The 52,066-nt window shown below is 41.4% G+C and carries 49 protein-coding genes; 22 read left to right on the top strand and 27 right to left on the bottom strand.

What is annotated here, in order from left to right; translation table 11 throughout:
• Positions 1–64: 64 nt before the first annotated feature.
• The gene (locus tag AABI99_RS05795) at positions 65–763 is read right to left on the bottom strand and encodes a transporter substrate-binding domain-containing protein (RefSeq protein ID WP_338364347.1); all 699 of its coding nucleotides are present in this window, start codon (positions 761–763) and stop codon (positions 65–67) included.
• Between the two features lie 154 nt (positions 764–917).
• Between AABI99_RS05795 and AABI99_RS05790 the strand changes: the two genes are divergently transcribed.
• The 3 genes from AABI99_RS05790 to AABI99_RS05780 are packed head-to-tail and all read left to right on the top strand — an operon-like array spanning position 918 to position 6,055.
• Complete coding sequence (locus tag AABI99_RS05790) at positions 918–1,121, top strand: DUF3283 family protein (RefSeq protein ID WP_338364345.1); 204 nt, start codon at positions 918–920, stop codon at positions 1,119–1,121.
• Between the two features lie 3 nt (positions 1,122–1,124).
• Positions 1,125–1,526, top strand: a complete 402-nt coding sequence (locus AABI99_RS05785) for a GNAT family N-acetyltransferase (RefSeq protein ID WP_338364343.1) — start codon at positions 1,125–1,127, stop codon at positions 1,524–1,526.
• 20 nt (positions 1,527–1,546) lie between these two features.
• Positions 1,547–6,055, top strand: a complete 4,509-nt coding sequence (locus AABI99_RS05780; RefSeq protein ID WP_338364341.1) for an EAL domain-containing protein — start codon at positions 1,547–1,549, stop codon at positions 6,053–6,055.
• Between the two features lie 5 nt (positions 6,056–6,060).
• Here the strand turns inward: AABI99_RS05780 and AABI99_RS05775 are convergent, their stop codons facing one another.
• Positions 6,061–6,984, bottom strand: coding sequence for an ion transporter (locus AABI99_RS05775; protein WP_338364339.1), 924 nt, complete (start codon positions 6,982–6,984; stop codon positions 6,061–6,063).
• 23 nt (positions 6,985–7,007) lie between these two features.
• Positions 7,008–9,677 carry a bifunctional acetate--CoA ligase family protein/GNAT family N-acetyltransferase gene (locus AABI99_RS05770; protein WP_338364337.1) on the bottom strand — a complete coding sequence of 890 codons (2,670 nt, stop codon included), beginning with the start codon at positions 9,675–9,677 and terminating at the stop codon, positions 7,008–7,010.
• Positions 9,678–9,791: 114 nt separating this feature from the next.
• Here AABI99_RS05770 and AABI99_RS05765 point away from each other — a divergent pair, with 114 nt between their 5' ends.
• Positions 9,792–10,508: an SIMPL domain-containing protein gene (locus AABI99_RS05765; RefSeq protein ID WP_338364335.1), complete on the top strand. Its 717-nt coding sequence runs from the start codon at positions 9,792–9,794 to the stop codon at positions 10,506–10,508.
• On the opposite strand, the gene AABI99_RS05760 is transcribed toward AABI99_RS05765, so the two are convergent.
• From AABI99_RS05760 to AABI99_RS05725, 8 genes are all read right to left on the bottom strand, one after another.
• The gene (locus AABI99_RS05760; RefSeq protein ID WP_338364333.1) at positions 10,505–11,173 is read right to left on the bottom strand and encodes a hypothetical protein; all 669 of its coding nucleotides are present in this window, start codon (positions 11,171–11,173) and stop codon (positions 10,505–10,507) included. The genes AABI99_RS05765 and AABI99_RS05760 overlap by 4 nt on opposite strands.
• Before the next feature lie 83 nt (positions 11,174–11,256).
• Positions 11,257–13,089, bottom strand: coding sequence for a DUF885 domain-containing protein (locus AABI99_RS05755; protein ID WP_338364331.1), 1,833 nt, complete (start codon positions 13,087–13,089; stop codon positions 11,257–11,259).
• An 89-nt stretch (positions 13,090–13,178) separates the two neighbouring features.
• The gene (gene hemW, locus AABI99_RS05750) at positions 13,179–14,315 is read right to left on the bottom strand and encodes a radical SAM family heme chaperone HemW (protein ID WP_338364328.1); all 1,137 of its coding nucleotides are present in this window, start codon (positions 14,313–14,315) and stop codon (positions 13,179–13,181) included.
• A complete protein-coding gene (locus AABI99_RS05745) occupies positions 14,312–14,911 on the bottom strand; it encodes an XTP/dITP diphosphatase (RefSeq protein ID WP_338364326.1) in 600 nt (199 codons plus the stop codon). Before AABI99_RS05745 ends, hemW begins: the two co-directional genes overlap by 4 nt.
• 5 nt (positions 14,912–14,916) lie before the next feature.
• Complete coding sequence (locus AABI99_RS05740) at positions 14,917–15,360, bottom strand: DUF4426 domain-containing protein (protein WP_338364325.1); 444 nt, start codon at positions 15,358–15,360, stop codon at positions 14,917–14,919.
• Positions 15,361–15,416: 56 nt separating this feature from the next.
• Entirely contained in the window at positions 15,417–15,950 is a 534-nt protein-coding gene (locus AABI99_RS05735; protein ID WP_338364323.1) for a YggT family protein, read from the bottom strand.
• 26 nt (positions 15,951–15,976) lie between these two features.
• Positions 15,977–16,798 carry a pyrroline-5-carboxylate reductase gene (gene proC, locus AABI99_RS05730; protein ID WP_338364321.1) on the bottom strand — a complete coding sequence of 274 codons (822 nt, stop codon included), beginning with the start codon at positions 16,796–16,798 and terminating at the stop codon, positions 15,977–15,979.
• Positions 16,799–16,815: 17 nt separating this feature from the next.
• The gene (locus tag AABI99_RS05725) at positions 16,816–17,529 is read right to left on the bottom strand and encodes a YggS family pyridoxal phosphate-dependent enzyme (RefSeq protein WP_338364319.1); all 714 of its coding nucleotides are present in this window, start codon (positions 17,527–17,529) and stop codon (positions 16,816–16,818) included.
• Between the two features lie 2 nt (positions 17,530–17,531).
• On the opposite strand from AABI99_RS05725, the gene AABI99_RS05720 reads away from it, so the two are divergent.
• Together AABI99_RS05720 and AABI99_RS05715 are read left to right on the top strand one after the other, a co-directional pair.
• Positions 17,532–18,572 (top strand): type IV pilus twitching motility protein PilT, encoded by a 1,041-nt coding sequence (locus AABI99_RS05720; RefSeq protein ID WP_338364317.1) that lies wholly within the window; start codon positions 17,532–17,534, stop codon positions 18,570–18,572.
• A 9-nt stretch (positions 18,573–18,581) separates the two neighbouring features.
• Positions 18,582–19,715 carry a PilT/PilU family type 4a pilus ATPase gene (locus AABI99_RS05715; RefSeq protein WP_338364315.1) on the top strand — a complete coding sequence of 378 codons (1,134 nt, stop codon included), beginning with the start codon at positions 18,582–18,584 and terminating at the stop codon, positions 19,713–19,715.
• A gap of 82 nt (positions 19,716–19,797) precedes the next feature.
• Here AABI99_RS05715 and ruvX read toward each other — a convergent pair whose 3' ends face one another.
• The 6 genes from ruvX to AABI99_RS05685 all read right to left on the bottom strand — a co-directional run bounded on the left by ruvX (position 19,798) and on the right by AABI99_RS05685 (position 24,196).
• Entirely contained in the window at positions 19,798–20,247 is a 450-nt protein-coding gene (gene ruvX, locus AABI99_RS05710; RefSeq protein ID WP_338364313.1) for a Holliday junction resolvase RuvX, read from the bottom strand.
• 9 nt (positions 20,248–20,256) lie between these two features.
• Positions 20,257–20,814, bottom strand: coding sequence for a YqgE/AlgH family protein (locus AABI99_RS05705; RefSeq protein WP_338364311.1), 558 nt, complete (start codon positions 20,812–20,814; stop codon positions 20,257–20,259).
• A gap of 124 nt (positions 20,815–20,938) precedes the next feature.
• On the bottom strand, positions 20,939–21,889 hold the full coding sequence (gshB, locus tag AABI99_RS05700) for a glutathione synthase (protein ID WP_338364309.1): 951 nt from the start codon (positions 21,887–21,889) through the stop codon (positions 20,939–20,941).
• Positions 21,890–21,943: 54 nt separating this feature from the next.
• Positions 21,944–22,678 (bottom strand): 16S rRNA (uracil(1498)-N(3))-methyltransferase, encoded by a 735-nt coding sequence (gene rsmE, locus AABI99_RS05695; RefSeq protein WP_338364307.1) that lies wholly within the window; start codon positions 22,676–22,678, stop codon positions 21,944–21,946.
• Positions 22,679–22,750: 72 nt separating this feature from the next.
• On the bottom strand, positions 22,751–23,221 hold the full coding sequence (locus tag AABI99_RS05690) for a hypothetical protein (RefSeq protein WP_338364305.1): 471 nt from the start codon (positions 23,219–23,221) through the stop codon (positions 22,751–22,753).
• Between the two features lie 81 nt (positions 23,222–23,302).
• Complete coding sequence (locus AABI99_RS05685; RefSeq protein WP_338364303.1) at positions 23,303–24,196, bottom strand: hypothetical protein; 894 nt, start codon at positions 24,194–24,196, stop codon at positions 23,303–23,305.
• Positions 24,197–24,274: 78 nt separating this feature from the next.
• Between AABI99_RS05685 and glnE the strand changes: the two genes are divergently transcribed.
• A complete protein-coding gene (glnE, locus tag AABI99_RS05680; RefSeq protein ID WP_338364301.1) occupies positions 24,275–27,073 on the top strand; it encodes a bifunctional [glutamate--ammonia ligase]-adenylyl-L-tyrosine phosphorylase/[glutamate--ammonia-ligase] adenylyltransferase in 2,799 nt (932 codons plus the stop codon).
• A gap of 81 nt (positions 27,074–27,154) precedes the next feature.
• Here the strand turns inward: glnE and AABI99_RS05675 are convergent, their stop codons facing one another.
• The 3 genes from AABI99_RS05675 to tolC all read right to left on the bottom strand — a co-directional run bounded on the left by AABI99_RS05675 (position 27,155) and on the right by tolC (position 30,148).
• Positions 27,155–27,727, bottom strand: a complete 573-nt coding sequence (locus tag AABI99_RS05675; protein WP_338364299.1) for a toxin co-regulated pilus biosynthesis Q family protein — start codon at positions 27,725–27,727, stop codon at positions 27,155–27,157.
• A 38-nt stretch (positions 27,728–27,765) separates the two neighbouring features.
• Complete coding sequence (lpxL, locus tag AABI99_RS05670) at positions 27,766–28,695, bottom strand: LpxL/LpxP family Kdo(2)-lipid IV(A) lauroyl/palmitoleoyl acyltransferase (RefSeq protein ID WP_338364297.1); 930 nt, start codon at positions 28,693–28,695, stop codon at positions 27,766–27,768.
• 97 nt (positions 28,696–28,792) lie between these two features.
• A complete protein-coding gene (gene tolC, locus AABI99_RS05665) occupies positions 28,793–30,148 on the bottom strand; it encodes an outer membrane channel protein TolC (protein ID WP_338364295.1) in 1,356 nt (451 codons plus the stop codon).
• A 150-nt stretch (positions 30,149–30,298) separates the two neighbouring features.
• Here tolC and AABI99_RS05660 point away from each other — a divergent pair, with 150 nt between their 5' ends.
• The 9 genes from AABI99_RS05660 (at position 30,299) to rraB (ending at position 39,298) form a co-directional block, all read left to right on the top strand.
• A complete protein-coding gene (locus AABI99_RS05660; protein WP_338364293.1) occupies positions 30,299–30,925 on the top strand; it encodes an NUDIX domain-containing protein in 627 nt (208 codons plus the stop codon).
• Positions 30,926–30,950: 25 nt separating this feature from the next.
• Entirely contained in the window at positions 30,951–31,409 is a 459-nt protein-coding gene (locus AABI99_RS05655) for a DUF1249 domain-containing protein (protein ID WP_338364291.1), read from the top strand.
• The gene (locus tag AABI99_RS05650) at positions 31,396–32,181 is read left to right on the top strand and encodes a metallophosphoesterase (RefSeq protein WP_338364289.1); all 786 of its coding nucleotides are present in this window, start codon (positions 31,396–31,398) and stop codon (positions 32,179–32,181) included. The genes AABI99_RS05655 and AABI99_RS05650 overlap by 14 nt, the downstream gene beginning before the upstream one ends.
• Positions 32,166–32,735, top strand: a complete 570-nt coding sequence (locus AABI99_RS05645) for a YqiA/YcfP family alpha/beta fold hydrolase (RefSeq protein ID WP_338364287.1) — start codon at positions 32,166–32,168, stop codon at positions 32,733–32,735. The genes AABI99_RS05650 and AABI99_RS05645 overlap by 16 nt, the downstream gene beginning before the upstream one ends.
• Positions 32,736–32,761: 26 nt before the next feature.
• Positions 32,762–34,651 (top strand): DNA topoisomerase IV subunit B, encoded by a 1,890-nt coding sequence (parE, locus tag AABI99_RS05640; protein WP_338364285.1) that lies wholly within the window; start codon positions 32,762–32,764, stop codon positions 34,649–34,651.
• A gap of 30 nt (positions 34,652–34,681) precedes the next feature.
• Positions 34,682–35,776 carry a PQQ-dependent sugar dehydrogenase gene (locus AABI99_RS05635; RefSeq protein ID WP_338364283.1) on the top strand — a complete coding sequence of 365 codons (1,095 nt, stop codon included), beginning with the start codon at positions 34,682–34,684 and terminating at the stop codon, positions 35,774–35,776.
• A 10-nt stretch (positions 35,777–35,786) separates the two neighbouring features.
• Complete coding sequence (gene parC / locus AABI99_RS05630; protein WP_338364281.1) at positions 35,787–38,081, top strand: DNA topoisomerase IV subunit A; 2,295 nt, start codon at positions 35,787–35,789, stop codon at positions 38,079–38,081.
• A gap of 168 nt (positions 38,082–38,249) precedes the next feature.
• Positions 38,250–38,963, top strand: coding sequence for a 1-acylglycerol-3-phosphate O-acyltransferase (locus tag AABI99_RS05625; protein WP_338364278.1), 714 nt, complete (start codon positions 38,250–38,252; stop codon positions 38,961–38,963).
• Positions 38,963–39,298 (top strand): ribonuclease E inhibitor RraB, encoded by a 336-nt coding sequence (rraB, locus tag AABI99_RS05620; protein WP_338364277.1) that lies wholly within the window; start codon positions 38,963–38,965, stop codon positions 39,296–39,298. Before AABI99_RS05625 ends, rraB begins: the two co-directional genes overlap by 1 nt.
• Positions 39,299–39,431: 133 nt before the next feature.
• Here the strand turns inward: rraB and AABI99_RS05615 are convergent, their stop codons facing one another.
• Complete coding sequence (locus tag AABI99_RS05615; protein ID WP_338364275.1) at positions 39,432–40,403, bottom strand: zinc transporter ZntB; 972 nt, start codon at positions 40,401–40,403, stop codon at positions 39,432–39,434.
• Positions 40,404–40,691: 288 nt separating this feature from the next.
• Here AABI99_RS05615 and AABI99_RS05610 point away from each other — a divergent pair, with 288 nt between their 5' ends.
• From AABI99_RS05610 to AABI99_RS05600, 3 genes are read left to right on the top strand one after another with little or no spacing between them, the layout of a single operon-like run.
• Positions 40,692–41,120, top strand: coding sequence for an ATP-dependent zinc protease (locus AABI99_RS05610; protein ID WP_338364274.1), 429 nt, complete (start codon positions 40,692–40,694; stop codon positions 41,118–41,120).
• Between the two features lie 10 nt (positions 41,121–41,130).
• Positions 41,131–42,036: a 30S ribosomal protein S6--L-glutamate ligase gene (gene rimK, locus AABI99_RS05605; protein ID WP_338364272.1), complete on the top strand. Its 906-nt coding sequence runs from the start codon at positions 41,131–41,133 to the stop codon at positions 42,034–42,036.
• Positions 42,023–43,081: a succinylglutamate desuccinylase/aspartoacylase family protein gene (locus tag AABI99_RS05600; protein ID WP_138542253.1), complete on the top strand. Its 1,059-nt coding sequence runs from the start codon at positions 42,023–42,025 to the stop codon at positions 43,079–43,081. Before rimK ends, AABI99_RS05600 begins: the two co-directional genes overlap by 14 nt.
• A gap of 75 nt (positions 43,082–43,156) precedes the next feature.
• On the opposite strand, the gene AABI99_RS05595 is transcribed toward AABI99_RS05600, so the two are convergent.
• The 4 genes from AABI99_RS05595 to recQ form a co-directional block, all read right to left on the bottom strand.
• Positions 43,157–43,729 (bottom strand): mechanosensitive ion channel family protein, encoded by a 573-nt coding sequence (locus AABI99_RS05595; RefSeq protein ID WP_338364268.1) that lies wholly within the window; start codon positions 43,727–43,729, stop codon positions 43,157–43,159.
• Positions 43,730–43,799: 70 nt separating this feature from the next.
• Positions 43,800–45,509, bottom strand: coding sequence for a POTRA domain-containing protein (locus tag AABI99_RS05590; protein WP_338364266.1), 1,710 nt, complete (start codon positions 45,507–45,509; stop codon positions 43,800–43,802).
• Between the two features lie 165 nt (positions 45,510–45,674).
• The gene (locus AABI99_RS05585) at positions 45,675–45,959 is read right to left on the bottom strand and encodes a DUF3630 family protein (RefSeq protein ID WP_338364264.1); all 285 of its coding nucleotides are present in this window, start codon (positions 45,957–45,959) and stop codon (positions 45,675–45,677) included.
• A 7-nt stretch (positions 45,960–45,966) separates the two neighbouring features.
• The gene (gene recQ / locus AABI99_RS05580; protein ID WP_338364263.1) at positions 45,967–47,790 is read right to left on the bottom strand and encodes a DNA helicase RecQ; all 1,824 of its coding nucleotides are present in this window, start codon (positions 47,788–47,790) and stop codon (positions 45,967–45,969) included.
• Positions 47,791–47,917: 127 nt separating this feature from the next.
• Here recQ and AABI99_RS05575 point away from each other — a divergent pair, with 127 nt between their 5' ends.
• A complete protein-coding gene (locus AABI99_RS05575) occupies positions 47,918–48,373 on the top strand; it encodes a thioesterase family protein (RefSeq protein ID WP_338364261.1) in 456 nt (151 codons plus the stop codon).
• Between the two features lie 111 nt (positions 48,374–48,484).
• The gene (gene rarD / locus AABI99_RS05570; RefSeq protein WP_338364260.1) at positions 48,485–49,402 is read left to right on the top strand and encodes an EamA family transporter RarD; all 918 of its coding nucleotides are present in this window, start codon (positions 48,485–48,487) and stop codon (positions 49,400–49,402) included.
• 8 nt (positions 49,403–49,410) lie between these two features.
• On the opposite strand, the gene AABI99_RS05565 is transcribed toward rarD, so the two are convergent.
• Positions 49,411–50,646, bottom strand: coding sequence for a diguanylate cyclase (locus AABI99_RS05565; protein WP_338364258.1), 1,236 nt, complete (start codon positions 50,644–50,646; stop codon positions 49,411–49,413).
• Positions 50,647–50,733: 87 nt separating this feature from the next.
• Positions 50,734–51,108 (bottom strand): DUF413 domain-containing protein, encoded by a 375-nt coding sequence (locus tag AABI99_RS05560; protein ID WP_338364255.1) that lies wholly within the window; start codon positions 51,106–51,108, stop codon positions 50,734–50,736.
• 89 nt (positions 51,109–51,197) lie between these two features.
• Between AABI99_RS05560 and AABI99_RS05555 the strand changes: the two genes are divergently transcribed.
• The coding region (locus AABI99_RS05555; protein ID WP_338364253.1) for a LysR family transcriptional regulator at positions 51,198–52,066 on the top strand (869 nt) is incomplete at its 3' end.

The following is a 52,066-nucleotide window of genomic DNA, read 5'->3' as shown; positions in this document are numbered from 1 at the left end:
TAAATGGCCCCTAGATTGAACAAATTTTAATCCTGAAAGGTCAACAGGCCCTAGATGTTACTCATTAGAGTTTAAAATTGTATATTGCGCGCAACGCGCGGGCAGTGCCGTTATCGTGTAGTTTGTGTAAAGCATTTAATAATTTACTTGCTAAAGCAGCGTGTTTTTTATGCACATAATGATAGAGCGAAAGTTTACTTAGCAACTGAGTTTGCATGCAGGTCTCTGGCTGAGAAAAGTTACCGGCGTTAAGCACAAAGTCGAGCATAATTGCTCCATCGATTTTACGTTGAGCTAGCAAGTTGAGCTGAGTGGCTATGTTTTTTACTTCAATAATATCGCCCTCAAACTTACTCTCACTTAAGAAATGATGCTGTACCGGATAACCCGATAAAACCGAAACGCTATCGAGTTTATCAAGCGTATTGGGCTGGCAACTTTTAAATAATAGAAGCTTATAGTTAAACAGCGGGTAGTTAATTCTGATCAAGTTTTTATTGTTTGCTTCTATGCTTGTATCACGACCAAGTTGCCCATCTAACACCCCGTTATTGGCTGCCAATAGCGCATTATGGCGATTAAAATCAATTATGTGTACTTCATAATTAAGTTCTTTATAGGCTAGCGTGAGTAAAGCGAGCGCATAGCTGGCTTGAACAGAGTCGCTAGGGCGGTTAAATATAACGCTATTATGATTGGCAAGTGTAATTTTACTAAAAAATAAAACCACTAATAAAAACAAAGTATTGAGCTGTAACTTCAAAGTTAATTCCGTTTAAAATGAGCGGGGGCTATGTTTGCGGAGAATACTAACAAAATAGTCGGGTTTTTGCCCATGTTTGTTGCTTTTTAAACAGTAAATGGGTTCAAACATACGTATAATAAACGCAGATAACAAACCGTACTTAGGAGGGGTTGTGAGTTTTAATTTATGTGCTTTACCTCGAGAGCAAAAATATCAGGTTCAACTAGATTACGAAGCCTCATTTTGGGCTTATCAAATTAAACGAAATAAAAAAACACGTGAGCAAGTTTACAATACAATTCATAGCCGCCCGGTGGCTGAGCAAGCGTTTTTAAAACAGAAGTTTGAGCAGTATTTGGCGTTAATGCTAAGCTAAAGTATGTACATAGTACAAAAGTTAGACACACTTAAGACTCCATTAGTAAATAAATTTTATGCACAGAACAATGTGAGAGGGCGTGCTAATAAGCAAGACCAAGTTTGGGTTGTTTATAACAAAATGCAGGTAGTGGCAGCGTGTAGAATACAAAATAAACATGATTTTTTATTTTTATCAACCGTGTTTGTTGACCCACAGCACCGTAAAAAAGGGCTGGCAAAGCAACTCTTATGCGCTGCAGTTAAACAGCAAACCATGCCGCTTTATACCTTTGCTTATACGCATCTTACAAGGTTATATATGGCACTTGGTTTTAACCAAGTATTAACATATACTCCTGGTTTAAAAGCACTTTTTGATATTTATGCTCATCGAAATATAGTTGCTCTTGAATATCTATAACAAAAACAACGGATCAAGCCATGCGTAGAGGCATTAACGGGATCATTAGTTGCTTTATAGCTTTAATCGCTATAGTTAGTTGCCAAGTTGGCGCACAAGTTAAGCGTTTATCCCCAAGTGAGGGGCTTTCGCAAAGTTATGTAAACACAATGCTGCTTGATGACAATGGTTACTTGTGGCTCTCTACTGAAGGGGGGCTAAACCGCTACGATGGATACCAAGTTGTTGCAATTAATGGCCCGAACGGCGAGCTTGAAGAAGCAATTATAGATTGTATTTATCAAGACCCTGCAGGGAATATTTGGATAGCCTCGCTCCTTGCAGGATTATTTAAGTATGATCCAAGTACAGATACCTACCAGCAATTTATCCCTCAACCTACCAGCGAAAAACAAATCTTAAGCCAGTCGGTGTTTAGTATGGTCGCGATTGACGACAAAACGCTATGGATTGGCCGTGGTCGTGACTTTGCAAAATTAGATATCAAAACAGGTGAAATAACCAGTTTGTTTGAGCTACCTAAGGAGTACGAAAACACCTTAGTGCGTGAGCTTTTTCATCATAATGGGTATATTTTTATCGGCACTAGCCATGGAGCGTTTGTATTTGATATTGCCTCAGAACAAATTAGGCCGCTGCAACATTTAAAAAGCAAAGCTGAACATATTTATCAAAACAACGTTAAATCGTTTTCGGTGATCGACAATAACCAGTTGCTGGTTGGTACTGTGAAAGGGCTGTACCAAGTAGATATTAACGATTTACCGGGTATGTTCGAGCGTCCCGACTTAGCATTTAAAAACCAAGCTGTTATTGCTGATTTAAATGTATGGCGCATTATCAACGAAGGTGAAAAGCTCGATCTGGCAACGAATAAAGGGCTCTTTAAATTTGATCTAAATACCAAAGAGTTAGTAAAAAACACACGCATTACACAAAGTAAATACAGCTTATCTGATACCAGTATGATAGACATGGTAAAAGATAAGTCGGGGGGTTATTGGTTGGCTACAAAAACTGATGGCGCATTTTATCTGTCTAATAATACTTACCACTTTAGCAATATAGATGGCACTCAACTAGGCGGTGATGGGCTTTCTCACCCTTCTGTGTGGGGGATCACTGAATACGAGAACAGCTTATGGCTGGCAACACACAATGGCTTAACTGAAATTGATTTAGCCACAAATACTAGTCAGGTTTATTTGAAAGACTACAAAGTTGACTTGCTGACTACTGAATTTAGCATTTATGAAGCTATTCCCTACAGAGATAAGTTATGGTTACATACAAACAGAGGGCTATTTGAGTTTGACCCTGTAACCCATCAAATTAACGAGCCAACCTTAAGTAATCCTAGCAATAGAGATTTTATTCAGGGTTGGGTACATGGTGTTACTTTAATGCCAAACGGTGATTTATACTATGTGCACTCAGATCATGGCATGTTTAGATACAATATCGACACCCAGAAAGTCACCCGATTAGAAGGGGCTTTTAGCAAAATAGAACCGTTTTTGGCGCATGGTTTTTCGCCAGCGCTGGCAACCAAGCCCGATATGCCACTGTTTTTTAATGCAGGTATTTTGTATCAAGTAGACCCAAGTACGTTAGCATTAAACACTATTTATAAAGTACCAAAACAGCACGATAACGTGGCAATTAACGTACTTTCTTACGTGGTAGATAATAACGATATCTTATGGATTTCGTTGTCTAATTTTGGCCTGATAGGGCTTGATGCTAGCAGCTATAAGCTCGTGCACACGATTGACTTAGAGAAAAACAAATTAGGAACTCTGCTTTACGACATGGTGCTTGATGATGATGGCATGATCTGGATGAGTAGCCATAAAGGGATATGGCGATTAAACCCAGAAACGCTACATTTTCAGCAGTTTACCACATCAGAAGGACTACTTTCAGCAGAGTTTAACAGCAGTGCTATGGCACACCTAAGCGACGGTCGAATTGCCTATGGTAGCCTAAAAGGCATTACTTATTTTCACCCCATGGAGAATCAAAATTACCACTCTTTAATTGACCATGTAAATATCACACGGGTTGATTTGATGTCGCGTGATTTATCTATCGATTTAAAACAGCCACTCAATGAACTTGTGATCAATCATGATGATATTGGCCTAGAAGTCGCATTTTCGGCGATGGCATTTAGTTACCAAGAGCGAATAATCTATGAATATCAGCTCGATAATGGCCAAAAAACCTACACTCGTAATAATAATCGAGTGCTATTTCCTAAACTAAACCCCGGTAATTACCAATTAAAAGTTTGGGCAAAAGACCCATTAACAGGTCAATACACCCCGCCCGCCGTACTTAAAATTCGTGTTAAGTACCCACTGTGGCGAGCACCTTATTTTATGGTGCTTTATGGGGTTTTATTAATTGGTGTTATTGCTATTTGGGTAATGCGTCGAAACAAAATTCAGCGCATATTACTGGCCGCTCATAAGGAGAGTAAAGACAGTGAAGCGCGATTAAAGCTAGCCTTAGAGGGCAGTGAGTCGGGCATGTGGGATTGGCAGTCTACATCGAGTAGTATTTACCAGCCGCGCTTATGTAATGAGCTGGGGTATGATCAGGAAAGCGTGAGTTTAGATGATTACCTAGCTAAAATTCACCCGCAAGATAAAGCACTTTTTAGATTAGAATGGTTAGAGTTTTTATCAACCGATAAAGGCTACTTTAATTGCACGTATCGTTTACGCCACGCCAAAGGTTATTGGCGTTGGTATAAGGACTTTGGCAAAGTAGTCGAGTGGCAAGCAAAACTCCCTAAAAAAGTTGCCGGTACGTATACTAATATGACCCGCGAAATGGTGTTTGAAGAACATGCTCGTTTATTTACCGCTGCGTTTGAGCAGACACGCGATTGGGTATTTATTCTTGATAAAAACTTTACTGTTCGCGCCTCTAATAAGTCATTACAAACGGCATTTAACTTCCCGAGCGAGCCGCGTTCCAGCCGGGCTCTTAATTTAGGCATATCACGAAGTAATCGCTTTGATTACTTGCGGATAATGCAAAAGCTGAATGTTGGTGAGCACTTTTCCTGTGAAGACTTAGTCACCCTTGCCAGTGGTGAGCAGCGTCATGTGTTAGTAAAAATAAGTGCTGTGGCCGATTCTGAACAGCGCTTAAGTAGTTACGTGATTATTTTAACCGATATTCATGCGCAAAAATTGGCTGAAAATGAGCTTCATATCTTGGCCAATTATGATTCATTAACAGGTTTACCTAACCGTATGCTGTTTAACGACAGAGTTGAGCATGCTATTGAGCAAGCGCAAAATCATCAATGCAAAGTGGCTTTGCTGCATATAAATATTAAGCGCTTTAAATACTTTAACGATTCATTTGGACGAGAAGCGGCTGATGAGATAATAAAGCAAGTAGCTAAGCGTATTAAGCGCTCTTTGCGTCCATCTGCAAGTGTTGCGCGTTTTGGGGGCGATGAATTTGTCGTGCTGGTGGAGGATGTGCAGCAAATAGAGGAAGTACTACTAATTTGCTCTAAATTAATCGATTCTGTAAGCCAAAATATGGAATTTAATACTCAAGTGGTAAACGTTAATGTAAGCATAGGGGTTGCCATCGCGCCTGATGATGAAGTGGATCATGTTGGACTACTTAAAGCGGCAAGCATTGCTCTGTACCATGCTAAAGAGTCCCTCGAAAGCAGTTATAAGTTTTATAAGCAGGAGATGAATCAACATGTACAAAAGGCCCTGCATTTAGAGTCATTGCTTACTAAGGCATATCAAGAAGAAGAGTTTTGTAATTACTACCAACCTATCGTGAGTGCACGTACTCAACAAACAGAAGGTTTTGAGGTGCTATTGCGTTGGCCAGAAAACACGTTAGTACCTACTCAAGAGCTATCTTTAGCGGCTGAGAGTATTGGGTTAATTACAAAAGTTATGTTGCAAACTTTTGCTCGCGCATTGCAAGCGCTTAAGCAGTGGCGCGAGCTTTCGCCACAGCTGTATTTGTCGATCAACCTCTCAGCACTCGATTTTGAATACGAAGAGCTTGTCACCGAAATTCATAAAGCCCTTACAAAAGCCGATGTTCCCTCCGATGCGATAGTGTTTGAAATCACCGAATCTATTTTAATGCGTGACTCTAAGCATGCGCTGCACAGTATGGAAATGCTGAAAAAATTAGGCTGTAAGCTCTACATGGATGACTTCGGAACAGGCTATGCCTCGTTAACCTATTTAAAGCGCTTCCCAATTGATGTACTAAAAATTGATAGAAGTTTTGTGCAAGATATTGGTGTAGATTCGGATGATGAAGCCATTATTCAATCAACACTTACTTTGGCCCATAGCTTAGGTAAAGAGTGTGTAGCAGAAGGTATTGAAAACAAACAACAATTGCAATTTTTAAAGCAATTAGGGTGTAAGCATTTTCAAGGGTATTTATTTAGTGAGCCAGTACCTAAAGAAAGTGTCCCCGCATTGATTAAACATGATTGGGTCGCCTTATTTAACACTCAATAATAGGACTATGGGCGCTTTCCACAATGGCGGCAAAATAAATGACTATTACGTTGGTTGAGCTGCGTTTTAATTGCTTTATTAGCTTCAAGCTTACTTAGGCCTAATTTATAGCGTAACTCCTCTAAGTGTAAGCGTTGTGAATCATCTAAGTGGCCGTCATGGATCTGTTCGTGCACAGCGTCTTCAAAAAATTGCCGGCGCTTGCGTATTTGCTCCGAAAAACTAGAAGCAAGTAGACCTGTAGGGATAGCGACCATGCCCATACTTACCAGAGTTACTACGCCACCAAATAACTTGCCCAGCGGCGTAAGTGGCACAACATCGCCATAACCCACGGTTGTAAGTGTGGCCATAGCCCACCACATAGCCGCAGGAATAGAGCCAAATTTATCGGGCTGTATGTCATGCTCTAATAAATAAATGCCGCAAGATGCGAGTATAAGTAGCACCGACATAATAAAAAATGCGGCCAAAAGCGAGCTCGCCTCATCTTTAAATGCTTGTAATAGCAACTGCATTGCGCGTGAATAACGGGTCAGTTTAAATACTCTCAGTAGCCTGAGCACTCGTAAAAAACGCAAATCCAACGGAAACACAAACATTAATAAGCTAGGCAAAATGGCAATAAGATCGATAAGTGCTAACGGTGATAAAAAATAGTGCAAGCGGCGCTTAGCGTTCGACCCCTTAATAGCAGCGTACTTACTTTTATCGACACTAGCCCAAAGCCTTGCTAAGTATTCAAGACTAAAAATAGCCACCGAAATCACTTCTAATAGTAAAAACTGTGTGTAGTAGCGCTCATTTATACTTGGCACTGATTCTAAAACAATAGCAATTACATTGATCATAATTAAGCTAATAAGCGCAATATCAAGCCTGTGACCTGCTTTTTGATAATCGCCAGTGCCTTCAAACAGGCGTGCCATTTTTTGCCTAAGCGTGATATTCATTATTTTAAATTTAACACCATGTTGATGCTGCCTTCTTCAAAATCTCGGCTAATGGTAAAGCCTAACTTACGTGCCAATTCAATCATGCCAGTGTTCTCAGGCAGTGTAATACCTTCAACAACCTCAACACCTTGGCGTTTACAATGATTTATAGCAGCACTCATCAGTAACCTGCCAAGACCTAAACCTTGGTAGTCAGAGCGAACCACTGTGGCAAATTCCGCATGTAAATTATCAGGGTCCATAATAACCCGCGCTACACCGAGTGTGCGGCTTTTACCTTCAAAGCGTTGGCAAACAATAAATGCCATTTCTCGGTCGTAATCTATTTGTGTCATTTTTGCGAGTTGATCGTGATTAAACTGAGGGAGTTCGCCAAAAAAGCGTTTGTAGCGATCTTCTTTATTAAGTGATTGATCAAATTCTTGGTGGGCTTTTTCATCCTCGGGGCGAATAGGCCTTAATGTAGCGCGAGTATTATTTTTAAGAGTCACCTCTTCAACAAGGTCTATAGGGTAAGGGCGTATACATAAACGTTTACGATCGCTGCGCGCTTGATAACGATTAACACTAATGGTGGCATCAAGCACTAAAAACTGACCATTGCTAGCAAGTATTGGATTTAATTCCATAGAGCTTATGTCGGGCTGATCAACAACGAGCTGAGATATACGCGTAAGCAGGGCGCATAAACGGTATTTATCGACTTTTTCTGGTAAAACACGTTCTTTTAACACGCCTTTATCGTGAGCTGCTGCAATAAGGTATTTAGCTAAGTTCATATTAAGCGGCGGCAAAGCAACGGCTGCTTGGGCATACTCTAACCCATTACCTGCTTCACCAAGTAATATGACAGGGCCAAAATTAGGCTCGGTTTTAATGGCTATTCTGAGCTCATTAGCACCAGCACGGGGCGCCATTTTTTGCAATGAAAACCCTTCAATAACCGCATCTGGATAGGTGTTTTTAATTCGTATCAGCATGGCAAACGCGGTTTGCTCAACCTCGTTTGCATCGTTTAAGTTAAGAACCACACCCCCTACTTCTGATTTAGAGGCAATACTTGGGCTAATCAACTTTAACGCTACCGGAAAGCCTAATTCAATTGCTTGTTCACGCGCTTCTGTGGGCGTGTAGGCCACTTCTGTTTTAATACACTCAACACCATAATGGCTAAGGATTTGGCTTGCTTGATGCGTGGGCAAGTAGCTTTGCTCTTCATCTAAAAATTCGTTAATTAGCGAAGTGGCCGCAGTTTTATTTATTTTGGCATCGTCAGTATTTGATTCCGGAGTTTGCGTTAAATGCTTTTGGTTACGACGATAGCTGACCAAATGCATAAATGCGCCAACGGCACCCTCGGGCGTGCGATAGGTTGGAATAGTATGGTTAGAGCAAACACGCCTAGCGGCATAAGCCGCATCTTCACCCATAAAGTTGGTCATTACATAAGGGCGTGCCATTTTGGGTATTTTTTGTAAGGTTTGCACTATCATATCGGCGTAATCTTCACTGGGTGCCAGTGCTGATGGGGTATGAATTATAAGTAAATTTTTAACTTCCTCGGCACGTAGTAAAATTTCCAGCGCTTGTTTATAACGCGCGGGGGCAGAATCACCAAAAATATCAACGGGGTTGGATGTGGTGTCTGATTGTGGGATCACCCTATTTAGCGCTGCTCGTGTTTGCTCGCTTAGCTGGGCAAGTTTGCCGGAATTTAAAATAAGCTCGTCGACTGCCATGACCCCAGGGCCGCCGCCGTTAGTTAAAATGGTTAACTGCTCAACTTTTAACAGTTTTGGATGAATGGCGAGTGTTTGCGTGGCCGCAAAAAGTTCGCGCAGGTCACTCACCCGAAGCATACCAGCACGTTGAAAAAGCGCATCGTACACCGCATCTGAGCTTTGTTTTCCACCGGTATGGATTTCGGCGGCTAATGCACCTGCACCAGTCTTACCGGTTTTAATAGCTATAACAGGTTTACTAAATGCAGCTGCGCGTGCTGCAGATATAAACCCGCGGATATCCTCAATATTATCTATGTAGAGTAAGATGGCTTTGGTTTTGGCATCGCGGCCTAAAAAATCCAATAGCTCGTCAAAATCAATATCTAAGCAATCACCGACTGAAACAAAATACGAAAAGCCGATTTCTTTATTTTTAGCCCAATCTAAAATGGTGGAGCACACCGCTGCTGATTGCGATATAAAAGCCAGTTTCCCTGGGGCGGCTACTGTATGTGAAAAGCTTGCATTTAAACCAATATGCGGAATAAGCAGGCCTAAACAATTAGGCCCAAGCAAAGTAACGTGGTGGGTGTCGGCGGCGTGTTTTAACGCTGTTTTTTGGCTTAATGAGAGTCCATCGGCAATCACAATCGCACTTTTACAACCAAGCTGGCCAAGCTGCTCAATTATAGTCAGCAAGGTATTTTTATTAGTACAAATAACAGCTAGGTCGGGCACTTTAGGCAGTGCAGTAATATCAGGATAGGCCAGCACACCGTGGACCGCGCTATGGGTAGGGGTGACGGGCATAATAGGCCCTTTAAATCCACCTTGTAATAAATTGCGCATAACCACAAATCCCGCGCGAGTAGGGGTATTCGAGGCACCAATAACGGCTACCGAGGCCGGATTAAAAAATTGGCTAATACGCTTTAGGCTCATGGCATATCCTTGGCTGATAATATTTTGCGTTATTTATACTCACAATGTACCCTGTTTGCTGTGTTATTTCGAGCGCGTAAATGCTTATTATTGATATCAATCAAGGAGGTTTTTGTGAATAAAACACCTAACTTTTACACTGTTGTAGCTGCTATTTTCTTAAGTATAGGCTTAATTTTATTAGGTTTTATTATTAAAAGTGCAGCCGTTGATGTAAAAAGTATGGATCGCAGCGTACAGGTAAAAGGATTAGCTGAGCGTGAGGTTAATGCCGATACGGTTATTTGGCCGCTACAATACTCTGATGCCGATAACGATTTAGAAAAATTGGTAAGCCGGGTTGAGCAAAAAAACGATGCCGTTATTGCTTTTTTAAAGTTACATGGCTTTGATGATGACGAAATAAGCACCGGCAGCCAATCGATTATTGATGAACAAGCCCGTGAATATGGTGACGATAATCAAAAATTTCGTTATTTAGCCCGTGCTAACATTATTGTTTATTCTACTGCGCCCGACAAGGTGCAAAACGCCTTAAGCAAGGTAAGCCAACTCGCTAAGCAGGGTATTGCAATAGTACAGGATAGTTACGAGACCAAGGTTGAATATTTATTTACCGGCCTTAACGATATAAAACCAGCCATGGTGCAAGAGGCTACAGAAAAAGCCCGAGAAGTTGCCAATAAATTTGCAAAAGATTCAAACTCAACGCTAGGTAAAATAAAATCTGCACGCCAAGGGCAATTTAGCATTAGCAATCGCGATTCAAACACGCCACATATCAAAAAGGTGAGAGTAGTCACCAGTGTTGAATATTATTTAAGTGACTAAATAGCTCTGATCAAGTGGGCTATTTGAGCCGTGGGGCGTTGTAAGTACGCTGCACTAAGTAAAATACTAGGTTCGTTTAAATTTGCGCCTTTTAACGTATTTGTTAATTGCTCTTTAGCCATTGGATTTTGTTTTTGCTCTATTTCCATAAGGGCCAGCAGTGCTGAAAATTCGTGCTTAACAGGTGTTGTGGGCTTTTTGGCATAGGCAATATAACAAGCCACAGGGGTGAGGCCGCGCGCATTGGTTTGTGCAAGGGCTTTTGCTAGCTCATCGTTAGACTCGAATAGCATAAGTGAGCGCACATAGTTAAACGGTAGCTTTAGAGCATGGGCGTGTTTAAATACATTATGAAGCACATTATTGCCTTGACTATCTTGTGCTAAAAAGCCTTTATTTGCTTTTAATGCCGGCGTGAAAAATGTGAGAGCATCTATGCTTGTTAGCCCACTTATAAAGGGCGCGGGTGGGAGGTTAGTTGTTAAAATGCGAGTTGCTACATTTTGCATAAAGTCATATTTAATACTCATTCGCTCAGCACTTTGAAATAAATGATTAAGCTGCAACGTTTGCTGAGCGGGGCTTAACTGTTTAAAGTCGTTATCAAGCTCATTTAGTTGATGTTTCGCTATTCGCGCATTGAGTAACTGTATGCTTAAATCCATTCTTCACTCTCCCTCTGAGCGTTTTAATTACTATAAAACAAAAAAGGCCGCATCAGCGACCTTTTTCTATTTATAACCAAGCATTAAGCTTTTTTACTGGCTATCCAGTCGTTTACAAAGCTCTCTAGTACGTTAAGTGGTACAGGGCCGTTTTTAAGAATAACGTCGTGGAATTGACGAATATCAAACTTGTCGCCTAGTTGCTTTTTAGCATCTTCACGCAGCTCTAAAATCTTCAACATACCCACTTTATAAGCCGTCGCTTGCGATGGCATTACAATGTGACGCTCAACCATTTTAACACCGTCAGATGTTGCGTTAGGCGTATTATTTACGTAGTAATCAATACCTTCTTGACGAGTCCATTTCATGGCATGGATACCCGTATCAACCACTAAGCGACACGCACGCCATAATTCCATAGAAAGGCGACCAAAGTCTGAGTAAGGGTCTGAATACAGGCCCATTTCTTTAGGAATGAACTCCGAGTATAAACCCCAACCTTCAATGTAAGCGGTGTAGCCACCAAATTTACGAAACTTAGGTACACCTTCAAGCTCTTGCGAGATAGCAATTTGCATATGGTGGCCCGGAATACCCTCATGGTAAGCTAGTGCTTCCATTTGATATGTTGGCATTGCTTCCATGTCGTAAAGGTTTGCGTAGTAAATACCAGGGCGAGAGCCATCTGGCGCAGGTTGTTGATAAAATGCTTTACCCGCTGCTTTTTCGCGGAATGCTTCAACGGCTTTAACTTTTAGATCAGCCTTTGGCTTAACAATAAATAGCTCATCTAGGCGAGTTTTCATCGTGTTAATCAGACCTGTTGCTTCATCTAAGTAGCGCTGTTTACCTTGCTCGTCATTGGCATAGTAAAATTGCTTATCCGTTTTCATAAACTGCATAAACGCTTTTAAATCGCCTTTAAAGCCTACTTTATCTTTAATTTCACGCATTTCGTCATGAATACGCTTTACTTCAGCAAGGCCAATGGCATGAATTTCTTTAGCCGTTAACTCAGTTGTTGTGGTGCGCTTAAGTGCGTTATTGTAAAACGTTTCGCCATCAGGCAGTTTCCATGCACCATCGCGATTATCTGCACGTTTTTCAAGCTGTGCTAAGTAATTAATTAGCTTAGAGTAAGAAGGCTTAACCGCTGATTTTAGTGCATCAGTTGCATCGCTAATTAAGGCGTCTTTTTCATCTTGGCTAATTTCAAGCGCGCTTACTTTACGTTTAAAGTCGGCTAATAGCGTTGAGTCTTCACCTTTTTCAAATGGTGCGCCGTGAATAATGTTTTTGCTCGAATCAATAACATGTGGGAACACAAATTTAGGCGCAATAATACCTTTATCAGCACGGGTCTCTAAATCAGTAATTAATTGATCAAATACCGTAGGTACACCATTTAAACGCGCAATGTAATCTTTTGCTTCTTTTACATTACTAATTGAATGTTGGTTAATTAAAAACGCAGGCACCATAGAGTGTGTACCAAACATTTGGTTAACTGGGTAATTATGGTAACGCCATTTAAAATCAGCAATTGAGCTTTCTAAGTCTTGCTTTTTTAAGTCGTAACTTACTTTAGTGGCATCATCGAGTAGGTCGCGATTAATGGCTTTTAGCTCAACTAGATCAGCTTTAGCTTGTGCTAAATCTTTAAGTTTGCGCTCTTCGCTGCCGTCATCCCATTTATCGTAATCTTTTTTAATACCCATGTAGGTTTGATAAACCGGGCTGCTCATTACGTCACGGTTAAAGGTATCTTCAAAAAACGCGTTGGCTTTGTCGATTTCGCTTTGCACAGGTTGCGCTTGCACTGCTGGCGCTGGGGTTGTTTGTTGTGGCGCTTGCTGGCAGCCAGCTAAAATAGCAACGCTCACGGCTGCTGCAATAAAGGTAAGTTTACGCATTGTTTTCCCTTTTGTTGTTAGAAACCCATTAGGGTGCATTATATTTATTTGCTTGTGTTTTTATTTATAACGAGCGTGGTTAAAAACCACTACACGAACAATTCTAGCAGGTCATTTAAAAAACGATGCCCTTTAAGGCTTACCTGCCAGTGGCCGTTTTCTTGTATTAATAACCCTGCGTCTATCGCTTTTGTTAAAGCCGCTTGTTGGCTTTGCAGTGGCTGGCTAGTCAGCGCGCTGTAATCATCAATAGGGCAAGGCTCGACTAAGCGAAAGCGATTCATAAAAAATTCAAAGGCTAAATCGTCTTGCTCTACTTGCCAGCTTTTATACAAGTACGGCTTAAGCATATCCATGTAACCGCGTGGATGCTTAATTTTTTCAGTACGGGTAATCATGCCGGTTTTTGCATCAGTTACTTTACCATGAGCGCCACAGCCAATACCGAGATAATCGCCAAAACGCCAATAATTCAAGTTATGTTGGCATTGAAAGCCTGGCTTTGCATAGCCCGATATTTCGTATTGACTGTAACCGGCTTGAGCAAGTAGTGCTTGGCCTTGCTCTTGAATATCCCATAGGGTTTCATCTTGTGGCAAAGTTGGCGGCTTGGATGCAAACTGTGTATTTGGCTCAATAGTAAGTTGATACCAAGATATATGTGGCGGGTTTAAATCAATTATTTTTTTTAAATCGCTCAGCGCATCGTCAAGGCTTTGCCCCGGTAAGCCATGCATTAAATCAAGGTTAAAGCTATTTAATCCGGCTTGCTTAGCTTGCTCTGCAGCGTAGTGCGCTTCATCGGCGCCATGAATACGGCCAAGCGCTTTTAACTTGTCGTTTTGCATGCTTTGCACGCCAATAGAAATTCGGTTAATACCCGCTTTTACATACTCTTTAAAGCGATTCGTTTCTACGGTGCCAGGGTTTGCCTCAAGGGTTATTTCGCAGTTGTCGCTTAGGCCAATTAGGTTATCTACTTCGTTTAATAAGCGGGTATATGCATCGCCTGTTAATAAGCTTGGCGTGCCACCACCAATAAAAATGCTGTGAATTTTGCGCCCTTGCACCAAGTGTAAATCGGCTTTTAAGTCGTCAATTAAATGCTGAACATATTCAGTTTCAGGAATGTCGCCTTTTTGTCCATGGCTATTAAAATCGCAATAGGGGCATTTTTGCACGCACCACGGTACGTGCACATATAAGCTCAGTGGTGGAAGGTTCACAGGCCGCCTTTGCTTTGTAGCTCTAGTAGTAATTTTTTAAGTGCTTGGCCACGGTGGCTCACTGCATTTTTTTGCTCTTTGGTGAGCTCGGCGCTGGTACAGTTTTGCTCTTTAACAAAAAATACCGGGTCGTATCCAAAGCCACCTTCGCCATTTTGGGTTTGTGTAATTTCTCCCTCCCAACTTGCGCTGCAAATAAGCGGGGTAGGGTCATCGGCGTGGCGCATTAATACTAATACACACCAAAAACGCGCTTTACGGTTAGGGTTGTTACCTAAATCATTAAGCAGTTTATCTATATTGTCTTGATCGCTTGCGCTTTCACCGGCAAAACGCGCTGAGTACACCCCAGGTGCACCATTTAAGCCATCTACTTCTAGACCTGAGTCATCGGCAATAGCTGGCATGCCGGTAATTTTAGCTGCATGGCGAGCTTTAATTATCGCGTTCTCTACAAAGGTAGTGCCGGTTTCGGCTACTTCACCTACGTTAAAATCGCTTTGCGGAACGACGTTTATACTTAAAGGGCTGAGCATGTTTGCCAGCTCATTTACTTTACCTGGGTTGCCTGTGGCAAGCACTAATGTTTTAGTCATGTTTTTTAATCTACGTAAAATTTTTGCTGAAATTGTAATTTTTGAAATTGATTACTTTGTTGTATTTCAATTTCAAAACGTAAAATTTCTTCGTTGGTGTAGTCTACTTGCGCAAGGTAGTAAATTGAGTCACCTTCTTTTACTTCTTTAAAAGTAAGGGCTTGTTTATTACCAAGTAGGTTTTTAGCTGTGCCGCTTAGCTTTACAGTTTGCGCGGTTTTATCGCTGTTATTTTTTAGCACTGAAATATTAACAATGCCTTTATAACCACTACGCTCAAGGCCATAGGTTTTTGCTATTTGTGGCTGAATAAAAGTAGATGGAAAAGCAATATAATGCACTTGCCAAGGGCCCAGCTCTTTGTATTGTCCACCTTGCATGTCTTCACTTTGCGCATTAAAGGCAAAGGCTAAAAAACTAATAAAGCAAAATTTAATTAAACGGTTCATTGTGGTGTCCTATATAAAAAAGAGGCCAAAGGGCCTCTTTTGCTTAAAACAAAAATTTAGGCTAAAAAGTCCATTAGCAGCATTTGTAAAAATTGAATACCAATAATTAGTACAAGCACCGATAAATCTAAGCCACCCATTGGTGGAATAATTTTACGAATAGGTTTTAACATTGGCTCAGTAAGCTGATGGAAAACCGCTTCGATAGGGTTATAGCCTTGACTTACCCAGCTTAAAATAGCGCGAATAATTAACACCCAAAATACAAGGTTTAAGCCTTCTTTCAATACAGTAATAAGTGCTTGTATAAATACAGGTTGTGCAGCCCATGCACCGTATATTACCAGCATTAGAGTACTAATCTTGGCAACGGCTACAATAAATGCCAGCAATAGAGAGGCTAAATCGAGCCCGCCTAGGCCAGGTATTATTTTACGCAAAGGGTTGACCGCAAACGAGGTTGCTTTAACCACAAATTGGCTCATTGGGTTGTAAAAGTCGGCTTTTGCCCACTGTAGCCAAAAACGCAGTAGCACCACCATTAAAAATAAATCAAACAGGGTACTGATCAAAAATTGCATGGCATTCATAGTGTAACCTTCAATAAAAAGTAATTTTAAAGTTCTTTTTCCATTTGCATTGCACGCGCTATACACGCATCCATTGCATCGCTAACTGTTTGCACTAGGCCTTCGCTTTTTAAATGCTCAACCGCAGCATGGGTGGTGCCGCCTTTAGATGTTACATTAGCGCGTAATTGCGAAATGCTTATCTCTGGTTGGCTCAATGCCATTTCGGCTGCACCTAGCGCAGTTTGCTGTACTAAGCGACGCGCATCTTCATCGTTAAAGCCAAGTGCTTTTGCTTTTTCTTCAATGGCTTCCATAAATAAGAAAAAGTAAGCGGGCGATGAGCCGGTTACTGCAATAATATCGTTAATTTGCGACTCTTGCTCAACCCACACAACAATACCTGTGCACTCAAATACTTGCTGCACAAAGGCATGCTCATCGGCTGTTTCATCTGCGCCAAATAAACCTGACACACCTCGGCCAAGTAATGATGGGGTATTTGGCATACAACGTACCATTTTAACGTTTTGGCCAAGCATTTCACGCAGGCGCTTAACGGTTAAGCCCGCAGCTACCGAAATAAATAGTTTATTGCTAAAGTCGATACCCGATTCTTGAAACGATTTACATAAATCGCCCATCATTTGTGGTTTAACAGACAATACAATGACATCAGCATCGCGTAAGGCTTCGTTATTGTCGCTGGTTGTTTTAACCTTGAAATCGTCTGCTACCTTGGCAAGCTTTTCTTGGTTGCGGTTTGTAGCAATGATGTTGTTTGCATTAAAACCGTTTTTTACCATGCCACCAATAATGGCGTAGCTCATGTTACCTGTGCCTATAAATGCGATTGTTTTATCTGACATATGTCTGTTATCACCTTTTAAGTTCGAGTTCCAAAAATATCTGTGCCGATCCTCACCATGGTTGAACCTGCGCTAATGGCGGCTTCAACATCATTGCTCATCCCCATCGACAACGTATCTATATGAGGATATTGGGCCTTTAGTTTATCAAAGCAAGTTTGTAATTGCTCAAAAGATTGACTTTGTTCACTCGGATCGTCGCTTTTAGCCGGAATGGCCATTAAACCACGCAAAGTAAGTTGCTCACATTGGTCAATAAACTCAGCAAGTTCAGGTATTTGCTCAATACTACAGCCCGACTTTGCTTCTTCGGCGCTTATATTTACCTGAATAAGTATATTTAAAGGGGCTTTATCAGCGGGGCGTTGCGTGTTTAAGCGTTTTGCTATTTTTATTCTATCTACACTTTGTACCCAGTCAAAATTAGTGGCAACAAGGGCGCTTTTATTTGATTGAATTGGGCCAATGAAATGCCAAATGATGTCGCTAAATGTGTGTAGTTGCGCTATTTTATTTACAGCCTCTTGAACATAAGACTCGCCAAATTGGCGTTGGCCTTGCTCGTAAGCAGCAATAATATCGTCGCTTGGTTTTGTTTTTGATACTGCAAGCAGCGCAATTTCATCGCTATTACGCTTAGCATTTTTGGCCGCGCTGGCAATTCTAGCGTAGGCGGATGTGAGTCGTTCTGCTATTGTAACCATATAATTATCAGTTAGTTGTGGAGTCATAAATGGATATTACCGAATTATTAGCGTTTAGTGTGCAACACAAAGCATCTGATTTACACTTATCGTCAGGTGTTTCACCTATGATACGCGTAGATGGTGATGTTCGCCGCATTAATATACCTGCCCTTGCAGATAAAGATGTAAACAGCCTAGTTTACGACATTATGAACGATAATCAGCGTAAGGACTACGAACAAAACCTAGAAGTGGATTTTTCGTTTGAAGTGCCTAACCTTGCTCGATTTCGTGTTAACGCATTTAACTCAAACCGCGGCCCTGCAGCGGTGTTTCGTACCATCCCAAGCGATGTACTGACGCTTGAGGATTTAGGCGCACCTGATATTTTTAAAACAATATCAGATAACCCGCGTGGTTTAGTATTGGTTACCGGTCCAACCGGTTCGGGTAAATCAACAACACTTGCGGCTATGGTCGATTATATAAATCAAACAAAACATCACCATATCCTCACCATTGAAGATCCTATCGAATTTGTACACGATAATAAACTCAGCCTTATTAACCAACGTGAAGTACACCGTGATACGCACAGTTTCTCAAATGCTTTGCGCAGCGCGCTGCGTGAAGACCCCGATGTAATACTCGTTGGTGAGCTACGTGATTTAGAAACTATTCGCCTTGCAATGACCGCAGCAGAAACCGGTCACTTAGTGTTTGGTACGCTACACACCACCTCAGCCCCCAAAACTATTGACCGTATTATTGATGTATTCCCAGGTGAAGAAAAAGACATGGTACGCTCAATGCTTTCTGAGTCACTACGTGCTGTTATTTCACAAACACTACTTAAAAAAATTGGCGGTGGTCGAGTGGCTGCACACGAAATTATGATTGGTATTCCTGCTATTCGTAACTTAATTCGTGAAGACAAAATAGCGCAAATGTATTCGTCTATACAAACAGGTGCATCACACGGCATGCAAACGATGGATCAATGTTTAAATAATTTAGTTAATCACGGTATTGTGACAACCGCAGCCGCAAAAGAAAAAGCCCAAGACAAAACCCAGTTTGGTGGCTAAGGACATAATATGAATTTATCTTTAAATCACTTTTTGCAAATTATGATTGAGAAAAAAGGCTCGGATTTATTTGTCTCTAGCCAATTGCCAGTCAGCGCAAAAATTAATGGTGAGCTTATCGCGCTTAGCGACGATAAGCTAACTGATGAGCAATCGCTCGCGCTTGTAGAATCAGCGATGAGCGATAAACAAAAAAGTGAGTTTCATACCACGAAAGAGTGTAATTTTGCGATAGCCACAGATGAAGGGCGATTTCGTATCTCGGCGTTTTGGCAACGCGATAGAGCGGGCATGGTTATTCGCCGCATTGTAACGCAAATACCTGAAGTAAGTGATTTAGGGCTACCCTCTACACTTACTGATGTAATAATGGCAAAACGAGGCTTGGTGCTGTTTGTGGGTGGCACGGGTACAGGTAAGTCAACCTCATTGGCTGCTTTAATTGGCTACAGAAACCGCAATCAACGCGGACATATACTCACTATTGAGGACCCAATTGAGTTTGTGCATGAGCACCGTAAAAGTATTATTACTCAGCGCGAAGTAGGGCTTGATACCGACAGCTTTGAATCGGCACTTAAAAGCTCACTACGCCAAGCTCCCGATGTTATTTTAATTGGTGAGATACGCTCACAAGAAACCATGGAATACGCACTGAGCTTTGCCGAAACTGGCCATTTATGTGTGGCTACACTGCATGCTAATAATGCCAACCAAGCTATTGACCGTATAATGCACTTAGTGCCTAAAGAGAAGCACGATAAGCTCAAGTACGACTTAGCGCTAAATTTACGCGCCATTGTTGCTCAGCAACTTATTCCTACGTCTGATGGTGAAGGGCGTGTAGCCGCCATTGAAATATTATTAAACTCACCCATGGTGGCAGAGCTAATTAAAAATGGGGATATTGGCGGCATTAAAGAGGCTATGTCTAAGTCTAAAGAAATGGGCATGCAAACCTTTGATCAAGCCTTGTTTGAGCTATATAAACAGCAACGTATTAATTACGCTGATGCGCTGCACCATGCGGACTCGCCAAATGATTTACGCTTAATGATTAAGCTGCGCAATAACGAGCAACAAGGCGCAGGCTTTTTACAAGGTGTAACCATTGATGGGCTGGATGATAAAAATAGTAATTAACCTACAGCAGTGTAGGCTGAGCACTCGTTTGAATAATTTAGTGCATAAAAAAAAGCGCCTATTGGCGCTTTTTTTAAGCCGGTTACTCACCATAACTGGCTTCAAAAAAACTTTCTAAAATAATCACTGCCGACATATTATCGACATTGCCTTTTCCTAATTTTTTATAGCCACCGTGCTCAAATAAACGGGCTTTTGCATCGGCAGTTGTCAGTCGCTCATCTTGTGTTTGCACTGGTATACCGTAGTGATTGTGCAAGCGGTTAGCAAACTTCTTAGCCTTAAAGGTTACCTCTTGCGAGGTACCATCCATATTAAGTGGCAAGCCCACCACCATTAAATCAGGTTGCCACTCTTTAACTTGAACCGCAATATGATCCCAATTAGGGATGCCATCTTGGGCTTTTACTGCTTTAAGGCTAGACGCACTGCCTGTGAGCTCTTGTCCTATGGCAATACCAATGCTCTTGGTACCAAAGTCAAAACCCATTACGGTGCGCTGGCCTTGCGGTTTAAGATTTTTTTTTGTCATTATCGTTCTTTAAGCGTGTCCAGCCTCACTGCTAAGCTGGCTAACATCAAAGCCCAGCATTGAAACTGCTTTTTCCCAGCGTTTTTCTACCGGCGTATCAAAAATGATCTTCGGATCGGCTTTGATGATCAACCAACTGTTATCTAACAGCTCTTGCTCAAGTTGTCCTTGCTCCCAGCCAGAATAACCAAGCGTGATAATAAATTGCTCAGGTGCGTGGGCGGTGGTTAGGTTGGCAAGTACATCTTTTGATGTGGTGATCATAATATCACTGCTGAGCTTTTGGCTTGCAGAGTAACCAGGCTGAGGTGAATGAAGTACAAAACCCCGGTCGGTTTTAACCGGACCACCTGCAAATACAGAGACTTGCGCAGCTTGCTGAGTTTTGTCGTTGTCTATTTCTATTTTATCTAAAAGCTCACCAACGGTTACATCAATAGGCTGGTTGATCACCAATCCCATAGCCCCATCTTCATTGTGCTCACAAATATAGGTAACGGCACGTTTAAAAAAAGGGTCTTGCATCGACGGCATAGCGATTAAAAAATGATTTTCTAATGATTGCATAGATTTCACCCTTTTAGTTTATGAATACTTATTGAACTTTGAGTATGGCATAGATATATACGTAGCGTATAAAAAGTCCATTAATTGTATGAAATACTTAAATTAATGGACTTTTAAATGGTATTTATTTAGCTAGCTTACGCTCAATGGCGTCAAACAAAATACCGGTAATTGAGATATCGTAAGCGGCTTCAATTTCACGTACACAGGTTGGTGCAGTTACGTTAATTTCGGTGAGCTTGTCGCCAATAATATCTAAGCCAACAAACACTAGCCCTTTTTCTTTAAGTGTAGGGGCAACTGCTTGCGCTATTTTAAGATCTGACTCGCTAAGTGGGCGGGCTTCACCACGACCACCCGCCGCCAAATTACCGCGAGTTTCACCATTTTGTGGAATACGCGCTAAACAATACGGAATTACTTCACCATCAACAACCAATACGCGTTTGTCGCCTTGTTTGATCTCTGGAATGTAATTTTGCACCATAGCAAAGCGGCTACCGTGCTCAGTGAGCGTTTCACAAATAACACCAATGTTTGCATCATCTTCTTTGATACGAAAAATAGACGCGCCGCCCATGCCATCAAGTGGTTTTAAAATAATGTCTTTATGCTCAGCTAAAAATGCGCGTATTTGCGCTTGGCTACGTGTTACTAATGTATCGGGCGTATGCTCGCTAAACCACGCTGTAAAAAGCTTTTCGTTAGCATCACGCAGGCTTTGTGGTTTATTAATAATTAACGTACCTTCTTGCTCGGCACGTTCCAGCATATATGTGGCGTAAATATATTCCGTATCGAACGGTGGATCTTTTCGCATTAAAATGACGTCTAGATCGGCAAGGGCTATTGTGGCTTTTTCTTCAAGCTCGTACCACTTTTCGGTGTTATTAAATACCTGCGCTTTAGACGCCGTTGCATATGGTTTACCTTGGCGAAGTGATAAATCATCCATCTCCATGTAATAAATTTCGTAACCACGATCCTGCGCTTGCATCATCATTGCAAAGCCGGTGTCTTTTTTGATGTTAAATCCACTAATAGGATCAGAGATAATTCCTAACTTAATTGCCATGCGCTGTGCCTTAGTATAAATATTAATGTTTATATGAGGGTGCTTTTAGTTATTTCAATTAGCTAAATCGCCAAATTGTAACTGTAATGCACTTAGGACCGTTAAAGCGGCGGTTTCTGTTCGTAAAACACGTGGCCCTAAGCGAATATCTACAAAGTGCTGATCTTTAGTTTGTGCCATTTCTTCATCGGTAAAGCCCCCTTCAGGGCCAACTAAAAAGCGCACACCGGCGCTTGGAACGGTTATTGTTTTAATACTGTGCTCTGCACGAGGGTGCAAAGTGAGCTTAATGGCGTCTGATTGTTGCTCAAGCCATTGTTTTAAATCAATCGGTGTGTGGACAATAGGCACAAAGTTACGCCCTGATTGCTCGGCAGCTGAAATTGCAATTTTTTGCCATTGTTGATGTTTTTTCTCTAAGCGATCTCCACTGAGCTTAACGCCACAACGTTGGCTAAAAATAGGGGTGATTTCAGTAATACCCAGCTCAACCGATTTTTGGATAGTAAAGTCCATTTTATCGCCGCGAGATACGCATTGCCCTAAATGAATGTTAAGCTCAGATTCGACATCATGCTCATCAAAACGTAGTGGCATAACAACAACTGATTTTTTTGATACCTCAATAATCTCACTGAAGTACTCACCACCTTCACCATTAAAAATAGATATATGTTCACCAACTTTCATACGTAATACTCGGCCAACATGGCCGGCTGCATCATCGTTTAAAGAAACCGGGGTGTTTAAGGCAATATTTGATGCCTGATAAATATGAGGTACTCGCATGAAGGTCGCTTATTTATAACGTAAATAATATATAGCGCTATGGTAAGTAAGCAGGGCGTTGTTCGCAATTATTTATTTAAGTGACTTGGCCGCTGCGATTAAATCTTTGGGGGTCTGGGCAATATCAGTATCGCACGATAAATGGTTTTTAAAGCACTCGTCAGTAATGCGATTAAATGTGTAGCCGCTCTCATCAATACTGACAACATAGCGTTTTTCATGTAAGGAGTTGTATATAAACCGCTGCTTGTCGTCAGCTAGAAGGTAGTCGGTGTTATTAAATAACACTCCTTGAATATCATGATGTTCGTGCAGGTAAGTAGCGAGCTCAGATACGCTAATTTCGTTTTCTAAGTCGCAATAGCAATAATCTTTGATCAGTTCGTCAAACATCATTTTAACGAGCTTACGGGTATTACTACCCGCAACGATTAAAGTGCTGGGTTTATCAGGTGGCGCATTTTTAAAATAGTGCTCGGCAAAAGTACGACTAAACTCGTTATCTACATCAATTAACAAATAATTAGTTACTTCAAACGCCATAGGACCCCGTTGCATTTAAGCAATATGTTGTGCCAGTAAACTAAATACGGGGCGCTTGGCAACTGATTTAATTGTGTGGCGTTAAAGTGAAAACATGCTAATAAGTAAATAGCCTATAGCACAAAAAACAGCAAACTCGATGCATGCTATACCTATATTGTCTTGGTGATCTACCTCTAATGCGGTATCGATATTTGGTAATGAGATAGCTTTAATTACAAAACTTAAACAATATAATAACACCCACATTACACCGCAATGCATAACCAGTGTAAATATATTTTCGACCATTTTTCCATTTTGAAACGCAGCGCTCGATAATCCAGCATACACTGCTAGGGCTAAACCTATAGATTTTCCAGCATACCTAATGCCTATAGAGGTATTTTCTAGATTAAAGTTACTTTGCAATGAGGCACCTTGATTCGCTTTGGCAAAGCGGTGTTCACGGATTTTACTATCTAACGCAAACATCCCTTGTAACGTAAAAAAGCTAACAAAAGCAATAAGTAAGTTGCTAAACCCTTGCGCATGAGTCCACGTGTATAAACCAAGTGCAATAATGCAGTTAGCTAACAACATACCAGAATCAACGAGTGCGGCGCATACATTTTGCTTTAAAATGGCTTCCTCTTCATTAAACCTGTGTAATATCCATTTTCGATGAATTAAATGTCCCGCTTTTATAAATGTAAATAATAGTACAATTAAAATGACCACTTTTAATGGATTGTGCTGCGCTGTACTTATACTTATTTCGTCAAATAAAAATGCCATGGTGGCAATAACCACTGTAATCTCTGAGGCAAAACTAATGCCCATAGCAAAATTATCATGCTGTGCTAATTCATCTTTAAGTGCTTGTTTAGCTTTTATTTGAGCAATAACTCTTAGGCTAAAAATTGTCATGCATATCACCGCAAAACTAATGGCGATCGCAATTAAACTGGTGTTAGATAATGATAAATATGACATGCTGATCCTAAGTAGAGATAACCTTTCTTGGTTTTAGTTATTCTAGTATGGTTAGTACATATATAAAAGAGAGGATTGATGAGTAATAAAATGCAACTTCCTATTCAATTACAAAAACTTGGCTCAACACGCTTTGCACAGTTGTATCCACAGCAACCTATACAAGAAGAAGTTGTAAAATTATGTGCTTTGAGTGACTTTGCTTTTCGAAGCTTAGAATCCCAGCCTCAATTAAAAGACTGGCTAATACAATCAGACGAACAATTTAGACGAGACGTTCCTGCACCATTTGAGGGTCTTGATCTGCAACAGGTTGATGAAAATCAGTGTAATAAGATTTTAAGACAGTACCGCGAAAAATATTGGTTAAAAGTTGCCTACCTTGATTTATGTTGCGATAACCCAATTAGCGACAGCATTAAATACATAAGCCTTCTAGCTGATATGCTAATTAATAGTGCCAATATGTGGGCACATGCACAAACGGCAAAAACAGCTGGTGAGCCATTAGATGATCAAGGTAACTCTTTACCATTAATGGTACTAGGTATGGGGAAATTGGGCGGCCACGAGCTTAATTATTCATCGGATATAGACTTAATTTTTGCCTATCCGCGTAATATACCTACCCAAGGCGGGCGTAAAGCTGTTGAAGCCCAAGTGTTTTACACCAAAGTTGCGCAAAAGTTGATTAATGCGCTCAACCAAGTAACTGGCGATGGACAAGTATTTAGGGTTGATATGCGCCTTCGCCCATTTGGTGAAAGCGGGCCGTTAGTAATGAGTTTTAACGCTATCGAAGATTATTATCAAGAGCAAGGGCGCGATTGGGAGCGTTACGCTATGTTAAAAGGGCGTTTAATTGGCACGCCTAATGTGTATTGGGATGAATTTATACAACTTTTAAAACCCTTTGTGTATCGCCGCTATATCGATTTTTCGGTGGTCGAGTCGCTTAGAAAAATGAAGCTAATGATAGCCCAAGAGGTACGCCGTAAACGCTTAACGAATAATATAAAACTAGGTGCTGGTGGTATCCGCGAGGTTGAATTTATTGTACAAGCTTTGCAAATGGTGCGTGGTGGGCGAGAAGCTAATTTACAAACTCAGTCGTTATTATATGCCCTAGAACAACTTACTTTAAATCAAGCAATAGATGAAAAAGAAGCAAATGAATTAAAGTGCAACTATTTACACCTACGTAAAGTTGAGCAGTATTTGCAAATCTTTGATGACCAGCAAACACAGACTCTGCCAGATGATGAGCTTAATCAAGCTCGGTTAAATTACCTGCTTGAGAGTGAAAACTTTAACCATACTATGGCCAATATTGAACAAATAATGGCTAAAATTCATGATGAGTTTTTATTAGTAATAGGAGAAGAAACCGTTCCTCTTGATACCTGCGAAGGCGCGTTTATAAGTGCTTGGGATCATGGTGATGTGAGCTTTCTGAACGAAGTTAAAGAGCATTGGCAAACACCGCTTCGCGATTTTAAACAGCGTCTAAATAAAGTAAATATAGGGAATCGTGGTCGCGATATTCTTGATAAGTTGATGCCTTTGTTACTCAAGCAACTCAGTGATTTTAATGCCAGTGGCGAAACATTTACCTTAGTGTGTCAAATTTTAAATAAAATTGTATCGCGTACTGCTTACCTTGAATTACTGTACGAAAACCAAGGAGCGCTAAAGCAGCTTGTTTTATTATGCTGCCATAGTAAATGGATAGGGGAGCACATTTCGCGTTACCCTATTTTGCTTGATGAGCTAATAGACCCTGCTGCGCTTTATAAACCTACGCCATTGACGGCCTATAAAGATGAGATACGACAGTATTTTTTACGTATAGAGCACGATGATTTAGAACTGCAAATGGAAGCGCTTAGGCAGTTTAAGCAAACACATCAATTACACATTGCGGCTGCGGATGCCACTGGTGTGATTGATGTTATGAAAGTAAGCGATCACTTAACTGCGCTTGCCGAAGCTGTGGTAGACCAAGCAGTTAATATAGCCTGGTATAACACGGTTAAACGCTTTGGTATGCCGCCAAACACAGATGATGAACACAAAGGCTTTGCGGTTATTGCGTACGGTAAAACAGGCGGTTTTGAGGTAGGGTATGATTCTGACTTAGATCTTGTATTTGTTCATAATCACGACGGTAACAGCAGTACTAACGGTGAAAAATCGATTACCTCAAGGCAGTTTTACTTAAAGCTTGCGCAGCGCTTAATGCATTTATTTAACACCCGTACCGCCTCGGGCATATTATATGAGCTGGATACCCGCCTGCGCCCAGAGGGGGCTTCTGGGCTATTGGCTATTAACTTAGAAAGCTTTAACCATTATCAGCAAACTCAAGCGTGGACTTGGGAGCATCAAGCGCTCGTGCGTGCCCGCATTATACTAGGCCAAGATGAGCTAAGAGCGCGCTTTTCGCAAATTCGTAAAGATATATTATGTACCCCACGCGATGTAGATACGCTTAAGCAAGATGTGCTTAAAATGCGCGAAAAAATGCGCACGCACTTAGCTAAAGGAAACGCCGAGCAATTTGATTTAAAACAAGATGTAGGCGCCATGACCGACATTGAATTTATAACTCAATATCTCGTGCTTAAAAATGCCCCTCAGTTTAGTCAGTTAACGGCTTTTTCTGACAATGTAAGAATATTGACAGACGCTGCCAACATTGGCTGTATTACTACAGAGCAAAAGCAGCAGTTAATTCAAGCCTATATTGATTATCGCTCACGTTACCACGTACTGAGCCTAAATCAGCAAGGTCGTTTGGTGTCGCGTAAAGAGTACCAAACAGATATTGAGAGTGTATCAGCGTGTTGGCACAGTATATTTGAACTTGAGGCGTAAATATTAAAAACCCAAGCTAAGCTTGGGTTTTTAATAAATAGACGCTGTTGCGCTTTTAGCGAATTAGTTGGCTTTATTGGTTTATGTTTTTAGCTTTAAACAATTACTGCGCACAAATTCAGAAGGTAGCTCAGTGATCACCGCAGCGCGCTGCTTATAGCAAAAAAAAGTATAAACTTTATTTTCAAAGTCATCATTAATAGCGCTTCCAACTTGATAAAGCGCTGAGGTAAAGTTGCTATCAACCCTAAAATGATCTTTTACCACATAGTCTTTACTCAAGTACCAATATAATTGAATGCCTTCGTTTTTGGCGTATTGGTCAAGCACGTCTTTTAATGTGGAACCGTTTTCAAAGCGTCGTGGTTCACTTGTTCCTGTCCAGCTTGCGGGCATAGGGTCAACGGCTCTGCCGCGCTCGGCTAAAACACGATCAAGCGTTTGCTCGGGCTTTTTAAGCTGCAGTACAAACTTATCTCGCTCTCTATCTGATTTAACTTGATTACGGATAGAAGAGTAAAAGCGAGAAAGCCCCTCGGCAGCTGCGTTTTTACTCTCTTTAATATCAAATAGCGGCCCTGTACCTACTAACACATAAATAGCCAGTAGAATTAATGCAACAGCTAGTATTAAATGCTTAATCCAAAACCACATAACTCATACTCATTTATTATCATTACGTATTTATACCACTACTTTTTATAAAAAGAAGGAGTATTTTTATCAGGACGTGTTTTAAAGCGACGGTGCAGCCACATGTATTGTTCAGGCGCTGCATTAATTGACTGCTCTACGCGCTGATTGACTCGCGTTACATCGGCTTTATCATCGCCGCTTGGGAAGTTTTCAAGCTCAGGTACAATTTCTAGGTGGTATTTACCGTGCTCATCACGACGACTTATTAGGCTCATGGTTTCGCAGTGTTTACTGGCAGCGAACAGTAATGTACCTGTGGTGGTGGCTGTATCTGGCACTGCGTAAAAAGGCACAAACTCACAGCGGTTGCGGCCGTAGTCTTGGTCAGGCAGGTAATAACACACTTTTTTATTTTTAAGTGATTTTAACAAGCCTTTCACGTCTTTTCGGCCAATCAAATATTCGTTAGAACGAAGGCGCCCATTAGTTGTAAAGTACTCCATAAGTGCATTATTATGCGGGCGGTAAAACCCAAGCCCTTGGCATTTAGTGCCCATCACTCGACTCGCCATTTCTAAATGCAAAATATGTGGCACCAATAATAACACGCCTTTGCCTTGAGCCTGCACGCGCTCAAAATGCTCTAATCCTTTAATTGAGCCATAGGCTTTATTAACGCGCCATTGTGGCCACCACCAGGCCATACCTGTTTCCACCATGGCAATGCCGGTATTTTCCATATTTTTTAGCACAAGTTGTTGTTGCTCAGCTTCGCTCATATCAGGAAAACACAGTTTTATATTAACCTCAGCAATGTGGCGACGACGTTTCATGAATTTATGCACTAATCGCCCAAGCAGCTTACCTAAACTAAGCTGAATTTTTTGAGGTAACCATGAGATCAAATACAAAAAGAAAACGCCAATCCAAGTTAACCAATAGCGAGGACCTAAAAACGAGGCTTTAAACGGAGATGAGGTGACCACAAAATACTCTCTAAAATAAAAACGCTAGTTTAACGCTTAGCGCCATAAAATACAAAAAGCCAGCAATGGCTGGCTTTAAGGCTTATTATTTAACTACTTAGGCTTTTTTTAAGCCTTGGTTAATACCCAGTAAATCGGCACTGGTTAACGTACCTGCGGCTTGTTTTAAGCGAAGTGTTGATAACACATAACGATAACGTACATCGGCTAAGTTACGCTTAGCATTGTATAAGTTTTGCGTGCTTACAAGTACATCGACAATTGTGCGTGTGCCCACTTCAAAACCGGCTTCAGTTGCTTTAAGTGCACTTTGAGCAGATACAACAGCTTGTTCAAGTGCTTTGTATGTCGCAATATCTGAAACAACTTGATTGTACGAGGTAATAACGGTGCGCGTTACGGCGCGGTAATTTGTTTCGTAATCTTGACTGGCTGACACATAAAACGCACGAGCTTGTTTAGTTGCTGCCACGGTTGCCCCACCTGTGTACAAAGGTACACTTAAATTAACGGCAACCGATGTTGAGTCGGCACGTGGTTGGTCGTTAAAGCTCAAACCATTTACACTTTGATCTGTTAATGAATCACCGTAGCTGGCATTAAGTGTCAGTTTTGGGTAGTGACCCGCTTTAGCAAGCTTAATTTGGTCTTTAGCAATATCAACCGTGACTTTTGATACCTGTAGGCTGATATTATTATTCTCAGCTATTTTTACAAAGTCAGTCGATTTTTTAACCGGTTTTACTGTTGAAAATGTTTCGGTGTTTAAAAAATCAAGTTTAGCGTGGTATTTACCAGTTATCTCACGCAGTTGCTCGCGAGCGGTTTCTACGGCATTAGTAGCAATAATTTCTTGTGCTACTGAGTTATCGTATTGTGCTTGTGCTTCGTGAACATCTGTAATCGCTGTAAGGCCAACTGCGTAGCGTTGTTTTGTTTGCTCTAATTGGCGTTCAATGGCGCGTTTTTCAGCTTGCACAAATTCAAGGTTATCAATTGCGCTTAATACGTTAAAATAGCCCTCAGCAACGCGCACAATTAAGTCTTGTTTTGCGTTATCGTATTGTGCATTGGCTTGCAGTGCTTGTTTTTCGGCTATATCAAGCGTATTCCATGCGCCTAAGTCGAATAAGGTTTGGCTTAAGCTAACGCCACGCGTGAATTGGTCTGTATCGCTGTTTATTTTAACTTGATCCGCTAAATCACCAACACTTTGAAATGAGGTTGAATCGCTTTTTTCATAGCCCATGCTAACGCCAATTTGTGGTAGCAATGCACTCATGGCTAAATCGTTTTCGTAAGATTGTGCATCTGCTTGCGCTTTTGCTTTTAAAACGGTGGGGTCGTTAGCTGTAGCAATTTCAAAAACTTGCATTAAATCTTCAGCACTTGCTGTGGTTGCGCCTAATGCGCAAGACAAACTAACGAGCGCTGCAAGGATGTTCTTTTTCATGTTAGGTTCAGTCCTTAGACAAATTTTGTACTAAAAGCATGGTAACGTGTTTTGCTCAATAACTAAAAAAGAAATTGGTAAAACAGTATGTTCAAATGTAACAGAATATATTAAAAAATTTTAATCGGTTAAATAAGCGGGAAATATAATATGGCAGATAAAAGCTTGGTGCAATTTACACATAAAGATGTGAGCTTAAAAGCGGTAAAAAGTCTGTATAATGGCTTTTTTAAAGTGGATATGTATGAGTTTGAGCACGCGTTGTTTAATGGTGGTACATCGCAGCTTATTAAGCGCGAAATACTAGAGCGGGGCGATGCAATTGCTGTTTTACCCTATGATGTAACCACGCAAAGTGTACTTTTAGTAGAGCAAATACGTATTGGCGCTATTAACAGCAAACACTCACCTTGGCTGCTAGAATGTATTGCTGGTATGACCGATGGCAGTACTGATTATGAGAGTGTAGTAAAAAAAGAGGCACATGAAGAGGCTGGGCTTGAGCTTACAGAGCTAGAGTTTATGCTCTCTTACCTTTCAAGTCCAGGTGGTACAACTGAGCGCTTACATTTATACCTAGCACGGGCAGATTTAAGCCAAGTACAAAGTGGTGTTTACGGCCTTGAGAGCGAAGGTGAAGATATTAAAACCCATATTTTAACCCTTGATGATGCGCTTGCGCGCCTCAATAACGGTGAAATAGATAACGCGGCAACGGTGATCTGTTTGCAGTGGTTAGCGTTAAATCGTGAAAAAATAAATAGTCAGTGGACTTAATTTTAACTTTTAATACGGCGGTACTTTGACAGCACTTTTAGCAACCCAACGATATATCCAAAGCCTCCCAAAGTATATGACACTTTGTGAGCACAATTACGTACGTCTTTCAAAACTATTACCTAAAGAGCGCAGTGCAAATAGCGTGCGTGAAATTAAGTTAGGTCAAAGCGAATTTGCAATTATCATAGACGATAGCGCTAAGTACACACTGGATGTTTCTATTAAGCAGCTAACAGGGATGGTTAAAGGCGTTTCTCCTTTGTATTTAACGGTCAGGCTTTATCAAGATGCAAAAGTGGCGGAGATTGTTCATCATGATTATCACCAACGTATAAAGCCATCGTATGGATACCCAAACCCTAAAATGCATCAAAAGGATGAAAAATATCAACTAAATGCGTTTTTATATGACTGGTTAGTTGCCTGTGTTGAACACGGCCAAGCAGTACTAAACTGGGATATAAAAAATGGCTTGGTTTGATGAGCAGTATCATTTTAATAGCTCATCGCTGCGTATAGCGCATATAACTGATAGCCATTTATTTGCAAACCCTAACGCAGAGTACTTTAGCGTAAACACCGCTGCGCACTTTTCCGAGGCCTTGGCGCACATGGCTACGCAGTCATTAGATGCGGTTATATTTGGTGGTGACTTAACGCAAGATCATAGTTTTGAGTCCTATTTATTATTTGCCGAACTAATTCATGAGTCAGATTTAACTTGCCCAATATTTTGGGTGCCAGGCAATCATGATGAAATAGCTATGCTTAATCGCATCAGTGGTGGGCAAATTGTTTCAGCTAAACGAGTTATTGCACAAGGGTTTGAGCTGTTACTCATAAACTCAAAAGGCCCTACACCAGCAGGGTGGGTGTCTAGCGAGCACTTAAATGAAATTACCCATTATTTAGCAAGTTCTCAATCGCCGCATGTGGTGTTTTGTCATCACAATCCGCTTGCTATTAACGGCTACCTTGATAAGCATATGCTTGAGAACGGCCCACAATTACTCAATGTACTGGTCAACAGCGAAAATGTAGCGGCGTTACTGCATGGTCATGTACATAATGATTATACGCAAATGTTTAGAGGGCTGAGCATTTATGCAACGCCCGCCAGTTCGGTGCAATTTACCAAAAATAGCCCACAATGGCTTCAGCAAAACTGCGGCCCCGCTTATCGCATGGTACATTTAACTTCGCAGGATGGTGCTTTAACAGTTAAAACGGATGTTGTATGGTTAAACGGGTAATTTATATTCACGGTTTTAATAGTTCTGAAAAATCATATAAAGCTGTGCGCTTTGGCGAGCTTATGGCAAACTATGACGTTGATTATTGTGTACCGCGTTTAAATCATGAGCCCTTACATGCTATTTTACAGCTTGAGGATTTATTAACGCCAGATACCGCGCTACTTGGGAGCTCTCTAGGTGGCTTTTATGCTACTTATTTGTCGCAGCGTTATAATTTGCGAGCAGCATTAATAAACCCAGCAGTAGCACCATTTAACTTATTAGCGCCGTTTATTGGCCACAACTATAATCCGTACCAAGATTATCATTATGAGTTAAATACCAGCCACATAGATGCATTAAAAGCATTGTATGTGCCTAAACTAACATCTCCTGAGTTGCTCTATTTATTGCAACAAACGGGTGATGAAGTGTTAAATTATCAACACGCAGTAAATTATTTTTCACAATGCAAACAGTTAGTTGAGTTTGGTGGCGATCACAGCTTTGTGGGCTTTGAACGCACCGTAGAGAGTATTGTAGAGTTTCTTAAATTACCTAAAATAAATTAGCCTAAGCGCATATAAAGATAAAAATTATGAGTCAGCAAAATTATAATGCCGAAGCCATTGAGGTTCTTAATGGCTTAGAGCCGGTAAAACGCCGTCCGGGTATGTATACCGATACGGTACGCCCAAACCATTTAGGCCAAGAGGTTATCGATAACAGTGTCGATGAAGCTATGGCCGGCCATGCTAGTAAAATTGATGTTATTTTACACGAAGACAATTCCCTTGAAGTAATTGATGATGGCCGAGGTATGCCTATAGATATTCACCCGGAGGAAGGCATTCCGGGTGTGGAGCTGATTTTTACCAAGCTACATGCTGGTGGTAAATTCTCAAACAAAAACTACCAATTTTCGGGTGGTTTACACGGTGTGGGTATTTCGGTTGTAAATGCGTTATCGACCCGTGTTGAAGTAAGCGTAAGACGTGACGCACAACAATTTAGAATGGCCTTCGAAAACGGCGACAAAGTTGAAGACTTAAATGTTATTGGCACTGTAGGTAAGCGCAATACAGGCACAACCGTTCGATTTTGGCCTGATGCCAGTTACTTTGATTCAGCTAACTTTTCAATTACTAAATTAAACCACTTACTCAAAGCTAAAGCGGTTTTATGCCCAGGCTTGCGCATTAAGTTTGTTAATAAGCAAACAAAAGAAACTCAGGAATGGTTTTACGAAACGGGTTTAAAAGATTATTTAATCGAAGCCGTTAAAGGTTTTGAAGTATTACCAAAAGATCCGTTTGTTGGTGAGTTTTCAAGCTCGATTGAAGGGGCGGATTGGGCTGTTGTATGGCAACCCGAAGGCGGGGAGTCAATTGCCGAGAGCTATGTAAACCTTATTCCTACCGCACAAGGTGGTACGCATGTAAATGGCTTACGCCAAGGCTTACTAGAAGCCATGCGTGAATTTTGTGAATTTAGAAACTTACTGCCTCGCGGTGTAAAGCTCACCCCAGATGATATTTGGGAACGCTGTAGCTATGTGTTATCGGTAAAAATGCAAGACCCTCAATTTGCCGGCCAAACCAAAGAAAAGCTTTCTTCTCGCTCATGTGCAGCGTTTGTATCGGGTGTGGTTAAAGACTCATTTAGTTTATGGTTAAACGAGCACACAGATACCGCAGAGCTGCTTGCTGAATTATGTATTTCAAATGCACAGCGCCGTTTACGAGCGGCTAAAAAAGTAGTGCGTAAACGCGTTACCTCAGGCCCTGCACTGCCTGGTAAGCTGACCGACTGTAGTGCAGCCGATAACGATCGCACAGAGCTCTTTTTAGTAGAGGGTGACTCAGCAGGGGGCTCGGCTAAACAAGCGCGCGATCGTGAATTTCAGGCAATAATGCCGCTTCGTGGTAAAATATTAAACACGTGGGAAGTTGAGTCTGGGCAAATATTGGCCTCGCAAGAGGTGCATGATATTTCGGTAGCGTTAGGTATAGACCCAGATTCAAGTGATCTATCGGGTTTGCGTTATAACAAAATTTGTATCCTTGCGGATGCTGACTCTGATGGACTCCACATTGCCACTTTGTTGTGTGCTTTATTTGTGCGTCACTTTCCTCAGCTGATTAAGGCAGGGCATGTATTTGTTGCTATGCCACCTCTATTTAGAATAGATATAGGTAAAGAAGTTTATTACGCCCTCGATGAAGAGGAAAAAACAGGTATTTTGGCCCGCATAGAAGCAGAGAAAAAACGCGGTAAAGTAAACGTACAACGATTTAAGGGGTTGGGTGAGATGAATCCGTTGCAGCTACGCGAAACCACCATGGACCCAAATACTCGCCGCTTAGTACAACTTACGCTTGACGAAGAAGAGCAAACAATAGAAATGATGGACATGCTACTTGCTAAAAAGCGCTCATCAGACAGGCGTCAGTGGCTAGAAAATCATGGTAATAAAGCACAAGTATAATGAACTTGCGTTTAACACTTGGAGAGGCAAATGAATAAAATACTAGGAAGTTTATTATTGCTGGGCTTAACATCAGCCCCAGCAATAGCAAAAGACATACTAGATAAACTTACCGTCGCACCGGGATTTGAGGTGAGCTTATTTGCTGATGATGTTGAAAATGCGCGCCAAATTGCAGTATCAAAAAAGGGGATTGTTTACGCAGGCTCGCGCAAAGCGGGCAACGTGTATGCATTAATCGACCATAACAGTGATGGCGTAGCGGATAAAAAAATGGTGATTGCTGAGGGGCTAAATATGCCTTCAGGCTTAGCCATTAAAGACGGCGATTTATACGTAGGTGAAGTACATCGTATTATTCGCTTTAAAAATATCGACACGCAATTAAAAGACCCAAAGTTTGACGTTGTTTACAACGCACTGCCATCAGATCGTCACCACGGCTGGAAGTTTTTACGCTTTGCGCCAACTGGTGAGCTTATTATTCCGGTTGGTGTACCGTGTAACATATGCGCTGAAGATGAGCGTTACGGGCGCATATTTGCACTGGATGTAGAAACCAAGCAAATAAAAACAATTGCCCAAGGCGTTCGTAACTCTGTAGGATTTGACTTTCATCCAAGCACGCAAGCATTGTGGTTTAGTGATAATGGCCGCGACATGATGGGCGATGATATTCCACCAGATGAAATTAACCGTGTAAGTAAAGAAAACGAGCATTTTGGTTTTCCTTACGTTCACGCTGGTGCCATTGTTGACCCGGAGTTTGGTAAAGGTAAAAATATTAGTGATTACAGTGCGCCAGCGCTTGCGTTAGGTGCTCACGTTGCACCTCTTGGCATTCATTTTTATAACGGTAAGCAGTTTCCAGCAAATTATAAAGAGCAACTATTTGTTGCTGAGCATGGCTCATGGAACCGCACAAAAAAGTCAGGCTACAAAGTTGCAATAGCCAATATAGAACACGGGCGCATAACTAAATACACGCCATTTATTACAGGCTTTATGCAAAACGAAACAACCTTTGGACGCCCAGTTGCATTTGCACAATTAAATGACGGCAGTCTGCTAATAAGCGACGATTACGCAAATGTGATCTACCGCGTAAGCTATAAGAAAAACTAGGTAAGCTTTAATGAGTGATACAGATACTTTGCTAATGCAAGGAATTGAACAACAAACAATGGGGCGTTTTACCGAAGACGCCTACTTAAATTACTCTATGTACGTAATTATGGACCGCGCATTACCACACGTTGGTGATGGGTTAAAACCGGTTCAACGTCGTATTATTTATGCTATGAGCGAGCTGGGTTTATCGGCCGCCGCTAAATATAAAAAATCGGCGCGTACAGTAGGTGATGTGTTAGGTAAGTACCACCCGCATGGCGATAGCGCTTGTTACGAGGCAATGGTATTAATGGCACAGCCATTTTCGTATCGCTACCCGCTGGTGGACGGCCAAGGTAACTGGGGGGCAGCAGATGACCCTAAATCGTTTGCGGCTATGCGTTATACCGAAGCGCGTTTATCAAAGTTCTCAGAGGTATTACTTAAAGAGCTAGGCCAAGGCACGGTTGATTGGACGCCAAACTTTGATGGCACCATGGACGAGCCACTCGTGCTGCCCGCGCGTTTGCCGCATATTTTACTTAACGGTGTAACGGGTATCGCGGTAGGTATGGCCACCGATATTCCGCCCCACAATGTGCGTGAAGTCGCCAGTGCGTGTTGTTTATTACTTGATAAACCCAAAACTGAAATTGATGACTTACTTGATCTTGTACACGCACCTGATTACCCAACTGACGCTGAAATAATTACCCCAAAAGCCGATATTCATAAAATATATAAAACTGGCCGAGGCTCAATAAAAATGCGTGCGGTATATACCGAGGAGCATGGCGATATTGTTATCACTGCGCTACCGCATCAATGCTCTGGTGCAAAAGTACTTGAGCAAATAGCAGCGCAAATGAATGCTAAAAAGCTGCCAATGGTTGCTGATTTACGTGATGAGTCTGATCACGAAAATCCAACGCGCATTGTGATTGTACCGCGTTCAAACCGCATTAAAGCTGAGCCATTAATGGCGCACTTATTTGCCACCACAGATCTTGAGAAAAACTACCGCGTCAACTTAAACATGCTGGGCCTTGATGGCCGCCCGCAAGTAAAAGACTTACGCAGTATTTTAACCGAATGGCTAACATTCAGACGCGAAACAGTACGTCGGCGTTTACAGCATCGCTTAGATAAAGTATTAGCCAGGTTACATATTTTAGAAGGTTTACTCGCAGCCTTTTTAAATATTGATGAAGTGATTGAAATTATTCGCACAGAAGATAAACCAAAACCTGTGTTAATGGAGCGCTTTGATTTAACCGAAATTCAAGCCGAAGCCATTTTAGAGTTAAAACTTCGCCATTTAGCAAAATTAGAAGAGTTTAAAATACGTGGCGAGCAAGATGAGCTGGCCAAAGAGCGCGACAAATTAGAGCTAACCTTAGGCTCAGATCGTCGTATGTCAACGCTTCTTAAAAAAGAAATTCAAGAAGCGGCCGATATGTATGGTGATGAGCGTCGCTCACCCGTTATTGAACGCGTAGAAGCCAAAGCACTGAGTGAAAAAGATTTAATTCCTTCAGAGTCGGTCACAGTGGTGCTTTCTGATAAAGGGTGGGCACGTGTTGGTAAAGGCCATGACATTGATGTAGAAGGGCTTAATTACCGTGCTGGCGATGAATACAAAGCATCCGCAAAAGGGAAGAGCAATCAGCCAGCAGTATTTTTAGACTCTGCGGGGCGTGCATTTGCAACGGATGCACACAGCTTGCCATCGGCACGGAGCCAAGGCGAGCCAATGACAGGGCGTTTTAACCTCACCACTGGGGCTAATTTTGAACATGTGGTAATGGGTGAAGATAATCAAATGCTGCTTATGGCATCGGATGCCGGTTATGGTTTTATAACTGACTTTAAAGACCTAGTCAGTAAGAACAAAAACGGTAAAGCTTTGGTAAGTGTACCTAAGGGAGGAATCTTACTATCACCCATAAGAGTGAACGATGTAGCGAGCGATTACTGCATGGCTATTTCGAACGAAGGACGAATGCTGTTATTTCCGCTGCGTGACTTACCAAAACTGGGTAAAGGTAAAGGCAATAAAATCATCTCTATACCTGGCGCTAAAGTGCAAGCACGTGAAGAGTTTGTAAAAGTACTTGCAGTAGTACCACAAGGCAGTAGCGTTACGCTGCATGCTGGTAAACGAAAGCTCACACTTAAACCGAGCGATTTGGAGCATTATCATGGCGAGCGTGGACGCAGAGGTAACAAATTACCAAGAGGTTTACAACGTGTTGATGAAGCGGTTGTTGAATTTACACCGGCCGATGAGCAAAGTGAAGACTCGTTAGCTGAGGAATAAGCCCGTAATATATACCTCTAACGGCCTGCTTTTGCAGGCCGTTTTTGTTTGTGGGTGAAGTTCAGCTTACAGCTGTTCGCTATTGCCTCGTGATCGTCATAAAATCGCGTTATAATAGTTTAATATGCGTGGCTTTTAGCGCATTGCACACACATTTTGGAGAGTAGTTTGTTAGCTGTTATACGTATTTTAATTATAGTGCTGTTTATCTTTTTCAGCTGCGTGTTTGGGTTGTTGTTGTCGATAGTGAGACCGTTTCATCCTAATAATGTACATGTAATAGCTGGTTGGTTTGGCTCAATGGCTAAAATGTTAGGGGTTAAACTTGTCCTTAAGCGCCACCCTAATGCAGAGGGTATTGGTCCTGCGGTTTACATATCAAACCATCAAAATAATTACGATTTATTTACTGTTTCGGCCATGGTACCTAAAAACTGCGTGAGCTTAGGCAAAAAAAGTTTAAAGTGGATCCCATTTTTTGGTCAGCTTTATTGGTTGTCTGGAAACATACTGATTGATAGAGCTAATCGTTCTAAAGCGGCGGGTACAATTTCAAAAGCGGCTGAAAAAATTAAACAAAATGGCTTATCTATTTGGGTATTTCCTGAGGGCACGCGAAGCTATGGCCGTGGTTTACTGCCTTTTAAAACTGGCGCATTTCACACCGCGCTAAGCGCAGATGTACCCATAGTACCAGTATGTATGAGCACAACCGATAAAACTATTAAGCTAAATCGCTGGGATAATGGTACAATTTACATTGAAATGTTAGCGCCTATATCACTAGATAAAAACGCAGGTGCCCGTGAACAGGCTACCCAAGTGCATAGTATTATGGCCGCTAAAATAACTGAATTAGATGCTCAAGCGAGAGATAAATAATGGAAAACTGGCGTGAAATAAGTGAAGACATCGTAAGTTCACTACTTGAAGATGGCTCTGATCCTGAAATACTTTATGAAGTTGAGCATCATTTTGTATGCGAAGATTTTAGCAAATTAGAGCAAGCGGCACTGGCTGCTTTTAAATTAGGCTACGATGTTGAAGAGCCAGCAGAACTTGAGCTAGAAGATGGCGGTAAAATTTGGAGCTTTGACATTGTTGTTGAAGCAGAGCTCGACGTTGAAGTTATAATGGAAGACGTTGATAAGCTAGCAGCGCTTGCTGTTGAGTGTGATGTTGAGTACGACGGTTGGGGCACTTACTTTCAAGAGTAAGGCGTTAGCTAGTTGATAAAAGCGAGCATTTATATGCTCGCTTTTTTGTGCATTAAACTATCGCACTGTTACTTAATCATCTGGCAAGCTTAAACGTGACTACCTGTGTTAAAAAAGCTAAGTTGTCATTTATTTACAGCCATTTCTTACTTTTAAAATACACCCCAATCCCACCAGTAAGTACCACTAAAAAAATCACAAATGCACTAAATGCATAAGGGTTTTCAGTGCCAGGTATACCGCCAACATTTACCCCTAAAAGGCCCGTTAAAAAGCCCAGCGGTAAAAAAAGTGCTGCTACTACCGACATTACATACATGCGTTGGTTTAATTGCTCAGACACTTGATTGGTAATGGTTTGCTGAATAATTTGTGCACGCTCTATTGCGCTATCTAGCTCTTCTAAATAACGAATAAGTAAGTTAGTGGTTTCGTTTAATTTTGCTTTATCTTCACTTAAAAGCCATGGAAAGTGGTTATTTACCATTAGGCTAAGTGCCTCTTTTTGTGGCTTTAAATAACGCTTTAAGGCAATAGTTTGGCGGCGCAGTTGAGATAAACCTTGGTTATCAAACTTTTTGCTTGGCTCATCTATTTCTTCTTCAAATTCGTCGAGTGTTTCATCGAGCGAATCAATAATACTTTGCATTCGTGATGTCAGCTTTTGGGTAATAGAACAAACGAGTTCAGATATAGAGCAAGGGCCATGACCAGCATTGAGCTCTGCTAATATATCTTGAATTGACAGAAGTCGGCGTTTGCGTGTTGTAATAATCACAGATTCATTAATAAATAAACGAATCGACACCATGTCCTCAGGGCTTTGCTGCGGATTTAAATTTACACCACGTAAAAACAGCATATGACCATGTGTGCTTGGCGTTAATCGCGGGCGAGTTTCATCAGCAATCAACGAGTCAAGTTCAAACTCGGTAAGGTGCTCTTGGTTTTTTAGCCATGTAACCGCTTCGCTTTGGCTATAGTCCATGTGTATCCAAAGTTTACCTTGGTTTGGCTGCCAATTATTTAAATCGCGGGTGTTTTCTATGGCGCGAGCGCCGCCTTTTTCATCAAGCACCAGTGCATGCAGTAAACCATTAATCATATTTAAAACTCATATAATAGTGTATTTTTAATACAGTTAACTATAGTGTATCTGCACAGTGCTTTACAAACTTGCCTTAACTTTTAATAAGTTAAGTTTATTTTATAAAACATACGCAGAGTATTTATGCGTAATAAAGCGGCTATAAGCTGTAATTAGCAAGGCGCGCATTGTGTGATTAGTTCCTATGAAAGATCAATTTAATTTGCTAATCGACTAGATAAATTTATTTCGTTGGTGTTTTTTGACCCGTAGCGTATAAGTCACTTTTTTATTAAGGGCACATTTATGACAGCAAAAATCACAGTTGGTTGGCGTGAGTGGTTAAGTTTACCTGAGCTAGGCATTGAGAAGATAAAAGCAAAAATTGATACTGGCGCCCGCACTTCATGTATTCATGCAATTAACATTGAAGAGTACGAAGTTAGCGGAGAAAAATGGGTAAAGTTTTTAGCCCAACCATTGCAAGATGATGAGCAAACGCAAATCACTTGCAATGCAAAGGTTAAAAAAATGAAGCACGTAACCAGCTCAAGTGGACAAAAGGAGTTACGCTACTTTATAGAAACAACATTGTATGCAGGGCAGCATAGCTGGCCAATAGAAGTTACTTTAACAAGTAGAGCAACAATGAAGTTTAGAATGTTATTAGGGCGTACTGCCATGGAAAATCGTATAGTCGTTAACCCGGCTTTATCACATTTATTAGATAGTTAAGGTTTTAACTATGAAAATTGGTATTTTATCTCGTAGCAGTAGTTTGTATTCAACCCGTCGCTTAATTGAGGCCGCTGAGGCACGTGGTCACGAGGTTAAGGTGATCGATGCGCTTCGTTGTTACATGAATATAAATTCAGAGCAGCCAGAAATTCACTACCGTGGTGAAAACCTTAAAGATTTTGACGCCATTGTTCCACGTATTGGGGCATCGGTAACGTTTTATGGCTGCTCAGTGTTGCGACAGTTTGAAATGATGGGGGTTTACCCGGTTAATGAATCAGTGGCTATTTCTCGTTCGCGCGACAAATTACGCTCACTTCAACTTTTATCACGTAAAGGTGTAGGCATGCCGGTAACAGGTTTTGCCAGCAAGCCAGATGATGTAAAAGACCTACTAGAAATGGTAGGGGGTACACCTGTAGTTATTAAGCTACTTGAAGGCACACAAGGCATTGGTGTTGTACTGGCCGAAACACGTAAAGCAGCTGAAAGTGTGATTGAAGCATTTATGGGCTTAAAAGCCAATATTATGGTTCAAGAATACATTAAAGAAGCTGGCGGTGCCGACATTAGGTGTTTTGTATTAGGGGATAAAGTAATAGCGGCCATGAAGCGCCAAGCGCAAGAAGGCGAGTTTCGCTCAAACCTTCACCGTGGTGGTAGCGCTACATTAGTACGCATTACCCCTGAAGAGCGTAAAACAGCTGTTGCTGCAGCAAAAGCAATGGGCTTAAATGTAGCGGGTGTTGATTTACTTCGCTCATCACGTGGTCCACTGGTTATGGAAGTTAACTCTTCACCAGGGCTTGAAGGGATTGAAGTGGCAACTGGTAAAGATATTGCTGGTATGGTCATCGAGTTTATCGAAAAAAACGCTGCTATTAAAGGAACCGCAACCCGTGGCAAAGGTTAAAATTAATCGCCCTTTTACTTTATTAGAGGAAAGTATTGGGGTGGGCGAGCGCAAAACTCTCGCGTTGGAGGCCGCTAAACTTTACACCCATTCACCACTTAATATTCCTATTGAGGTGGTTAATGGTGTGATGGAAGGCCCTGTTTTAATGATATGTGCAGCTATTCATGGTGATGAGCTAAATGGTGTAGAAGTTGTGCGCCAGTTGCTATCTAAAATAGATGCAAGCCAATTACGCGGAACCATAATTGCCGTGCCAATTGTTAATGTGTTTGGCTTTATTCATAAGTCGCGTTATTTACCCGATAGACGCGATATGAACCGCAGCTTTCCGGGCTCTGAGCGCGGATCGCTGGCGGGGCGTATGGCGCATATGTTTTTTAATCAGGTGGCGGTACATTGTACCCACATTATTGATTTACATACCGGGGCTATCCATCGTACTAACTTACCGCAAATACGCGCTAACTTAGATGATGAAGCAACCGCTGAGATGGCTAAAGCATTCGGCACACCAGCGGTTATTAACGCATCTCTTCGTAATGGCTCATTACGAAGTGAAGCCGCTAATTTAGGTATACCGGTTATTACTTACGAAGCGGGTGAAGCCTTACGCTTTGATCCTATAGCCATTGCCGCAGGTGTACAGGGTGTGGACTATGTGATGCGGCATTTAAAAATGATCCGTGGCAAACGTCCTAAAAAACTGCCCGATCCTATTATTGCGGGTTCTACAAGTTGGATACGCGCTGAGGTAGATGGCATTGTACGCGCGCAGGTATCGCTGGGTGAGCATGTAGAAAAAGGCCAAGTGCTGGCATATATAAGTAGCCCATTAGGTGATGCCGAGCTTGAGCTTTTAGCGCCTAAAGGCGGTATTGTAATAGGTCAGCAAACTATGCCACTGGTAAACGAGGGGGATGCGGTATTTCACCTTGCCTACTTTGCAAATGCAAATAGCCTAGTAGAGCAGCAGTTAGAGCACTTTATTGACGAAATAAATGATTTAGATGAAGAGCTTAAAACAGCTGAGCTAAATAATTAGCATTGTGTTAGCTAGTAAAAAGCCGCAGTAGGTAATTTATCTACTGCGGCTTTTTTGTGAACATGACTTTTTAAACTATGTTTTTTTAGGGCCAATTATGCGTTTTATTACCGGCGCTTTAGTAGGCTTTGGTTCCTTATTTAACACCATAACAGGGCGGGTAACAAACAGGTTATTAGGATAAACAACTCTATGCCCATCTACATGTTCAAGGAGTACGTTCATTAAACCTAATTCGACTATGCGGCCTTCTATGTGGTTTGCGCCATCAATAATACGTACCCAATTACCTACATGAAAACCATTTTGAATAAACATAAGTAAAAAAGCGGTAAGGTTACTCAATAAAGACCAAGCGGCAAATAAAGCGACCCCAAGCATAGCAAATAATGATGAGCCAAGTACTAATAAGCCACGCAGCTCAATGCCCCAAAATATCAGCACTAAACACAGTACAACAAGCGCTAAAATAATTTTTAATAAAAGCTCAGCCCTAAATTTGCGATGAATATCTACTTTGCCTTTAATGGCTTTTTCGAGCAGTTTTTTTGTGGCTTTTAATAAAAGTGGAAAAAGTAAAATAGCAATAAGGGTAACAATTAATTTATATTGCGTACCCATTAGCTCTAAAAGCTCGAAAAATTCCAAAGTGTGTTCCCGTACTATTTTTAAGTAAGTTTAAAGCGCTAGTGTAGCGCTTTCGTTTATTACCCGCTATTTAAAAAGTGTTTTTAACACTCACAAGCCATTGCACCGAATCAACATCATCGTAGCCATCTAGTGGGGCGGCAATATCAAGGTGGATCATGGTGCCAGAGTTCGCTCTGCTTGGCGCTAGGCGCAAACCCACCCCAACATTTTTTAAAACATGATCGTTCTCGCCATTGTCTTCATTGTCAAACCAAGCGCGGCCAACATCAACAAAGCCCGCTGCACCTACTTTAAATAACTGCAGTAAATCGTACTCCCAGTAATAGCGTTTTTCTAGGCTGACTAAAAAGCTTCGGTCGCCGTGCTGGTAATCCATGGGATAGCCACGAAGGCCTGTTTCGCCGCCAAGTGTTAGCTGCTTATCGGCAGTTAGGTTTTTAGCATACTGGGCGCGGGCTTTAACAAACCAGGATTGGTTTTCGCTGGTATTTAAGTAGTACTGCACTTCGCTGGTGGCCAAAAAGTTTTCAAGCTGTTTTTGCTCTTTATTCCAATAACCACCCACTTGTGCACTAAAACGCCACAGCGTTCTGTCGGTAGTAAAGTGCGCTTTTTTAGCTTTTAACGAATACACGGCTCTGCTGTCATCATTACTAAGAGACTCATCGGAGTAACCTAAAAGCGCTTTAATGTTCCAGCCTAAATTTAAATCTTCTGTGCGCGAAATACTGTCAAAATTACGTACTTTTATATAACTGTCTTCAAACCAATGACCGCTAACATAGGGGTAACTTAGCTGTCTATCTTTGGCTAAGGGAGCAAAGGTTGTTTCTATTTCTGCAAAGCTGTCTTCTTGGTTTACATAGCCAAGTGTCAATCGCTGCGTCCAGCTATCAGATAATGCTTTAGAGTGACCTAAAAAAGCGCTAAAAAAATTGGTTGTTTGATCAAACTCGCTGTATTCGTCACCCCGGCGATACAGCGCCTCTTCTCTTTGTTCAGAAAAGCTTTTAATACCATAGCTATAGGGCGTATCTATGGCATAAAACGGGTAAGTTAACTCTAATAAGTGGCGTTTACCATCGCTGTTATCGGCATATTCTAAGCGCCCGCGATACCGGCTTGATAATATATTAGGATCGTCATAAACAAATAAATAACCATTACGATCGCTGTCGGTGGTGCGAGAAAACGATAAACGCTTACCCCAACCTAGTAAGTTCGACTCGCGAAAACCTATGCTGGATTTATTTTCGCCACCGCTGCGGCTAAAGCTTATTTCGGGTAGTAAGGTCCATAAATCGCGAGTTACTACGGTTACATCTACGTTGCCGTCGCAGTTTTCAATCGCGCTTATTTGCGCATCGTATAAATAGTTTTGTTGGCGTAATAAACGCTCTGACTCAGCGAGTTTTCTGGCATTGTAATTATCGCCTTGTTTAAATAACAAAATATTACTAATTACATCTGGCTCTGTTTGGATATGCGCACGGTTAGCAAAACGAAAAAGCGCGTTATTTTCCTCTTCCAGTTCGGTATTAAACACATTGAGTTGTTTAAGGGTAATTGACGCTATTTGAGCATCGCTGCGGCTATTAACGAGCGTGGTTGTATCTTCAACTTCGCGGCGTAAATTATTGCTTTTGTTTGAGTGCGATTGCACTGTGGGGCAGCTGCTAGTTTTATTGCTTGGTTGTTGTGCAAAGGCCTTAGGCGCACTAAAGCTTACGAGAGCTAAGCTTATACAACAGTGTGCAATCCATTTTTTATTCACCATTGAACCTCTTCAATACTACTGCCAATATGAGTCGTAATATCAGCTTACATCATTGTTATTACAATGTAAGTAAAAGGTATGGATTTTGAAACTAATTAATTGTTACCGTTACGCACCTTTGTTAATTAACCTCAACGCTGCTTGTTTAGAACATAGGGATGCGTTTTAGCTTAAGTAAAAGGCTAGGGCAGCTAATAAGTGCTCGGCTTCATGGCCTTCACCATTAATCCAAATACTTTCGCTGTAGTGTTCAAAGTTTAAATTAAAGGTTTGCTGTTGATAGCTAAAACGTAATTGATGACGATCAGCCCCTTCTGCGTAATCAATAATGGTTATCTCATCAGCGTGTAAAAACAGTGTGCTCCACAGCTCAAAGTCTTCATCATGAGGTGCCTCTACGGGGCTGATAACAATGCATTTATGGGCGTGATTGTATTCAATTTTGGTCATGATTTACTTAATTATTAGCAAGGTAGTTACGAATGGCCGTTAAAAATTCGCCGCCATATTTATTGAGTTTGGTAAAGCCAACGCCCGACACCTTTAAAAACTCGCTGTCGCTGGTGGGCATTAACTGCGCCATTTCGGCGAGGGTTTTATCGTTAAATACAACGTACGGCGGCACATCATCGGCATCGGCAAGCTCTTTACGCAGAGCCCGTAAGCGGGCAAATAGTTTTTTGTCGTAATTAAACTGCGCCAGTTTATCTTGGTATACGTGCTTAGCTTGCAAGCGCGGCTCGGCAAGTTGTAAGGCATACTCACTTTTAAGTACTGCGCGTGCTGCTTCGGTTAAGCGCAGCGAGGCACCTTGGGTAATGTCTTGGCTTAATAAACCTTGGTGTATAAGCTGGCGTAAAATACTTAACCAAAATTCACTGCTTTTATCTTTACCTATACCATAGGTGCTGAGCTCGTGGTGATTATTATCGCGGATACGACTGGTATTGGCACCACGTAAAAGCTCCACAATGTAGCCTAAGCCAAAACGCTGCCCTGCTCGGTACACACACGAAAGCGCTTGTTGTGCTACGAGCGTACCATCAAAGCTTTTTGGTGGATTAATACAAATATCGCAGTTACCACATTGCTCACGCTTATATTCGCTAAAGTAGTTTAATAATATTTGGCGGCGGCATGTTTGTGCTTCGGCAAAGCTGGCCATTGAGTTAAAACGTTGCTCTTCTACCCTACGGCGCTGCTCGTCATCTATATCTTCAAAAAAGCGCCTAACTCGACCTATATCGGCAGGATCAAAATACATAATGGCTTCTGCCGCTAAACCATCACGCCCGGCTCGCCCTGTTTCTTGGTAATAAGCTTCAATACTTTTTGGAATATCGTAGTGCAATACAAAGCGCACATTTGGTTTATTTATACCCATACCAAAGGCCACGGTGGCAACCACTATTTGAATGTCATCGCGGGCAAACCCAGTTTGCACAAATTGGCGTTGTTCGTTGCTCATACCTGCATGATAAGCGGCGGCATTTAAGCCTGCATCAGCGAGCTTTTCGGCAATGTCATCAACGCGTTTACGACTTGTGCAGTAAATAATGCCACTTTGATTTTTTTGCTCTTTTAAATAGCGCAGTAGTTGCGCCATGGGCTTAAACTTTTCCTCAATGGTGTAACGAATATTAGGTCTATCGAAGCTGCCAGTATGGATATAGGGCTGTTGTAATTTTAATTGTTCAACTATATCAAAGCGTGTCGCTTTATCGGCCGTGGCGGTCAGTGCCATCATAGGTACATGCGAAAAGCGCTGTTTAAGCTCATTTAATCGATAATAATGAGGTCTAAAGTCATGCCCCCAATGCGATACACAGTGCGCTTCGTCAATCGCAAATAAGCTTATATTTAAGTGGCTGAGGCGCTCGGTAAATTCATGCTGAAGTACTTTTTCAGGAGCAACGTACAGTAATTTAATTAGCCCTTGGTGCAATTGCTGATACACCAATTGCTGCTCTTCGCGAGCCAGGCTATTGTTGATGTAAGCCGCTTTAACACCTAATGCTTGAAGCTGTGTTACTTGATCTTGCATGAGCGAGATAAGTGGAGAAATAACCACGGTAACCCCTTCAAGCACTAACGCAGGTACTTGATAACAAACAGACTTTCCGCCGCCAGTGGGGAGCAGGACTAATGAGTCTTGGCCATTTATGGCCGCGTCAATCACAGCGCTTTGGCCATCGCGAAATTCGCTGTAGCCAAACACTTGCTTTAGAACCGTATCGGGCTTTCGGACCAATGTACTAGGAGTAGGGGTTAGAGTATTCATTGGCGGCTATTTTAGTGTTTTTTTTATAGGATGTCTTTAGCTTAACGATAAATGATTTAATTAGTGCCTGGTTTGTATACTTGAGGTATGCTTAACTCATCGTACCAGTTTAACATGGAGAATAATAATGAACAAAGAGATGTTAACTCAGCAAGTTGGCGAGTTATTTGTAAATGGTATGCCATTTAACCAATTTTTAAACATTTCAGTAAATGCACTGAGCGCTGAGCAAGCTGCAATTACGTTTCCGTGGCAGGATGTGTTTATTGGTAACCCTGCGCAAAAAATCTTGCATGGCGGTATTATATCAGCGGTACTTGATAATGTAGGTGGTATGCTTGCTGCGGCGAGTGTTATAGATAAACTTACCGAGCTGGACATAAAAAGCGTACAGCAAAAGCTGGCTACTTTAGGAACCATTGACTTACGTACAGATTATTTACGCCCCGGTAAAGGGGAGGTATTTACTGCTAGTGCAACATTGATCCGTTCGGGTAACAAAGTGTGTGTTTGTAGAATGGAGTTGCACAATGAAAAAGCAATTCAAATTGCCTTTGGTACAGGGACATATTTAGTAGGATAAGGGCGCACAAATAAATGAGCTTACGTTTAGGCTTACTCGCCTCAAATTAAATCACGTAACAGCTCGAATTGGTATACACTGTCGACCTTTTAGTATGTGTAGGTAGTATATATGTCGATTGCAAACGAGCAGCGTAAAGGCGGTATTTTTGCCTGTTTAGCTTTTTTAATGTGGGGCCTTGCGCCTATTTATTTTAAACAAATACAACATGTTTCTGCCTTTGAAATTTTAACTCACCGTGTTGTATGGTCTGTGGTTTTTTTAGTGCTGGTCGTCAGTGTGCTTAAATACTGGGATAAAGTTAAGCGCATAGTCGTGCAGCCTAAAATTATTTTAATGTTAGTACTTACTTCCTCAATATTGGGCTTTAATTGGGGGTTGTTTATTTGGGCAGTAAACAACAATCATATGCTTGATGCCAGCTTAGGTTATTATATAAATCCATTACTCAATGTTTTATTAGGGATGCTTTTTTTAGGTGAGAGGCTGCGCAAGTTACAAGGGGTCGCCGTATTTTTAGCATTTGCTGGCGTATTGCTGCAATTGGTCAGTTTTGGCTCGTTTCCGGTGGTGGCTTTTTCGCTTGCCACGTCATTTGCGATTTATGGTTTACTTCGTAAAAAGTTACCTGTTGAAGCGCTGCCAGGTATTTTACTCGAAGCCCTAATATTATTGCCGGTTGCTTTAATTTACTGGTGGGTAATGGCACCAACGCCTACCTCAGACTTAGCTCTAAACGATTGGCATACCAATGCATTGTTAATTAGTGCTGGCATTATTACTACCTTGCCGCTGCTTTGCTTTACTGGAGCGGCTAAGCGTTTGCAATACACGACCTTGGGCTTTTTTCAGTACATAGGCCCAAGCTTAATGTTTATGCTCGCCGTGGTGTTTTATGGTGAAGTGTTTGATGCAGAGCGGGTGATTACGTTTGCTTGTATATGGAGTGCGCTGGCGATATTTACCTGGGACTCTTATCATCAATCGCGTAAACGTAAAAAAGCGGCAATCACAGCTGCTGAGGTGTAATCAATAACTTAACTTACCACTTTGTTACGGCCGGTTTCTTTTGCGTTATATAGCTTTAAATCGGCCTGCTTAAGTAGCTCATCTATTTGGTAAATAGGGCCACTGGCAAAGCCAATAGAGATGGTAAATTTAATTTTTTCTTGGCTAAATTCTTGGCTGTTAAGCTCTATAAATTGTCTAAACCCGTCTAAGCGTTTTAGCGCTTGCGCTGTGGTGACATTAGCAAAGTAAACGGCAAATTCTTCACCGCCTAAGCGAGCAACTAACTGCTTTTCAAAGTACTTTTTAAAACACACCGCCAACCCTTTTAAGACTTCATCGCCCGCATCGTGGCCGTATGTATCGTTAATTGATTTAAAATGGTCGACATCTAGCATAGCCAGTGCCCCATTTTGCTGCGACATTTTTAAAGCCTTGAGCGACTTGCTCGACTCTTCAAAAAAGTAGCGGCGATTAGGTAGTTTTGTTAAGTAATCAGTATTTGCTTGGCGTTTTATTGTGGCTATTTGTTCAAGCATGTCGACGTTTTGGCTCAGTCGACAGTAAAACTCTTCGCTATTAAAGGGTTTGTGTAAGTAGTCATTAGCTCCATTTTTTAAAAATAAGCTCGAAAGGGCTGATGAATCAGCACCCGAAATACCAATAATGGCTTTTTCGTCATTGCTGTAAAGGCGGCGAATTTCAGCGCATAGCTCATCGCCATTCATGTTAGGCATCTCGTTATCGGTAATGATTACAGATACGTCTTTTTGGTTTTCGAGTATCTCAAGGGCGTGTCTACCGTCTTTTGCTTCGAGTGTTTGGTATTTGTGGCGCTTTAGTAAGCTGCAAATGTATCTGCGGGTAGAGGTTGAGTCGTCAACAACAAGTACTTTTACGTTTTCGTTACGGGGTAAACGGTTAAGTTGTTTTTCTAAATATTGGTAAGCTTGTTTGTTTTCTTTGATTATGTAATCGATTATTGGGTATTTTTCTACAGTGTCGCGTGTTTGCTTATCTATGTTGCCAGTCATAACAATAGTTGGGATATCGGCTTCTATCGTATCCGCAATAGCCTCACCGTTAGGGGCATCAGGAAGAATAAAATCAACAACAGCACAAAAATAGCTGTTGTGTTTGATCAACTCTTTTGTTGCCTTTAAAGAGTCGGCTACATCTACATCGTAACCTGCTTTAAGCGCGATATGCTTTTGCACACGCGCTATTGTTGGCGTATCTTCAATGATGAGTATTTTTCGCGTCACGTAACAACCTTGTATGATATTTTGCAAATATGTTTGCTAATACAAGTTTTAACTGTTAAAACGCAAAAAAGCAAATATCTTAGTGGCTTATACGGTATCTGACTCGCTATAGTCTTCTTGGTTTATAGGTAATTGGCTCGATATTTTTGAGCGCCCAAACAGCGTATGAAACTTACTTTTACAGGTTGTGAGTTTTAAATATTTAAGCCATGTTTTTTCTATGGGGTTAGTCGGTTCTTTGGCGCTACACACCACGTCAACAAACTGCTCTTGTATGGCGTTTTGTGGCGCTAAAGTTTTGTCAAAAAGCGCTTTTAGTACAACGCCGTGCTGCTCTAATATACTGGCTTCTAATAAGGTAAAGTTTCCACAGCGGCTAAACCCACGAGGAAAATTGTTATCATCATAAAACTGACGTTGGCTAACAAAAGCTTGGCGAAGTAGTGAAATATCATTGCTCATAATAGTATCCTCATACCCATTTATTGCTGGAGTATGATGCAAGTTTGGCAATTTATTAAACAAGTTATTTTTATCGTGAGGATAAAAAATTGGATATAGATTTATTAAAAACATTTGTAGAGGTTGCGCGCACAAGGCACTTTGGTAAAGCAGCCGAAAACCTGTATATCACTCAATCAGCGGTCAGCTTTCGAATTCGCCAGTTGGAGCAAGGGTTGGGTGTTAATCTGTTTATTCGCCAGCGTAACAATATTCAATTAACAGCACCTGGTGAGCGTTTACTTCCGCACGCTAAGATGATTATTACAGGTATGCAGCGCGCCAAGGTAGATGTAGCACTTGCCGATAACATGCATAAACAAATAAGTTTAGCGGGTACGCCCAATATATGGGATGCTTTTTTGCAATTTGGTATTACTAATATTGTGTCAGCTATGCCTGGGGTGTCATTGGTTGCAGAGGTCAAGGCTCAACAAGAAAGCACTCGTCTACTCTTAGAGCGTACGCTTGATTTAGCCATTTTATTTGACCCCCCTAAAGTTGATGAACTCGTAGTTGAGCGAATTTGCGAGTTACCTATTATTCCGGTAAGTGGTTATGACACGGCTACCAACGAAAACTTTTTTGACAATCAATATGTTTACGTAGATTGGGGTACTACCTTCTCGCTTTGGCATGCGCGTCAGTTTACAGGTAAAACGCCGCCTTACTTTAGAACCAGTACAGGTCGTATTGCGCTTGATTTAATTCTGCAGTGTGGCGGTAGTGCCTTTATACCTGAGGTGCTTGTTGAGTCTCACTTAGAAAAGGGGGAGTTGTTTCATGTAAAAGATGTAGAACATACTTCGCGTGATATTTTTGTGGCCTATCATAGAGATAATGAGCAAAAAGAGTTAATAGAAACCCTAATCAACTTGTTGCCTAAAATAAATGCTTATCAGCCTATTGATGAACACTA

It is taken from the genome of uncultured Pseudoalteromonas sp. (genome assembly GCF_963922945.1).
In the GTDB taxonomy this organism is placed as follows: Bacteria; Pseudomonadota; Gammaproteobacteria; order Enterobacterales; family Alteromonadaceae; genus Pseudoalteromonas.
This window is presented reverse-complemented; position numbering and strand designations above follow the sequence as displayed.

Excerpts from the sequence above, each read along its gene's own strand:
- AABI99_RS05755 (WP_338364331.1), bottom strand. The coding sequence starts at position 13,089 with ATGCGTAAACTTACCTTTATTGCAGCAGCCGTGAGCGTTGCTATTTTA.
- AABI99_RS05735 (WP_338364323.1), bottom strand. The coding sequence starts at position 15,950 with ATGAATGCCATGCAATTTTTGATCAGTACCCTGTTTGATTTATTTTTA.
- glnE (WP_338364301.1), top strand. The coding sequence starts at position 24,275 with ATGAGTAATAAAATGCAACTTCCTATTCAATTACAAAAACTTGGCTCA.
- AABI99_RS05740 (WP_338364325.1), bottom strand. The coding sequence starts at position 15,360 with ATGAACCGTTTAATTAAATTTTGCTTTATTAGTTTTTTAGCCTTTGCC.
- AABI99_RS05615 (WP_338364275.1), bottom strand. The coding sequence starts at position 40,403 with ATGATTAATGGTTTACTGCATGCACTGGTGCTTGATGAAAAAGGCGGC.
- AABI99_RS05785 (WP_338364343.1), top strand. The coding sequence starts at position 1,125 with ATGTACATAGTACAAAAGTTAGACACACTTAAGACTCCATTAGTAAAT.
- AABI99_RS05705 (WP_338364311.1), bottom strand. The coding sequence starts at position 20,814 with ATGCAATCATTAGAAAATCATTTTTTAATCGCTATGCCGTCGATGCAA.
- parE (WP_338364285.1), top strand. The coding sequence starts at position 32,762 with ATGAGTCAGCAAAATTATAATGCCGAAGCCATTGAGGTTCTTAATGGC.
- AABI99_RS05780 (WP_338364341.1), top strand. The coding sequence starts at position 1,547 with ATGCGTAGAGGCATTAACGGGATCATTAGTTGCTTTATAGCTTTAATC.
- AABI99_RS05610 (WP_338364274.1), top strand. The coding sequence starts at position 40,692 with ATGACAGCAAAAATCACAGTTGGTTGGCGTGAGTGGTTAAGTTTACCT.
- gshB (WP_338364309.1), bottom strand. The coding sequence starts at position 21,889 with ATGGCAATTAAGTTAGGAATTATCTCTGATCCTATTAGTGGATTTAAC.
- AABI99_RS05635 (WP_338364283.1), top strand. The coding sequence starts at position 34,682 with ATGAATAAAATACTAGGAAGTTTATTATTGCTGGGCTTAACATCAGCC.
- AABI99_RS05660 (WP_338364293.1), top strand. The coding sequence starts at position 30,299 with ATGGCAGATAAAAGCTTGGTGCAATTTACACATAAAGATGTGAGCTTA.
- AABI99_RS05575 (WP_338364261.1), top strand. The coding sequence starts at position 47,918 with ATGAACAAAGAGATGTTAACTCAGCAAGTTGGCGAGTTATTTGTAAAT.
- AABI99_RS05770 (WP_338364337.1), bottom strand. The coding sequence starts at position 9,677 with ATGAGCCTAAAGCGTATTAGCCAATTTTTTAATCCGGCCTCGGTAGCC.
- ruvX (WP_338364313.1), bottom strand. The coding sequence starts at position 20,247 with ATGACAAAAAAAAATCTTAAACCGCAAGGCCAGCGCACCGTAATGGGT.
- AABI99_RS05775 (WP_338364339.1), bottom strand. The coding sequence starts at position 6,984 with ATGGCACGCCTGTTTGAAGGCACTGGCGATTATCAAAAAGCAGGTCAC.
- tolC (WP_338364295.1), bottom strand. The coding sequence starts at position 30,148 with ATGAAAAAGAACATCCTTGCAGCGCTCGTTAGTTTGTCTTGCGCATTA.
- AABI99_RS05715 (WP_338364315.1), top strand. The coding sequence starts at position 18,582 with ATGAATTTATCTTTAAATCACTTTTTGCAAATTATGATTGAGAAAAAA.
- AABI99_RS05645 (WP_338364287.1), top strand. The coding sequence starts at position 32,166 with ATGGTTAAACGGGTAATTTATATTCACGGTTTTAATAGTTCTGAAAAA.
- AABI99_RS05585 (WP_338364264.1), bottom strand. The coding sequence starts at position 45,959 with ATGACCAAAATTGAATACAATCACGCCCATAAATGCATTGTTATCAGC.
- rraB (WP_338364277.1), top strand. The coding sequence starts at position 38,963 with ATGGAAAACTGGCGTGAAATAAGTGAAGACATCGTAAGTTCACTACTT.
- recQ (WP_338364263.1), bottom strand. The coding sequence starts at position 47,790 with ATGAATACTCTAACCCCTACTCCTAGTACATTGGTCCGAAAGCCCGAT.
- AABI99_RS05685 (WP_338364303.1), bottom strand. The coding sequence starts at position 24,196 with ATGTCATATTTATCATTATCTAACACCAGTTTAATTGCGATCGCCATT.
- rsmE (WP_338364307.1), bottom strand. The coding sequence starts at position 22,678 with ATGCGAGTACCTCATATTTATCAGGCATCAAATATTGCCTTAAACACC.
- AABI99_RS05650 (WP_338364289.1), top strand. The coding sequence starts at position 31,396 with ATGGCTTGGTTTGATGAGCAGTATCATTTTAATAGCTCATCGCTGCGT.
- parC (WP_338364281.1), top strand. The coding sequence starts at position 35,787 with ATGAGTGATACAGATACTTTGCTAATGCAAGGAATTGAACAACAAACA.
- rarD (WP_338364260.1), top strand. The coding sequence starts at position 48,485 with ATGTCGATTGCAAACGAGCAGCGTAAAGGCGGTATTTTTGCCTGTTTA.
- AABI99_RS05590 (WP_338364266.1), bottom strand. The coding sequence starts at position 45,509 with ATGGTGAATAAAAAATGGATTGCACACTGTTGTATAAGCTTAGCTCTC.
- rimK (WP_338364272.1), top strand. The coding sequence starts at position 41,131 with ATGAAAATTGGTATTTTATCTCGTAGCAGTAGTTTGTATTCAACCCGT.
- AABI99_RS05760 (WP_338364333.1), bottom strand. The coding sequence starts at position 11,173 with ATGGATTTAAGCATACAGTTACTCAATGCGCGAATAGCGAAACATCAA.
- AABI99_RS05720 (WP_338364317.1), top strand. The coding sequence starts at position 17,532 with ATGGATATTACCGAATTATTAGCGTTTAGTGTGCAACACAAAGCATCT.
- AABI99_RS05690 (WP_338364305.1), bottom strand. The coding sequence starts at position 23,221 with ATGGCGTTTGAAGTAACTAATTATTTGTTAATTGATGTAGATAACGAG.
- AABI99_RS05725 (WP_338364319.1), bottom strand. The coding sequence starts at position 17,529 with ATGACTCCACAACTAACTGATAATTATATGGTTACAATAGCAGAACGA.
- AABI99_RS05560 (WP_338364255.1), bottom strand. The coding sequence starts at position 51,108 with ATGAGCAATGATATTTCACTACTTCGCCAAGCTTTTGTTAGCCAACGT.
- AABI99_RS05675 (WP_338364299.1), bottom strand. The coding sequence starts at position 27,727 with ATGTGGTTTTGGATTAAGCATTTAATACTAGCTGTTGCATTAATTCTA.
- AABI99_RS05745 (WP_338364326.1), bottom strand. The coding sequence starts at position 14,911 with ATGACTAAAACATTAGTGCTTGCCACAGGCAACCCAGGTAAAGTAAAT.
- proC (WP_338364321.1), bottom strand. The coding sequence starts at position 16,798 with ATGTCAGATAAAACAATCGCATTTATAGGCACAGGTAACATGAGCTAC.